This is a genomic window from Fructilactobacillus sp. X2R1C3, assembly GCF_059901425.1.
Genome location: NZ_JBWXUW010000003.1, coordinates 173,015 through 217,166 on the forward strand (window position 1 = coordinate 173,015; position 44,152 = coordinate 217,166).

A 44,152-nucleotide genomic window follows, 5' to 3' on the forward strand; every position below is an offset into this window, starting at 1 on the left:
CCATAGGTCACAGCTACTGCCGTTAAATCATCGTATGTGACGTTTGCCCGTTTCAAAGCATCATTTATACAAATGGTAATCTCTTCAATATGATGACGACTAGCCACTTCCGGGACTACTCCACCAAATCGCTGATGACTTTTAATTTGAGTTGCAACAACGTTTGATAAAATTTCTTTACCATCCTTGACCACCGCAACACTTGTTTCATCACAACTACTCTCAAACGCCAAGATCACACTATTATCTTGCATTAATACTCACCCGTCTCTAACTATCTTCCAAAATTATTTGGTGCCACTTTTTGCTTGGATAGATCCAGTTTCATTACCACGGCATCTTCACCATCATTATAGTAATCTGGATCAATCCCAACCTGAACAAACCCAAGGTCTCGATTTAAATCCTGAGCTTTAATATTTCCCAATCGAATTTCGATTGAAACACTTTTAAGCCTCATCAATCGGGCTCTTCTAATAACCATGGTAAGCAAAAAATATCCCAATCCACGATTTTGGAATTTGGGTAACACCGCAATATTTTCAACGTGACAATTCTTACTATCTCGAGAAATCGAACAACCGACAAAAGCAATCAATTCGTCGGCTTTCCTAATTACCAAGTATAAACTGTTTTTGTGTTTTTTTAGATCATTTAGGAAACGTTCTCGATCCCACGCTGCCTTTTTGTCGTAAACCTCTTCTTCAACATTCACGATGTCAGGGATGTCAGTAATAGAACCTTTGCCAAAATAGTAATCAACTCCATTCACATCAACAATGTGATTTTTAATCTGAAGTCCACGCTGAATCTTGGCTTCTTCCTTTTTTTTAACGTTCTTTTTTAACCATGCCTCAATTTTCTTCAACATAAGACTCGTTTTCCCTCCCCGGGTTTAACTTTTGCCAGTCTGCTTGTGCCTTGGTTAAACGAAGATAATTGGGATTAAAATTGTTAACATCAGCAACTGGTTCTTGCTTTTCCCCATAGATACCAATTTTAGCTGCTTGTGGCAAGTTATCAATTCCAGTCATGTATTTGAAATCTTTTCCGAAATGTTGTTTTAAGCGCTCGGAAAAATGAGCAACATCACTTCCAACGAATACGATGGGCTCATCAAACTTGTCCAGTTCGGTCATCCACTTATCAAAATTAACGTGTTGATCTTTAATTACCGATTCGGGACCACGATCGGAGGTCCGGTACAGACCAGTAAACAAATTATCGTTTCTACCATCAAATAATGGCACTACCAACTGGTCGTGTTTTTGCACGTTTAAAACAAGCGCCATGAGACTTGAAATACCAACCAAATCAATATTCAATGTATCGGCCAAAACTTTTCCAACCGTGGTGGCAATTCTAATCCCAGTGTATGAACCAGGACCATTACTTATAACGACCCGATCCAAATCTTGAGGGGTCAAATTGGCATACTTAACCAACTCTTCAATCACCGGCATTAAATATTCAGCATGTTTTTTGTGTGTTGTCATCGTAGTCGTCACTAGCACACGTTCGTCTTCAAGAACTGCAACCGTCAATGGTTGATTAGAGGTATCAATTGCTAAAACGTGCATGTTATTTGCTTCCTTCTTTATCCAGCTTCTCCCATTTGATTTCAGCAATCGATTTAGTATCACCGTTGACCGAAATATCGTGGATCGTTTGAATTTGATCACCGGTCTTAATGAGTTTGCTTCGACTTAAGACTGGATCACCATATGTAACTTCATCTTCATACTTAATACTTACTTGATTTGGAACATGAGTTGCCAAAAAATCATAGGATAAATCATCAACCATCCATCCAATATACTTAGCATTATTTACATGCGAATTCCAATCAATATCTGTAAAACGAACGTGATACTCAGTCGTCATCAGATTTTGTTCATCATGAATTTGAGGAATCTTTCTTAATCGTTGAATCCTTCTCACTCGATCACAATGATAAGGAGTAATCATATCTTCCTCTAATCGAACCATTTTTCTGGATTTAATGTCCATCATAACCCACAAACTACCAACATGAACTAATTCATTGCCGTCAACGTCTCTAACCCAGAACTCACGATAAGCAAAGTACTTAGTGTATGAAGTCCCCCTTGTTTGAACCTGAATTTTTTCATGAACTTTAGGAAGACGGGTAATATCCATATCTGTTTGAACAACAACCCACGTTACGCCATGTTCAATCACATGTCTGGTGCTTACACCCAGTGCTTTTGCCTGGTCCTGTGAAATCATAATAATTACGTCAATTAACATCGAAAGCGTAATGTTACCCAGTAAATTGGTTTCATAGTACTCAACTACATGGTCTTCAGAAAAAATATCTCCAGTCATCTTAATTCCTCTTATCTTATTCTATGTGGTGGTATTGATTATAAACATCCTGACGGACTAACCCATTTTGCTTAGCGACTTGTTTAATCGCACCATTGGGTTTTTCACCGTTACTAATTAATTGGTCAACCTGCTCCTCAACCGATAGTTGAGCAACGTTTTGTCCCTCTTTATGAAGTTTAAATCCGTCTGGATTCCCAGAAACTAGAATGACAAACTCTCCTCTAATCTCATTTTGTTTGGACCATTCCACTAAATCATCAAGACCGCCACGAACGTATTCTTCAAACTTCTTGGTAAGCTCTCTTGCAAGGACTGCCTGCCGATTGCCAAAAACTTTTTGCATGTTTAAGAGCGTCTTTTTAAGCCGGTGAGGTGCTTCATAAAAAAGCAAAGTTGGATATTCCTGCGCTAAAATCTTTAGTTCAGCAACCTGCTCTTGGGGCTTCCGTTTTAAAAAGCCATAAAACAAAAACGGCTGAGGTTTAAGTCCTGAAGCAATTAAACTAGTAAGGCCAGCGTTTGGTCCCGGAATGCTTATCACGGGAATATCATGCTCAATGCATTGTTTTACTAACTCGCGTCCAGGATCACTAATTGAAGGCATCCCTGCATCACTGACCTGTGCAATCGAAATCCCATCAATTAATTTTTCGACTAATTCGGGTGCTCGTTGTTCAGTATTATGCTCATGAAAACTAATTTGTTTGGTCGTAATATCAAAATGATTTAAAAGCTTCTGGGTATTCCTCGTATCTTCAGCGGCAATTAGATCAACTGCTTTTAAGATATTGATGGCTCTAATCGTCATATCATCAAGATTACCAATTGGCGTAGGAACCAGATATAAACTACCCTTGTTATGATCTGCAAAACTTTTTTGAACTGATAAATCCAATGGAATTACCTTTCTCCGTAAATGATATCGGTACAAAACATACAACTACTATTACTGTTACGCCGTTTTCCATAAAATTGGGTGCAGACATGAAATCCTTCGTTATACAATTTTTCCAAGTTTTTCTTAGACATCGAAAGTTGCTGTTTCTTTTTGCTTTTCCCATCTTTTCCCGAAATTAACTCTCGAAGATGTTCATTTTCGATCTTCAGTTCTGAATTTTCCTCGATGATTTTATCAATCTCATCACGAAGATCACCAATTTTTTCACTCATTAATTCCGATTGTGATTCCAAATTATTAAATTCTTCGTTAACATCTGATTCTTTCAATCGACTTTTGCTCCTCCTTCAATGACTGCTAAACATTTCAGGGTAATAACCTCCAAAATATTTTGGAAGCTAACGTTTAGATCTTGTTTTTTGGCACTGTTCAAGACCGTTGTGATGATTTCAATTAATTGATCATCTGATAACTGGTTAGCCATCTGCTTTAAAAGGGAATACTGATCACCAAATCCTAAACTATCAGGATTTAGTTCCCTAAACTTGACATCAAAGACATCCTTAAAAATTTGATAAATCATTTTTAAAGTCATCTGTTGCTCAAACCGACCCGTTATATTAGGCATAAAGCTAATTTGGACGCTCGTAAAAGCGCGATAATCATCATTGACTAATTCATTAAACCAGTGTTCAACTATTTCTTTAACCTTGTTAAACCAACCGTCTTCAAGCATTTTATCAATTGAAGATGAGTCTTCAGTTAATTCTAAAATAAGATTACTAGACGTTTTCGATAACCCTCTATCAGTTACGTACTTAATCAAGTTATCTTCGTTAATTTTTGGAAATTCTACCAACTGCGTTCTAGATATGATGGTTGGTAATATCTTTCGATAGTCATTGGTAAGTAAAAAGGAATTAACTTGCCCATTTGGCTCTTCAATAAACTTTAAAAGACTATTAGCAGCACTAGTAGTCATCGTATCGGCCCCGTCAATAATGAAGACCTTCTTGTTTCCCTCAACCGCACTTTTAGAAAATTCTTGTTTTAAATGTCGAATTGAATCAACTTTGATACTTCTGCCATCGGGTTTGATCATCACAACATCCGGGTGTTCGTCTTCTGCGATCCGGACGCACTCATTACAGATACCGCATGGCATACCGTTTTGAACGTTATTACAAAACAAACGCATTGCAATCGTCTTTGCAACCGCTAATTTTCCCACACCATCCGAACCCGAAAAAAGATACGAATGACTTAGATCTTGAGCCGAAATAACGCCCATAAAGTGTTGTGTTAAAGTAGCTTGTTTTTGGGTAGCCTGTTTAATTATGGTCTGAGCTAAAGTTTCTTCTACCATTATATTAACTAACTAGAAGCGATTTAATGATTCCATTGGTAAAATCATAACCGTTGCTCCTCCAACCTGAACTTCAACCGGATAAGACGTCTCACTGATGCTTCCAGCTAAACTAACCGGTGGCGTCATGTATTGTTTTCTAGTCTCACAGGTTGTTTTAATGATATCCAAAATCTCGTCGACCTTATCATCTTTAGCTCCAATCAAATAAGTGACGTTTTTAGCCTTCAAGAATCCACCTTTAGTGGATAATTGGGTCGCCTGGATCTTATGTTTGATGAATTCAGATTGTAATTTGGCTGCATCCTTATCCTGGACAATTGCAATAATTAACTTCATAACTGATCCTCCTATTTACTTTCGTTAAAATATCTAGCTGCTCTCTTATACAATACGGAAATGACCTGATCTACTACTTGTTCAATCGGCTTAGTAGCATCAACCTTAATAACACGCTTAGGATTCTGCTTAGCAATTTCATCATAAGCTCCATGAACCCGAACATAAAAATCGTGTTCTTGAAGATCCAATCGATTAACTTCCCCACTCCGATGTTCAGCAATGCGATCTAATCCAACGTCTACCGGGACGTCAAAATAAATGGTGGTATCGGGCATTAAACCTTCAGTAGCAAACTGGTTCATTGCTAAAACAGCGTTCTCACCAAGTTCTCGGCCCGCTCCCTGATACGCAATTGAGCTGTCAAGATAGCGGTCGCACAAAACTAATTGACCGGACTTTAAAGCTGGCAAAATAGTCTTAACTAAATGCTCTCTTCTAGCCGCCGCAAACAAAAGCGCCTCACAACGGTCATCCATATCTGACTCGCTTTTATTCAAAATTATCTGACGAATTTGCTCGGAGACTTGGTTTCCACCTGGCTCACGAGTAGTTAGCAATTGGTCTTTAAGCATTGGTTTAATTTTATCAACCACCTGATTTAAAACAGTGGTTTTCCCGGCACCATCAGTGCCTTCAAACGTAATAAATTGTCCAGTCATATTAGATTCAGTCCCAGCATTTTTGCTATTTTCATTGTACTTTAAGTTATATTTATTGTCTATTTAAAAAGCCAGCTAGGATCTAGCTGGCTTACGTTTAGTTTTCATATACTGACGGTTGAATCCGATCATTTTTAATGTTTCGTTTTCGTGCTTGCCGATACATAAACATGTATTTTTGCTTTGTAAGCATCGTTTGTGCAAATAAGTGACTGTCCGTTTCGGAAACAGCTTGTTCAGTTTGCACGGCCTGATCCCAATCATTTTTTAAAAAATTAATGGTATCAAGCAATTGGTCATCATAATTTTGCTTCATAGAACTATATCTAAATAACGAAAACATCGTTAATACCTCACATTTCGGTCCGTCCCGAAACTGCCTTTGAAAGGGTCATCTCATCTGCATATTCGATGTCACTTCCAACTGACAGTCCATGAGACAATCTGGTAACTTTAATGCCTGCTGGCTTAATTAACTTTGCCAAATACATTGCCGTTGCTTCTCCCTCAGGAGTGGCATTAGTAGCAATGATGACTTCTTTAACTTCTTCATTTTTTTGCAGTCGTTTGATTAAGGAACTGATATTGATGTCTTCAGGACCTTTCCCCTCAATGGGGGAAAGTACTCCGTGTAAAACGTGATAAAGACCATTATAATCCTTCATTTTTTCCATCGTCATCACGTCTTTAGACTGTTCCACTACCATAATCTTACTTTGATCACGACTTTCATCGGTACAGATCTCACAGGGATCGGTCTCGGTGATATTGCCGCAAATTGAACAAAACCGCAAATCATTCTTAGTTGAAGTTAAGGCATCCGCAAAGTTTTTTACATCGGTTTTATTCATATCAACCGTATAAAACGCCAATCTAGTAGCGGTCTTTCTGCCAATTCCTGGCAAATGCATGTAACTATCGATTAGCTTAGCAATTGGTTCTGGGTATTGCATTTAAATCCCTTCTTCTACATACCTGGAATATTCATTCCCTTGGTATACTTCCCCATCTTATCTTGAGTGGTCTTTTCAATCTGTGAAAGTGCATCATTAACCGCACTAATTACTAGATCTGAGAGCATGTCTGGATCGTCTGGATCAATGGCCTCTGGTTTGACGTTCATGTCCTTCATCTTGCGGTCACCAGTAAAGGTAACGGTCACCATGTCTTCTGGAGCTTTTCCAGTGAACTCACTCTTCTCGATTTCTTCTTGTTCATTTTGCATTTGTTGTTGCATCTTACGAGCTTTTTGCATCATCTTTCCCATGTTCATTCCGTTCATAATTATTCTCCTTTTAATTAATCATCTTTAACATCAATTATATCATCACCAAACATCTGCTTGGCAGTATTAACCGAATCATTGTTATCTTTATCTTTGGTCGTCTCAGTTTGTTCTTGTTTTTCGTAAGCTTCGTTCGTATTAGAAGTCGCTTTTTCTGACTTTGAGTTTGACCGATTCTCTTCATTATGAGACCGGTGATTTTTAAGGTAGTCACTTCTAAGTTGTGGCCATTCATCATTTGGTACAAACACAACCATTGGAACAAATCCTAAAATACGATCAAGACCATTTTGAAGTGCATCCATCAAATCACCATCGGTTCCAGCCTTCTGATACAAAAAACCATAATCAAAGGCGACGACGACCCCTTTATCACTCGCAGCAACTGGGTTTGAGACATGCATCACGGCTCGTTGCGTGACCGACAACGACTGAAGTAATTCCTGCCAGATATCCTGATAAGTAGTCAGATCTTTTCTAGTAGCTTTTCCTAGGATATCGTAAACCTTCGTCAAATTAACTCGGACCTGTTTAGTCGAATCATGATGACTAGACTCAGCAGTTGGCTTAGATTTAGTGGACTTGGGTTGCTTATCCTCATTAGTCGACTGTTTTATAGTCGAAGCATTTCCCAGTTCCGACTTTAACTCACTAACTTGATTTTGCAGTTCAGACAGTTGCTTTTTTAAAACTTTCGTATCCTTATCATCGTTTTTTGATTCGTTATCTGGGTCATTTTCTTTTTGATTTGCCAGTTTAACGGTTAAAATATCCAAATAAACATCGGGATGAGACGAATAACGCATCTGATTTTGAACGTCACTCATAATTTCAACGTAATGATAAATTAAATTACTATCCACTTTATCAGCAATCGTCTTAAAATTGTCGCCTAAAAGTCCAAGTTCGCTCTTTTGGACCATTTCTGGATCCTGATGATATAACAAAATGTTCTGACAATAATCAATTAAGTCCTCAATAAACTGATTAGCGTCTTTGCCGTCATCAAGAATTTCTTGAACCATTTTTAAACCCGTCGAAACATCTGAATTAAAAACAGCCTCAAAGTAAAACTGAATTCGATCCCTGGTGACACTGCCAGTGACTGACAGGGCACTTTCATATGTCACCTTATCATTACTGTAGGAAAGGGCTTGGTCAAGGATACTAAGTGCATCACGCATCCCACCTTCAGCACTTTTAGCGATTACCTTTAGCGCTTTGTCATCGTACTCAATGCCCTTTTTTGAAAGGATGTATTCCATTCGTTGCAGGATATCACTAGCTTTGATTCGTTTGAAATCAAAACGTTGTGTTCGCGAAATGATGGTAGCAGGAATCTTTTGGGGTTCAGTGGTAGCCAATATGAAAATGACGTGTTCTGGCGGCTCTTCTAGCGTTTTAAGCAAGGCATTAAAAGCCCCCGTTGACAACATATGCACTTCATCAATGATATAAACTTTATATTTACCTTCCGTTGGGGAATACTTCGCCTTATCGCGAATATTTCTGATCTCTTCGACCCCATTATTAGAAGCAGCATCAATTTCAATGACATCATTAAACGCACCCTTATTAATTGCTAGACACGTTGCACACTCATTACAGGGCTCGCCATCCTTTAAATTAGGACAGTTAACCGCCTTGGCCAAAATTTTAGCGGCGGAAGTTTTTCCCGTTCCACGGGGACCCGTAAATAAATACGCATGACTAATCTGGTTAGTTATCAATGCGTTTTTTAAAGTCTGCGTAATGACCGGCTGCCCAACAATTTCATCAAATCTTTGTGGACGCCAGGTCCGATACAATGCTTGATAACTCATGAAATGCTTCCTTTCGCCAAAAATTGGTACCATTCATTATTATATCTTGAAAATTGATGAAATGCTAATAACTTTAAACGACATTTTGTCCAAAAAAAATCTCCCAGTCAAACGACTAGGAGTTTAATTTCTAAAAACGAGAAGCACAAGGCAAAAGATACTTAGTGCTGCTTCCTTCCGGACCTGACACGGTTCGTAAGTCTGCCCTTGCTTCAGGGCCTTACGGCACTAATTATCATAACCGAAAAATCCACAAATGTCTAGGACTATTACCGTGATTTGCGTTTATCTTTAAAGAATTTCTTCATCATACTACCAGATTGGGTGGCTTTCAATCCACTTGTCACTTGAACCTGATGGTTTTGTCTTGAATCATTTAGGGTGTGGTAAAGACTTTCAACGGCTCCAGCTTTTTCATTTTTTACTCCATATACTAATCTTTTAATCCTGGTATTAATAATCGCACCAGCACACATTAAACAAGGCTCAACCGTCACGTACATCTCACAATCATTTAAACGCCAACTCTTTAAATTGATACACGCTTCTTCAATCGCAATGATTTCAGCATGCTCGGTTCCAATCTCCGTGTGCTCACGCAGATTATGTCCTTTTCCAACAATTTGACCGTCCTTAACGATTACTGCTCCAATCGGTACTTCACCAATGACGTAAGCATGGTTAGCTTCATTTAAAGCTTGTTCCATAAAATACGCATCATTTTCATTCATTTACGACTTCCTTTCTACTCTTTAAAATGTAATATCCCTTATCTCGTTTAACGATTTGTACGTTACCAAAAACCTTATTCATTAATTTTTTAGCCGAGGGTGCTCCCTGCTTCTTTTGTAAAACCACCGTCAATGTCCCATCATTAACCAGGTGGTCATAAGAACCCGTAATCATTTCATCGACAACTTTTTTTCCAGCACGAACGGGCGGATTAGTTATAATGCCCGCATACTTTTGGGAAATATTCTGGTACCCATCAGAAGCAAAGATATCTACGTTATCAATCTGATTGAGATCTGCATTCTGTTTAGCCAGTTTTAATGCTAAATTATTGACGTCTACCATAGTAAAATGCCGTTCTGGATTTGTCTTGGCCAAAAATAGACCAATCGGGCCGTAACCACATCCCATGTCTAAGATTGCTCCCTCAGGCATTTCATTAACATCCACATTATTAATCAAAACCCTGGAACCATAATCCACGGTATTTTTAGAAAACACACCGTTGTCTGTCACAAAACTCAGCGTGGTTTTAAGTAAAGAAAAGTTCCAATGTTTTTCCTCATGTTTAACATCGGGATTTGCGGTATAATAAAAGTCGTTCAAAATTAATCACATCCTAAAAAATAATATTTAAACCATAAACACTATATATAGCGTCTAATTCTTATTAATTTCACTATATATGGTGTTTTTTCTGTTGAAAATTTCACTTTTTGAGAGTAAACTCATCAAGTGAAAGATATCAAGGAGATGAAACAAAATGAAAAAAATTACTGTATTTACCAAGAACAATTGTATCCAATGCAAGATGACAAAACGTTTTCTTAGCGAACACAACGTTGACTTCGTTGAAAAAAACACATCCGAAAATCCGGAATACGTCGACTACCTAAAGGGTGAGGGATTTCAAGCTGTTCCAGTTGTTGAGAGTCAAGCCCTTGAAGCATTTAGTGGGTTTCAACCTGACCAATTAAAGAAATTAGTTGGTTAAATTTTTCATATTTATAGTATAGTACAAAACCAACGTTTCAGATATTTCGTATGACACGATTAAGGGAGAGTAATCCAATATGTCTTTAAAAGATTTGCACGATGTTACGTATTACGAATTAAATAATGAAATTAATATCCCTGTCGATGGCAGAATTCAATTGGAAAAAGATCAGGAGGCTTTAAAAGCCTTTTTCAAAGAAAACGTTAATCCAAATACCGTTAAGTTTGATTCTCTAAAAGATCGTTTTGATTATTTAATTAAGCATAATTACATTGAAGAGGATTTTGTAAATAAATATCCTTTTTCATTCATCGAAAAATTATACAAGTATTTGGAAAAACAAGATTTTCACTTCAAATCATTCATGGCTGCATACAAATTCTATGCCCAATACGCTATGAAAACTGATGACAATTCCATGTACTTAGAAAGCTACATAGACAGAACCGCAATGAACGCCCTATTTCTTGCTAATGGCGATCAAAAGCTTGCCATGGATCTTGCTGATGAATTAATTCATCAACGCTTTCAACCTGCTACCCCAACTTTTTTAAACGCTGGAAAGAAACGCAGGGGTGAGTTGATTTCGTGTTTTCTACTTCAAACCACCGATAACATGAATACCATAGGTCGCACCATTAATTCTGCCCTTCAATTATCCAAAATTGGTGGTGGGGTTGGGATCAACCTTTCTAACCTCAGAGCGGCTGGCGACCCCATTAAGCACATTCAGGGAGCAGCTAGTGGCGTTCTTCCCGTAATGAAATTACTAGAAGACAGTTTTACCTATTCTAATCAATTGGGCCAAAGAAACGGTGCTGGAGTAGTCTATCTAAGTGTGTTTCATCCCGACATCATCCAGTTCTTAGGGGTTAAAAAGGAAAATGCCGACGAAAAAATTCGGGTTAACACTCTTTCACTTGGTGTAGTTGTCCCAGATAAATTCTACGAATTAGCCAAAAACAATGAAGATATGTACTTATTTAGCCCGTACGACGTTGAACGTGAGTATGGCGTTCCTTTTTCTTACGTCGATATCACTAAAGAATATGACAATATGGTCAACAACAAGGATATCCGCAAAAAGAAGATCAGAGCTCGTGAACTAGAGACTGAAATCGGTAAGTTACAACAAGAGTCCGGCTATCCATACATTATCAATATTGACACCGCCAATCGCGACAACCCCGTTGACGGCAAGATCGTCATGAGTAACTTGTGTACTGAAATTATGCAAGTCCAAACCCCATCCATTGTTGATGATGAACAAAATTATGAACAACTTGGAACCGATGTTTCATGTAATTTAGGGTCAACGAACGTTGTCAATTTGATGGCTTCTCCTGACTTCGGCAAATCAGTTGAAGCCATGGTCAAGGCTCTTACTTTTGTGACCGATCATTCCTCAATTAACGTTGTTCCATCAGTTAAACGTGGAAATGAGTTAAGTCACTCAATTGGTTTAGGAGCCATGGGTCTTCATTCTTATTTTGCCAAAAATCACATGTATTATGGTTCAAAAGAATCCATTGAATTTACCAGTACCTACTTCATGTTATTAAATTACTGGACCTTAAAGGCCTCAAATCAAATGGCCAAGGATCGCGGTAAGGTCTTTCATAACTTTGACAAGAGTAAGTACGCTGACGGTTCTTATTTTGATCAATACGTAAATCAGAGTTGGGCGCCAGCTTCCGATAAAGTCAAGTCATTGTTTGATGGCATCTTTATTCCAACCGAAAAAGACTGGGAAGCTTTAAAGAAGTCAGTCATGGAATATGGTTTGTACCACCAAAACCGAATGGCGGTTGCTCCAAACGGTTCTACCGCTTACATTGGTGATGCTACCGCTAGTCTGCACCCGATTGTTCAAAAAATTGAAGCCAGACAAGAATCCAAGATTGGAACCATCTACTATCCCGCTCCATACCTTTCTAATGACACCATTCCTTACTACGAATCAGCTTACGACACGGACATGCGAAAGGTGATTGACGTTTACGCCGCCGCCCAAAAGCATGTTGATCAAGGAATGAGTCTGACTCTCTTCATGCGTTCAACCATTCCTGAGGGTCTATACGAATGGAAAGACGGTCGAAGCAATAAAATGTCCACCAGAGATTTAACGATCCTTCGTAATTACGCCTACAAAAAGGGAATTAAGTCGCTCTACTATGTTCGGACATTTACCGACGATAACACCGAAGTTGGTGCTAATGAGTGTGAAAGCTGCGTAATCTAATCCTTAGGAGGAAATTTATGGACATTAATAAAGTTTTAACCGGAAAGTTACAGGGAAACTACAAGGCCATTAATTGGAATTCCATTGGCGACGAGATTGATAAGGCCACCTGGGAAAAATTAACCGAACAATTTTGGCTTGATACCAGAATTCCGTTATCAAACGATTTAAAGGATTGGCGTTCACTTGACGATGATCATAAATGGATTGTTGGTCACGTTTTTGGTGGCTTAACTTTACTCGATACCTTACAGTCTCAAGACGGAATGGCTGCTCTTAGAAAAGATGCTGTTACTCAACATGAGATTGCAGTTTTAAATAACATTCAGTTTATGGAATCCGTTCACGCTAAAAGTTATTCATCAATCTTTTCAACTTTAAACACGCCCGATGAAATTGATGAAATCTTTCACTGGAGTGATACCGAAGAATTTCTTCAAAACAAAACGAAAAAGATTTATCAGTTGTACCATGATGATGGTCATCCGTTAAAAAAGAAAATTTCAAGTGTCTTTCTTGAAACATTTCTTTTTTACTCCGGATTTTACACCCCAATCTGGTATCTAGGTCATAACGAACTTCCAAACGTCGCTGAAATCATTAAATTAATTATTCGTGACGAATCGGTTCACGGAACGTACATTGGCTATAAATTTCAGGTTCAGTTTAACCAATTAGGTGAAAACGAACAAAATGATTTAAAGGACTGGATGTATAACTTCCTGTACGATCTTTATCAAAACGAGGAAAAGTACACTCACCTCCTTTATGACCAAGTAGGATGGTCTGAAGACGTCTTAACCTTCATTAGATATAATGCTAACAAAGCACTAATGAACCTCGGGCAAGATCCAATGTTTCCAGACACCGAAGAAGACGTCAACCCAATCGTTATGAACGGGATTTCCACTGCCACTGTCAACCATGACTTCTTCTCACAGGTTGGTAACGGCTATCGACTCGGTAACGTTGAAGCAATGAGTGATTCTGACTATAACATTGGTGATAAAAAGAACCAAAAATAATCATACGACTAATAGAAAAGCAGTTTCAGAACTAATCTGAAACTGCTTTTCTTATGGCATGTTTTCTTCAACATTCTCAATCGTCGGTCGTTCACTAACCACCGATAAGAGCTGTAGCATCGTGAATACCAATGAATTATCCTTACGGTATACGAAGTACTTAGACACCCAGTTATCGACGTATTTTTGCTTATAAGACCGCAATCCTTGAAAGCTATAGAACGCATCACCATATTGATAAATTAAGTGAGCAATTTTTTCGTTAATAAAACTAAATTTGGATTCACCCACATTAGCTAGGGGTGCCATTCCTAGGTTAAACCACTTATAACCCTCGTCCTTTGAATACCTGAATAGATGAATGAAAATTCCATCCATAATTCCAGATGGAGCATCGTTTCCCGAACGCATTAAGTCAACCGAAGTCATTACTCGGTCACCAGTCGGCATGATGTTAGCAAAAGCTACAATCGCATCATCTTTGTCCCGAATAACGGCAATTGGTGCCTGATTCAAGTAGTATGGATCAAAGAAACCTAATGAGAAGCCCTTTTCATCACGTCCATTGAGCCACTCATCAGAGATTCGTTTAAATTCACCCATCTGTTCCTTAGAAAATGGTGGGTCTAAAACTTCAAAACGATAGCCTTCCCGGTCGAACTTATGCATTAAAGCCCGTTCACCTCGATGACGCTTGCCGGTAAGCGAAAAGTCCGTTAAATCAACGTGACCCTCTTCTCCAGCCTTAATAAAGTCAAAGCCCTTTTCGTGAAGCAACATTGTCAGTGATTCTCCCACTTCGTAAAATACCAGTGAGAAATCGGCTTTATCAGCATCGCTCATGAACTGATCAATCGCAGGATCTAATTTATCCTGATTTCCGATTGGTTCACCCATCACAATTAACTTATTGGCCTTCTGTTTATACATGAAAATGACTTCGTCTTCACTATCTTCAGCGTAGAAGTAAACCTTTTTATCACGCAAGAAGACTAAGTGACTAACTTCGTTTCCACCAAATTTGCGAATAACATTGCGAATTCTAACTTCATCAAAGGGTTGATTCAACCATGGGATGCGAGCGTACGTTAAGTACTTGTACAACATAAACAGGATAATAAAGGCAATAATAATGCCCACAAATCCAGTTAGCCAGACTTGTTCAGATGGCAAAAGATACACATTCATCATTTTGATGGGAGCGTGTCTACTAGACAAGTTATGATTACTCATGTAGATTCCGATGATAGAATACATTAAGAAAGTTCCAATGAAAATGATGCCGTCAAAAATTGCATTTCCCCACGAGTACGTGAGTTTTTGCCGGTACATACCCTTTCTTGATAACCACAAACAAATAATGATAAATCCTAGTAGTAACGTTAATTTTAGTGGAAAGTCCTCTTTCCACAGGGTGTTAGCAATGGCAAACAACAAAATGATAACGGTTGGCCAGAAAGCTTTGTGGACTCTTGATCCTACTCCACGTGCTAATCCAATCAATAAGATTCCAATAATCACGTTCGACAACTGTCCTAAAAAGAAGAGCGTGTATGGCGCTAGTGATAAGTAGAGTGGATTAACAAGAGCCAAATTAGGAATAGTCGCATACAAAATCATCATGATTCCCGAAAAGTACATAAAAATCGTAATGATCAGCTGAGCCGACCTGTGAACAATCGTTTTCGGAATATCATCAAGAAAATTGTTAATTCGGGCTCCCATTTCGTGGAAAAAGAGAAAGGCCCCCACGAAAAACGGGAGAAAATAGTAGAAAATTCGGTACAACAGCACCCATACGGCAGCAATTGTCGGTGACACCCCAAGCAAACTAAGGCTCCCAATCATCATCGTATCAAAGGACCCAAGACCACCCGGAAGCATTGAGACAACTCCAAAAACATTAGCAGCAATAAAAATGGGGAAAACGTCCCAAAGGTTAATGTTAAGTTTCATGAAGTATCCAATAATTAAAAACAACATGGCACAGCTGCCCCATTCAAGGCAGGAACCGAGGATCAATTGAAACTCCCGTTTTAAGGTTAAATCACTAAAAAACTCAGAATTACTGAATCTGGTAAATAGGAAAATCACTGGAAAATAAATTCCCCCACCGACTAACCAAATCCAGTCCTTGGCATACTGAGATCCAATGCCAAATCCAAAGATCAAGACTAACGAAACCAAACAATAGGTAGAAAGTCCTGCTAGTAAGAATAAAGCAATCTTAGAAATGGCGTATAACACCTGTTTCTTACTAGCGTCTTTACCATAAAACATCGCCCTCAGACTGGCACCAAGAAAGCCACCGAATCCAGCAATATTGGTAAATGTGTTAACGATCCATCCACTCTTGACAATGTAGGACGGTTTAAACTTGCCAGGCAGAAACTCCGTAATGGTAAAATCATATATTAACATTGGCAATACAGCCACAAATCCTAAGATCGTTAAAATAATTAACGTCGTTGGTGACTGTGACGCAAGGCTCGCTCGCATTTCCTTTCCGTTAATCTCAGAAAGCACGTGAGTCGCCTCATAAACAACAAACACAAGGACCAGGGTGACAAAAATCCCTTTAATCCATGCAGAATATTTGTTATAGAAATCCATAACTTTATTAAATGCTTTTTTCAATTGTTAACCCCCAAAAAATCGGCTAACTTCATTCTCTCAATTTTTATGACATAAAACAACTTTATTTAAACAATATTAAGGCAAAAAAAAGAACGTGCTTTTGCACGTTCTTTTTAGTCATCGACTACTTAAGAGTTACAGTAGCACCAACGGCTTCAAGCTTGTCCTTGATGTCGTTAGCATCTGCTTCTGAAGCGCCTTCTTTAACAGCTTTAGGAGCGCCATCAACTAAGTCCTTAGCGTCTTTCAAGCCAAGACCAGTGATGTCTCTAACTGCCTTGATAACCTTGATCTTTTCTTGACCTGCTTCAGTAAGTTCAACGTCGTATGAATCCTTAGCAGCACCTTCACCACCGGCAGCACCTGCAGCTGCAACTGGAGCAGCAGCAGAAACATCAAATTCATCTTCGATTGACTTAACCAAGTCGTTTAAATCAGTGATTGAAGCTTCTTTTAATTGAGCAATAATATTATCTTTATCAAAAGCCATTTTAATTTCCTCCTATTAGGACATTTAATCTATTTTTATTAAGCTGCATCACTGTCGTCACCATTGTCATCTTTATCAACAACGGCATTAACAGCATAAGCAACCTTACGGATAGGATCTTTCAAGATGTTAGCAAGAGTTGAAAGCAATTCTTCACGGCTTGGTAGAGCAGCAAATTCATTGATTTCATCAAGTGAAGCGATCTTTCCTTCGATAATTCCACCCTTGATTTCAAGTTCAGGATTATCATCAGCGAAGTTCTTCAAAATCTTGGCTGGAGCAACTGGATCTTCATCAGAAAATGCAATGGCAGTAGGTCCAACAAAGGTCTCTTTCAAATCCTTAACGTCTGCCTTGTCAGCAGCACGTTCCAAAATCTTATTTTTAATAACACTCATTGAGACATCGTTATCACGCAATTGTTTACGCAAATCAGTATCTTGAGCAACACTTAAACCACGGTAATCAACAACAATGGCTGATACGGCTTTTTGAAATTGGTCAGCAACTTCATCAACCTTCTTGGCTTTCGTATCAATAACTTCTTTTTTTGGCATATTATTTCACCTCCCAATGTATTTTGGGACTTAATAAAAAATCCCTATGTTCGCCAAAACATAGAGAAAGAGTGTATTACTCCTCGGCAGGTATAATTAAGGTCAAAAGCCACCTGAGTCTTAGGCGAATCATATTCAACTAATAATCTATCATAACGATAAAAATTAGTCAATTAGGGATTATTTAATTAGTTAGTAACTAAAATGATTCAGGATCAACTGAGACGCCGGGTCCCATCGTTGATGAAACTGAAATGTTACTAATGTAAGTTCCACGAACAGATGCTGGACGATTCTTAACAATCACATCGTTGATGGTGTTAAGGTTTTCGGCCAACTTGTCTGCATCAAATGAATCTTTACCAATTGAAACTGCGACGTTGCCATCACGGTCGGTTCTGTAAGTAACCTTACCGGCCTTAGCATCAGAAACCGCCTTTGAAACATCCATGGTAACAGTTCCAGTCTTAGGGTTTGGCATTAATCCTTTAGGTCCAAGAACACGACCTAAACGACCAACTTGAGCCATCATGTCAGGAGTAGCGATTGCGACATCAAAGTCGAGCCATCCGTCTTGAATCTTTTGAGCTAAGTCGTCATCACCGACAAAATCGGCACCAGCATTCTTAGCATCTTGGGCTTTTTCGCCCTTTGCAAATACTACAACTGTCTGATCCTTACCAGTACCATTAGGTAAAACTACGGCACCACGTAATTGTTGGTCAGCTTGTTTGGTATCAACGTTTAATTTGTAAACAACTCTGATAGTGTCATCAAAGTTGACTGAGTCTAATTTTTGAACTAATTCTACAGCATCTTGAGCAGAGTACTTTTTACTCTTGTCAATTTGCTTTGAAGCATCTTCGTACTTCTTACCTCTCTTACGAGCCATTGTGTCATCCTCCTTGCAATTGTGGTTATAACGGAATTTCCTCCCACTAGCACATTATCTTTCGACATTGTACTGTACGGGCATAGTGAAATTAACCTTCAACAGTGAATCCCATACTACGTGCCGTACCTTCAACCATGCGCATAGCTGCTTCTACATCAGCTGCGTTTAGATCTTGCATTTTAGTTTCGGCAATTTGCTTAACTTGGTCTTTGGTAACTTTTGCGACCTTGTTAGTATTAGGTTCACCGGAACCGTGTTCAACACCAGCGGCTTTCTTTAATAGGACAGCGGCTGGAGGGGTCTTGGTTACAAAGTCGAATGAACGATCTTCGTAAACAGTAATCACAACTGGAATCAGCATCCCTGCTTGATCAGCAGTACGTGCATTAAATTCCTTAGTGAATCCCATAATATTAATTCCAGCTTGACCTAAAGCAGGTCCAACTGGAGGAGCGGGTGTTGCTTTACCCGCAGGTATTTGTAGTTTAACTACATTAGCTACTTTTTTAGCCACGAGACATACCTCCTTAAGTCCGTGTGTGGTAAATGAAGATCAAAATTTCTTCTCCCACGTTAATTTATGCAATACGCATACTAGATAAATATACCACGTTTATGGAAACGTGACAATGAGTATTTTACTGAGAATCAGCTTCTAGGGGTTTAACTTGGTCAAATTCCAGTTCAGTACTTGTCTCTCTACCAAACATGTCAATATTAACCTTGAGCTTACCCTTAGTGTTGTCAATCTCAGTAATCTTGCCAGAAAGTCCCTTAAAGGCTCCCTCAACGATGGTAACCGTATCACCAACCCGGCTATCTAATGGTTTAACTCGCTTCTTTACTCCAATCGTTGACATAACGTTTTCAACCTCTTCGGGTAACAATGGATTGGGCTTTGAACCTTGACCGTGAGAACCAATAAATCCGGTCACTCCAGGAGTATTCCTAACGACATACCAGGCTCTATCAGTCATTACCATTTGAACCAGCACATATCCTGGGAAGGTCTTGTTCATAACCACTTTTTCTTTACCGTTTTTAACCTCGTGTTCTTCAGTTTCTGGAACAACGATGTCAAAAATATAGTCTTCCATTCCCATGGATTCTTTTCTAGATTCAAGATTCATTTTAACTTTGTTTTCATAGCCAGAGTATGTATGTAATACATACCATTGCTTTTCTGCAGTCTCTACCACAATGATTATCTCCTTTAACTTAAAGCAAAATAAAAAAACCTCGCGTAAACGAAGTTCTTATCATCAAATTAACTATAACAGAAATTATCACACTAATCTAGTTTAGGCTAGTAACTTCAAAATGGTTTGAATTGCCCAATCAATCACACCAAGAAAGATTGCAAAAAAGATGGTGGTCCAGATAACGATTGAAGTATCGGTTCTCGTTTGCTTAGCGTTCGGCCAAACAACTACCTTCATCTCTGCAATAACACTCTTAAAAAAGTTCCATAATCGTTTCATGTAAAATTCCCCTCTTAACGAGTTTCTCGGTGCAACGTATATTTTCCACAATGCTTACAAAATTTCTTTACTTCCAATCGTTTGACGCGATTCGGATTGCTGGAAATGGTGTAGTTTCTTGAACCACATACAGAACAAGCTAATGCTACCTTTTTCTGTGCCATAAGCTGCACCCCCTTAATAACTAACTAATCGTATCATCAATCTCAACGTTAGTCAATTTTATTAAATCTATAGTACTTCTGTCGACAACGGGAGATCGCATTTTTCAACTTCATCACATTCACATCAGAAACCTGGGACATTTTTTCAAACGAATAATTTTCAAGTGAACCAATAATCACCATTCTTTCAACTACCGAACTTCTTCTCATCAAGACTTGTAAATTCTCATACATTGAAAGAACCCGCTCAGGACAGGCGGCATGAATATCAGCAATGGTATCAGAATAAAATTGAAAATACGCACTAAGAGAAGCTTTTTTAGAATCGGGGACGCGCTTTTGAGCCCGCTTTTTTCTTAAAATATCATATAATCGGTTTTTTAAATTAACTTTATAGTAACTGCCAAAGGTAACCTTACGACTGGCATCATACCTAATAATTGTTCGGCTAAGCACAATGGCTGCTTCCTGTTTCCAATCTGAGAGTTCCATACCTGATACGTAAAAATCGTTCCACAACTTTAGATAAATCGGAGCATATTTTTCAAACAATTTGATGAAACCAGCGTCATTCTTTTTTGCATCCTCAACCATTTCTAATTCTCTAACCCGTTTCTCTTCTTTATTCATCAGTTGGCTCTCCTCTTAATCAATTAATTAACACTTAGTATCGTACCGAAACGAGTTAAGCTAAAACAAGCGAACAAACGTTCGATATGTGATATTATTTGCTAACCAATTTTTAATATCGAATTTACGATATTAAACAAGCCCAATAAAAAAAGAACAATGCGCTGACATTGTTCTTTAGTTTAATCATTTAATTATAAAGGATGACGCGAGTTAAAGCCTTGATACATAACTAATCCAGCGGCAACCGAAGCATTTAAACTTTGAATATCTCCCACCATTGGAATGGTAAGAGTTTCATCAACTTGTTTTTTAAGTAAGGGAGAGATTCCCTTGCCTTCACTACCAACGATAAGAGCACTTGGACCCTTAGCATCCCAGCGTCGATAATCAGTCCCTTTCATATCAGTACCAAAGACCCACAACCCACGTTCTTTTAATTCCTTAACGGTGCTGACCAAATTAGTTACTCTAGCGACCGGAACACGTTCAATTGCCCCCGCAGAGGTTTTCGCTACCGTTGACGTTAATCCAACAGCCCGACGCTTGGGAATGATCACTCCGTGAACGCCGGCAGCATCTGCGGTTCTAATAATTGACCCTAAGTTATGAGGATCGGCAATGTTATCCAGAACAATGAAGTATGGTGGCTCACCCTTTGCTTCGGCATTTTTAAATAAATCATCAATCGACGCATAATTAAAGGAAGCAATTGATAACATGACCCCTTGATGATTCTGGTGGTCTGACATCAAGTCTAACTTTTGCTTTGGCACCTTAGAAATTACCAAATGACGACCCTTGGCCAAACGAATAACCGCTTTAATGGTGTCATCTTCTTGACTGACTCCATTTTGTAAAAACACCTTGTTAATTTCTTGATTTTCATTGCGCAGTGCTGAGACTGCTGGGTGTCTTCCAATAATAAAATCTTCATTATCTCTCATACTCAACCCTCCCAGAATCAACTTGATCAATGCACCACTGCGCCAGTTCGTCGAGTCTTTTATCTTGGCCACTAAGGGACAAGAAACCAAAGAGGGCTTCAAAGCCAGTAGAAATCCGATAAGTAACAACACTCGTATTCTTCGCGTGAGTATAACTCTTGGCGTTACGTCCCCGTTTAAAAAAGTACTCTTCTTCATCACTTAAGATTGCATCCTGATTCATCAAAGCAATCAATCCGGCCTGAGCCTTGGCTGACACATATTTAGTAGCAAAATGCTGCAATTGATTTGGCCTAGCGATCCCTTCGTCAATCAAGTGCCGTCTCACGTATACCTCATAAACCGCATCACCTAAATAAGCTAGTACAATACCATTTAACTGTCGATATTGGATATTATCGTCCGCTTCACTCATTAAACTAATTTTCCCTTCTGAATCGAGTCCCCTGTGGTGTATCTTCTAAAATAATACCTTTATTTTTTAATTCATCCCGAATTTCATCACTTCTCGCAAACTGTTTATTAGCTCTCGCATCGTTTCTTTGCTTAATTAAGTCTTTAACCTTATCGTCATTTAACTCACTACTTTGTAGTTTAATCCCAAAGATAGCGGACAACTGTTCTAACCGTTTCATCAGCAACTTAATCGAATCCTTAAAAACCACCGGTCGTTCCGCATAAACGTTGCCAAGCTTAGCCAATTCGTAGACCTTGGCAATCCCGTTTTGAACGTTAAAGTCATCATCCATGGCATCCTGAAAATCAGCCTGAATTTGACGAATCTCTTGGTCTAATTTCGGATCGTTGTAAGGATCAGCGTCTTTTAACCGATAGTTCAAATTATCGTAAGCCGTCTGTATTTTTTGCAGATTGGTGGCAGCTTCATCAACTCCCTGCTGGCTGAAACGAATTGGACGGCGATACTGGGTGGTTGAGATCAAAAACCGCAGTGCCTGAGGATTATCCCTTTTAAGTAAATCATGGACCGTAATAAAGTTGCCCTTAGATTTACTCATCTTCTCGTCTTCATCACCGACGGTCACAAAACCGTTGTGAAGCCAGTAATTAACAAACTTTTGACCCGTTTTGGCTTCGCTTTGTGCCCGTTCATTTTCATGATGAGGGAACTCTAAATCAATTCCACCACCGTGAATATCAAAGGTGTTACCAAGGTACTTAGTCGACATCACCGAGCACTCGATGTGCCAACCGGGACGGCCTTTTCCCCACGGAGAATCCCAGGAAATTTCGTCTGGTTTAGCTTTTTTCCAAAGTGCAAAATCAATCGGGTCTTCTTTTTGCGCTAGTTCTTCACTTGAAACGTGCTCACTTGCACCACTTTCAAGATCATCGATGTTTTCATGTCCTAGTAAGCCGTAAGACTTAAACTTACGGGCACGATAGTATACCGTCCCGTCAACATTATAAGCATACCCTTTTTCAATTAAGTCAGAAACAAAGGCAATGATGTCCTTAATGTTATCCGTGGCACGAGGATTAACGGTCGCAGGTTGCACGTTTAACGATTTCGTATCTTCCATAAAAGCCTTAATGTATTTATCGGCTAATTTAGAAACCGTGGTTCCCTCTTTTTTGGCTTCGTTAATCATTTTATCATCAACATCGGTAAAATTAGACACATAATTCACCTTATAACCACAATATTCAAGATAACGACGAATGGTATCAAATGCCACTACACTTCGCGCATTGCCAATGTGAATATAGTTATAAACAGTTGGACCACAGACATACATGTTAACCACACCAGGTGTGATTGGTTCAAACTTTTCTTTTTCATTTGTAAGTGAATTATAAACTTTTAACATGTCCAACCTCCTAATAATTGTTCAATATTAACCTTTCAGTTCATTATGAACTAGACCAATTGAAATGAAAATATTTTACTTTTTTAATGCCGTTTTGAGAGCTTCGGTAATGGTGGAAACTCCTATGACCTGAATATTTTGCGGTGGAGTCCATCCCTTTAGATTATATTTAGGAACCAACACACGCTTAAAGCCCAATTTCTGGGCCTCAATAACGCGTTGCTCAATTCGATTAACCCTTCTAATCTCACCAGTCAAACCAAGTTCGCCGATGTAACACTCTTTTGGATCAGTTCCAATATTCTCATAACTTGACGCAATGCTAATTGCCATTGCCAAATCAATGGCCGGTTCATTAAGTTTGACTCCGCCAGCGGCTTTTAAATAAGCATCCTGGTTTTGTAACATCAATCCAGCTCGTTTTTCAAGAACCGCCATAATCAGTGAAACACGATTTCGATCCAGTCCAGACGCAGTTCTTTGCGCATTCCCAAAAACCGAAGGAACAATTAAGGCTTGAAGTTCAACCAAAATTGGACGAGTTCCTTCCATTGCTACCACAATTGCTGAACCGGTGGCATTCTTCAAACGTTCCTCTAAAAAAATCTCGGATGGATTCTTGACTTCTTTTAGCCCATCTTCATCCATTTGAAAAATCCCGAGCTCATTCGTAGATCCAAATCGGTTTTTAACGGCCCGTAGTAACCGATAAGAATGATGTTTGTCCCCCTCAAAATAAAGAACGGTGTCAACCATGTGCTCTAAAGTCTTTGGGCCGGCAAGCGTACCGCCCTTAGTAACGTGTCCCACTAAGAAAATGGTGATACCATTGGTTTTTGCGATGTTCATCAGATCCGAGGTGACGCCTCGGACCTGCGTAACGGACCCAATCGCAGACGGAATCTCATCTTCTTGCATGGTTTGAACGGAGTCAATGATAACCGTGTCTGGCTTCACTTCTTCAATTGCCTTCCTGATTGAAGTCATATCCGTTTCCGGATAAAGGTATAAGTTCCCCTTTTCGGAAACATTGAGACGGTCCGCTCTCATCTTGATTTGATCGGCACTCTCTTCTCCTGAGACGTAGAGCACCTTTTGTCCTGATGCTGCTAATTGACCGGAGACTTGTAAAAGTAAGGTTGACTTACCAATCCCCGGATCACCACCGATTAGAACGAGTGAACCAGGAACAACGCCTCCGCCAAGTACCCGATTCAATTCATTTGAATCAACCTGAATCCTCGGAGCACTTTCAGCGCTAACTTGTCTAATTAGCTGGGGTTGCGACTTAGTCCCGCTCAGTGAAACCCGACTCACGTTCGCCTTTTTGGTATCATTTTTTTGGACCGTTTGTTCAACCATCGTGTTCCATTCACCACAGTTGGGACAACGACCTAGATAACGTGGTGAAATATATCCACAGTTGGAACAAACATATTGCGTTTTTGCTTTAGCCATTAAATCATTTCCTAACTATTTGCCAGAAGAACCAAATCCCCCATTGCGAGTCAGCTTTGGTCCCTCATCTTGATCCGCAAGTAAATAAGGCATAAAGATTCCTTGTCCAATTCGATCGCCTTTCTTAATCTTACGATCGACGATCCCAAAGTTTAGAATCTGGACAAAGATCTCGCCCTCATTACTTTCATTATCGTAATAATCAGCGTCAATAACACCGATCCCGTTCGGAATTACCAAGTTTCGTTTTAAAGGATTACTTGAGCGATTCGCGATTATCAGCACTTCATTTGGCTGCATGTAAACCTTAATTCCCGTCGGAACCAAAAAGGGTTTTAAAGCATTCTCTGAATCCATGATGTCCTGTTGATCTAACTTTCTTCTAGCTTTAATGATACCAAATGATCGAATTAAACCAGTTTTCCAGATTGATGGAATAACCATGTCAACGGCACTGGCAAAGTCGTATCCGGCAGCCTTTTCAGTTGCTCGTTTTGGCAAGGTCAGGTCGTCATTCTGATATTTTGAAACAATCTCAAAGCCTCTTTGCATCTTCTAATACCTCTTTATTCTCAAAAATTCCTACTATTATTTTACCAGTATTTCTTAAATTTTGACATTGCTTGACAAAATCATAAAGACCATTGAAAATTAATAATAGTGGTCAAGTTACTAAAAGTAACGACTTAATTTGAAGGGGAACAATCAAATGAATTCAGCAGATCAGCGAGAATTAAAGAAACACGTTGGAAAAGAAGCTGTTAAGCACGTTAAGGATGGGATGGTCTTGGGTCTTGGATCTGGTACCACCATCAAGTACATGGTAGACGCACTGGGAGAGCGCATCAAAAACGAACATCTAGATATTATTGGTGTGCCAACCTCCAGTAAAACTAAGCGTCACGCGGAAAGCTTAGGCATCACTACTAAGGATGTTGACGAAGTCGATCACATTGATTTAACCATTGATGGGGCCGATCAAATTGACAAAAATTTTCAGGGAATTAAAGGCGGTGGAGCCGCTCACCTGATGGAAAAAATCGTTGCCATTAATTCTGATCGGAACATGTGGATTGTTGACGAAAGTAAGATGGTTAAAAAACTCAATTTCCCACTTCCGCTTGAAGTAATCCCTTATGGGAGTGGCCAACTCTATCGTCGGCTTAACAGGATGGGACTGCACCCTAAGTTCCGCCAAGGCCCAAACGGAGGAAAATTAACAACCGATTCTGGTGACTACATTATTGACTTAGGCTTACCTGAAATCACGACTCCCGTTCAACTGGGCAAAAAACTTGATAGTATGACCGGAATTGTGGAACATGGGCTGTTCTTAAACATCGTCAATACCATTATCGTGGAGCATCCCGACGGCCCGGAAACAATTGAAGCTCGCTAATGATTTAACCGATCCAAAAATAACTACGCAATTATCATCAAAATCTAAATAACAAAAGGACGAAAACTTAATCAAAGTTTTCGTCCTTTTGTTATTTAAGGTAGGTTTTATCCAAAATATCCAAATCTGGGTCAAAAGTATAAATGATCGGCTTCCCGTTTTTAACTTCCACGCCATCAATTCCTTTATCACTGATATTTTCTAAATATTTAATTAGTGCTCGCAGTGTGCTTCCGTGCGCAACTACCAGTTGATTTTTACCATCCAACAATTTGGGGGCAATCGAATCCTGCCAGTACGGAATCATCCGGTCATAAGCCATTTTAAGGCTCTCTGCTGGTGGCTCGATTACGCCCAGGCGCCGATACTTTCGAATAGGTGATACTTGGTCTAGTTTAGGCGGAACAGCGTAAAAACTCCTGCGCCACTTCATAAACTGCTCGTCTCCGACCCGCTTTCTAACTTCCTCTTTATTTTGCCCCCTCAGGGCACCATAGTGGCGCTCATTTAAGCGCCATGTTTTATGTTCGGGAATAAAATCCTGGTTAATTACGTCCAAAACGATGTCAGCGGTGACAATGGCCCGTTTTAAGACCGATGTATGAACGTCACTGAACTGAATTCCGGTCTGACCTAGGCGTTTGCCGGCCTTAATTGCCTCTTCTACGCCCTTCTTAGTCAGTGGTACGTCACTCCATCCAGTAAAGGTATTAGTGTGATTTGCGACACTTTCACCATGTCTCATAATTACTAACTTACTCATACAACCGCCTCAATAAACTAAATTTATTTACCCTCTTCAATCGTCTGATCGTCTAACATGGTTGAATCGGTCTCTTTATAACGTTCACCTACAAAGGTAACCACCGAACCAATCAGGATAATCACAATTCCCACGATGGTAGGTAGATTAATCTTTTCACCCACAAAAATCATTGCTAAGACTGGAGCCAAACCAGGCTTAATAAAGAATACTAGGGACGCAATTGAGACCCCTGATTCTTGCATCGCCAAAAAGTAAAACGCAAATCCACCACCGGTTACACAGACTCCGATAAAGAATAAAATCCAGAAATTTTGTAAATTAACGTCCTTTAAGATCGGAATGGATGCAAATTGACTCAACCATCCCACCGATTTCATCCCACTTGAAACAAACGGGATATTGGTAATCAATGATAAAACAAATAACTCCAAAGAACCAGCAATAAAAGTGAAACAAGTGATGGTCACCCCATCTAATTCTCGTTTAACCGAGCAATACTGCGACAAAATACTGTAAAAGCCGAAAGTAACAGCCGATAAGAGTGACAAAATAATTCCAACTGGGTTAGTTAAGTTAAATGGATTAACAATCACAATTAGGCCAATGACCGAAATGATTAATGAGATTAAGTTGGCCCGTCCAATTCGTTCATGCAAAATGAAGTACGCAAAGATTACGGCAAAGACCGGATTACAACTAAACAGAACGGCCACAATGGCTGGCTTATCGTACACAATCGCTAACTGGTACAGGGTCATACTAATTACCACGCACGCAAAACCGGTAAACGCAAACGTCTTCCAATCTTTTAAGTTAATCTTGCGTCGTCGTTTATGTAATTCATAGAAAGCAAACGGCAATAAAACAATCCCACCAATGAAGAAACGAAGTAAATTTAATTGAATTGGATTAAATTCACTTCCTGCCACCTTTAGAGCAATCTCCATTGAACTAAACATTAACGTCGAAATTAACACATAAATAACTGATTTTTTCACTTTAAGCTACTACTCCCATTCCCTACTTGTCTATTTTTCAATTGACTCGTCTTAATGGATTTGTTGCACAATTACCATTAAAATGGGCAAAACAATTAAACTGATGATCGTGGTTTCAGCGACCATCAGTGAAGCATAATCTGCGTCCGCACCATACTTTCTGGCTACCACTGGTGCGTTAGTCATGACCGGCATGGCAGCCTGCATAATGAAGACCTGTTTCATCAAAACTGGCATCCCGGTTGGAATAACCAACAGTGCCATCAAAATTGGTGAAATAATAAATCGACCCAATAAAATTCCCCAGTTAGAAGCACTGAAGTCAAATTTATTAAAGTTGATATTTGCCATCGAGATCCCAATGAACATCATTGAAAGTGGAATGGTTAATCCACCCACGTATTGAAAATCACTCATTAAAAAGTCGGGAATCTTAATTCGAAGCAAAACCAAAATTACCCCAAAAATAAATCCCAACAGAGGTGGTGACAAAATTTTACTAACGGTCTTTTTCCAGTCAAACTTGGAATTAGCGTCCCCATCACGCTGGATCAAGTAAACACCAATGGTCCAAAAAAAAGTGGTATTAGCCATGTAGTAAACTAGTACGTACGGTAAACTTTTGGCCCCAAACAGAGCCATATTAACCGGAAGTCCGACAAAGACGGTGTTTGAATTTAAAAACATCGATTCAAATAACCCACGATGATACTTTTTAATTCGAATCACCCGGGCAATTGCCACCGAAATCCCAAACATGATTAACATACTAACGACCGGAAATCTTAAGTCTGGCAACGTTGAAAGTAACGTGTCGGTCGTAAAATCGCGACCAATCGTATAGATCATGTAACACGGCAAAGCTACGTCAATAACCAGTTTAACAATTAAATTAGTTGAATCATCATTAAACCAGTGACGTTTAGCTAAAACAAAACCGAGTACGATCATGATCAGTACAATTAGTATCCCTGATATACTCTTAAAAAAAATACCCATTTGATCATCCTATTCTTGTAAGTTTTACTTAAGTTATTGTACCACATGATTTTACCCTCTCAGAACTTGCTCCAATAAGAATAATACGGTTATATTAAAATCTACTAAAAAGTTGAGAAATAACTAGCGTTAGCTGCCATAACTGCTATATAATTTGGGGCAGTATTAATAAATAAGCGGGGAATAATAATGTCAAACTATGATAACAATAATGACGACAATCGCGGATATAGCCGACGAGCTGGTAATCCACATTTTGCTGAACCAAAGTCAGAGCCAGCCGTCGACTATGATAACGAACCGCACCATCCAGTTGCCTGGACTTTCATGGGTATCATCTTATTGATTGTCATCATTGCCCTTGCTTTTGGTTTCCGTGCTTACACCCAGGCTCGTCATTCCTTTGGAGGAACGTTTCAAGACGATGGAATCGGAAAATCAAGGAACGTCTCAAATCTCCTAAAGAAACGAAAGCCATTTTCAATCTTATTAATGGGAACCGACACAGGAGCCCTTGGTAGACACGACGTTGGCCGCACCGATACCATTATCGTCGCTACCGTTAACCCGCAAAAGCAGACCACTTACTTAACCAGTATCCCCCGCGATACCAAGGTCGTGGTCGACGATGACTCACAGCCATACGAAAAAATCAACGCTGCTTACACCATTGGTGGTCCAAAGACTGCTATCTCAACTGTCCAACATCTCTTGAACGTTCCCATCGACTACTTTGCGATCGTTAACATGGGTGGTTTAAAACAGATGGTTGACTCCGTCGGGGGTGTCGAAGTGAAACCACCATTGACGTTTAAGTATGGAAATGCCAATGTAGTTAAGGGCAAAATGACCCATCTAGATGGTGATCAGGCCCTTGATTATTCTCGAATGAGGGATGATGACCCGAAGGGTGACTACGGTCGCCAGCAACGACAACGACAGGTCTTAGAAAAGTTAGTGATGAAGGGAATGGGAATTTCTTCTATTCCAAGGTACCAACAAATCCTTGAATCATTAAATGGAAATCTCAAAACCGATTTATCCTTTGATGACATGATTGCCATCAGATCCAAGTATGGGCCAGCCACTCATCACATCAAGTCGGAGACCCTTCAGGGGGATGAAGCAATGATTAACGGAATCAGTTATCAAGTCGCCCAACCAGACGAATTGATGAACGTATCAAACCACATTCGAACCACCTTGAATTTGCCCCAAGCTAAGAGTTTAACACCTAAACAACAAGAAACCAATTCACCTAGTAGTGGTGATCAATCAAACAACAATCCTGCTACCAATGATTCATCAGGGAATACCGATCCAAACTCAATGGCCCCAGCATATTAAAATAGACTTGCAAGATAGGTTTAAAAAACTATCTTACAAGTCTATTTTTTATTTATGGGATCTTTTATCTAATTTCATTTAAATCAAGACCAAGGGCCTTTGCTACTCGAGTCCCATACTCTGGGTCAGCCTTATAAAATTGTCTGGTTTCTAGGACCTTAATCTCATGATTATCAACGGAACCAAGTGTTCCCTTGATCGTATTAATCAGACGATCACGTTCCTCTGGTTTCATTACATGATACAACTTTCCAGCTGCACTATAGTAGTCAGTGTCATAGGGTTTAAATGCTCCGGTTTCACCTTCCACCTTATCGGGACTGATTGAAGCGCTCAAATCTTCAACTGGACCACCCTTACCATTGGGTTCATAGTTGACCGATCCATCTTGTCCTTGTGCCATTTGACCATCACGTTCGTAATTTTCAACCTTGTCTAAGGGACGGTTGACCTTTAATTGTTCATAATTAGCGCCTAAACGATATCTTTCCGCATCCTTATACGCAAATAAACGTCCTTGAAGTAACTTATCAGGACTTGCTTCGATCCCAGGAACTAGGTTAGCTGGTGAGAAGGCTAATTCTTCCACATCGTCAAAATAGTTAGTTGGATTTTGGTTTAAGGTAAATTCCCCAACTTCTTGTAGTGGGTAATCCTTATGAGAAACCACCTTGGTTACATCAAAAATATCTGGTTTGTAATCAATTCCAGCTTGATAAGGGATAATCTGAACGTAAACTTTCCATGTTGGATAGTTCTTTTGTTCAATTGCATCGTATAAATCATGAATTAAATAGTCGGTATCCTCAGTCGCTGCTTTTGAAGCTTGTTCATTAGTCATGTTTTTAACACCTTGTTGACTAATGAAGTGATATTTGACCCAAAAGGGGGTTCCTTCTTTATTAACCCACTTATACGTGTGACTTCCATAACCATTCATTGTTCGATAACTAGCCGGATTCCCACGATCACCCATGAGGTAGGTGACCTGATGAACTGATTCCGGTGAATGAGACCAGAAATCCCATTGCATCTCTTGAGAACGTAAATGAGTCTTAGGGTCACGCTTTTGGGAATGAATAAAGTCAGGGAACTTAAGGGGATCGTTAACAAAGAACACCGGAGTGTTATTACCAACAATGTCGTAATTGCCCTCTTGCGTGTAGAATTTCAACGCAAATCCACGAACATCACGAACGGTGTCAGGATAACCAGCTTCCCCCGCAACCTGCGAGATTCTAATGGTCATTGGGGTCTCTTTACCAACACCATTGAATAAATCAGCTTTAGTGTACTTACTCATGTCATGTGTAAGTTTAAAAACGCCCTTGGCACCAGCACCTTTAGCATGAACGACTCGCTCCGGAATCCTCTCACGATTAAAATGAGCTAACTTTTCCAGTAATTGATAATCCTGCATCAAAACAGGACCACGAACACCAGCTGTTTGAGAATGTTCGTTATTAGCCCACGGTTGACCAGCTTCGGTTGTTAATTTATCTGACATAATATCACACCATCCTTGTTAATTAATTGATTCACCTCTTAGACTAATCGTGCACAATTTAAAGTCAACAAAAGGTATTTAGAATCAAAAAAGAACACCATATCTTAAAAAGATATGGTGTTCTTGAACTTTTGTAAATGATGCGGCCAAGAAGACTCGAACTTCCACCGGGATAAATCCCGACAAGATCCTTAATCTTGCGCGTCTGCCAATTCCGCCATGGCCGCATTGCTACAATAAACATCATAGCAAATTTAACGAGATAGCGCAATGAATTTTTTAATTATTCTTCACCACGAATCGTGGCACCATCCCTATCAAGGTCAACTAACTTGCATACTCCATCCAATTGATCGTTACTTTCAATCTTCTGTTGTAGCGTGGTGAGTTGTTCATAATCTCCTAGAGTGACAATCGATGAACCCACTCCACTAATATAAGTTCCGTAGATTCCTAGTTCATGAGCGGTCTGTTTAATTACTTTGAAGTCTTTAAAATCGTTACCCTGTCCGGTTCGAACCAGACTATCAGCTTCAATCATTCGGGCCGCTTTATTCCAATCATTCTGCATTAATGCGGCGACAAAAACGTTCGAAGCACTACTGGTTTGGACCTCTTGACCAAACGTAATTTCCTTCGGGAAACGTTCCATTCCCTTCTGTTGGGTAATCTTTTCATTTCGAATGAAAACCAATGCTTGCATCTCATCGGGCATATGGGCTTTGACAACGTCGGTCTTTCCATCCTCATAGTGAGAGATTGTTATGTCTCCCAGAATGGCTGACGCAATGTTGTCGGGATGTCCCTCCATTCGACTCCCAATATTAATCTGGTCATTAACTGATAAGTTCATATTTTCAAGCTTGTTAGCAATTTTAATTCCCGCAGCAATCGCCGTAGTACTAGATCCAAGTCCCTTTTCCAGTGGAACATCTGACATTACCGTTAGTTGATGGGGCATGATTTTAGGGTTAACCTTTAAAATCGTTTGAACCACCAAATTTTTGTCATCGTGAGGAACCGAATCGCCAAACGCATGGTTCACCCGCCACTTCTCAGTTTCTTCTTCAACGATCACCGTGTAATACATGTGAAGAGCAAGTCCAACCGAATTATAGCCATTACCAACATTACCAGAGGTTGCTGGGACTCTAACAATAATTTTTTCCATGATATTTCACTCCTTCTTAACTAGTTTTAGCTTACCACGACACTTACTACATACAAAACGTGAGATATTGACCCGTCGCTTTCGCCGATATAGTTGGCCACACTTAGTACACTCATAAAGGTAATGATAAGCTGATGGTGCTTTTAAATTGGGAGCATAACGACTACCACCCACAGCTCTTAATAACTGCTTAAATTCTTTTGAACGATGATTAGCGGAATACCCCGCTAAATGAAGATGATAATGAACGAGTTCATGTTTAATGATCCCCACTAATTCTTCTCTAGAGATCCTCTTCGCCATCGTCTGATTAATATCAATATTATGGTCCTTAAGGTGGTATCTACCACCGGTAGTTTTCAATCGATCATTAAAATATGCGCGGTGCTTAAATGGTTTCCCAAATGACTCTAACGAGATTTGTTCCACCAGTTTCTGTAATTCATCGTCATGCAAATAAGTTCGCTCCTATTCTGGACCAACCATGGAAAGTTTAATTCGTTTTCGATCTAAATCAACACTTAACACCCACACGTCGACAATGTCACCAACAGAAACAAGCTTTGCCGGATCCGATATAAATCGATCACTCATTTTTGAAATATGAACGAGACCATCCTGTTTTACCCCAATGTCGACAAACGCACCAAAATCAGTAACATTGCGAACGGTTCCCTGTAATTTCATTCCCGATTTCAAGTTTTCAATCTTCATAATATCCGATTTAAGTAACGGCTTCGGCATCGTATCACGTTGGTCACGTCCGGGATTTTTCAAACTAGCTAAAATATCTTTGACCAATTGCTGATCAATTGATAATGATTGCGATAAATCAACTTCATTTGCTTTTTCAAGCTTTTTTCGTCCTTCATCAGAACTAAAATTATCAATTGTAAGTCCCAATGCTGACAAGATTTCCTTGGCTTGCCGATAACTTTCTGGATGAATATCGGTATTGTCCAATGGATTCTTGCCATTAATGATACGCAAGAATCCAACTGACTGTTCAAAAGCCTTTGGTCCTAATCGTTTAACTTTTTTTAATTGATTGCGGTTAGAAAAAGCACCATTTTCATCCCGATATTCAACAATATTTTGTGAAGTGGATTTAGTTAGTCCAGAGATATGTTCCAGTAGATCAGGACTAGCGGTGTTCAAGTTAACCCCAACTTGGTTAACGGCGGTCTCAATCACCCGATCCAACTGTGCATCAAGGTTACTTTCAGAGACATCATGTTGGTACTGACCAACCCCCACTGCTTTGGGGTCAATCTTAATTAACTCAGAAAGCGGGTCCTGTAGTCGTCTCCCAATACTAATGGCTGAACGTTCCTCAACGTGAAGGTTGGGAAACTCTTTTCGCGCATTATTACTAGCAGAATATACCGATGCCCCGGCTTCACTAACAATTACGTAGTGAACCGGATAATCAATGGATTTAATTGCATCAGCCACAAATTGTTCCGATTCGCGTGACGCGGTTCCGTTACCAATCGCAATCATTTGAACGTGATACTTCTTAATCAAGTCAATCAACTGTTCTTTAGCTCGCGCTTGCTGTACCTCGGTCGCTGGTTTAGTGGCTTTAATAATTTCCTTGGCTAAGAATTTACCGTTTTCATCAATGACCGCTAGTTTGCATGCCGTCCGGTACGCTGGATCAAAGCCGAGAACTACTTTACCCTTGATTGGCGCCTGCATTAACAGGTGATACAGGTTTCTTCCAAACACTTCAATAGCATGATTTTCCGCGGTTTCGGTCATTGTGGAACGAATTTCACGTTCGATGGCCGGACCGATGAAACGCTTATAAGCATCTTTTGAAGTGTCTTTGACAAATTCAACTGCGGGACCCTTACGATCACTAACCACATGAAAATCAATGTAATGCATAATGGCATTAACCTCAACATCTAGTTTCACGGTCAATACCTTTGCTTTTTCACCACGATTAATGGCTAAAATCCGATAACTCGGAACCGTTTTGGCTCGTTCACTAAAATCGTAGTAATCACCATAAACACCATCTTCGTCATTCATTTTTCCCTTGGGCTTCACCTTTGCAACCAACATGGCGTTCTTTAAGGTATAGTTTCGAATCCATTCTCGAAACTTAGCGTTGTTTCCAATGGCGTCCGTAATGATTTCACGGGCCCCATCTAAAGCTTCATCAACGGAATTAACGTCGTGAGCCTCATCTATAAACGGCTTTGCAAGTTGTTCTAGTGGTTCATCTTGAAACTTTAAAATTGCAGTTGCAAGTGGTTCTAATCCCTGTTCTTTTGCAACCATCGCCTTTGTTTTTCGCTTTTGCTTATATGGCAGATACAAGTCTTCCACAATCTGAATACTGTCAGCACTTAAAATGTCTTGTCTTAACTGCTTGGTTAATTGGCCCTCTTCGTCAATCTTTTTTACCACTTCTTCTTTTCGGTGGTTCAGATTGGCTAAACGCTGGTAGGTATCCTCAAGTTCCCGAATGGAAACCTCATCCAAATTACCGGTTCTCTCTTTGCGGTATCGTGCAATAAACGGAACGGTATTACCATCCTCAAGCATTTCCAAGGTTTGTTGAATTTGTCGTTTCGAAATGTGTGGCAATGCTTTTGCAGTTTGATCAATTAAAGTTTTTTCCATTTTTTCACCATAATCTTTCAAATAAAAACTCCATTAAATAATTAACGGAGTTGTTGTAATCAAATTTATTTCCAAAACGTATCGTAAACATTAATGGGAAGGTGCCGCTTATGTTGAGTTTTCAAATACCAATTTTCAATCACGTTAGCCGCACTTGAACTGATGTCCTGACCTTCCAAAAAGTCATCAATATTTTTATAACTAACTCCAAGTGCCTTTTCATCCGGAAGAGCTGGACGATCATCTTCGAGATCCGCCGTTGGGGTTTTCTCATAAAGTTTTTTAGGTGCATCAAGGTACTCAAGAAGGGCACGTCCCTGGCGTTTATCCAGTCGCCAAATTGGAACAATATCAGATGCACCGTCACCAAATTTAGTGTAAAAGCCGGTCACCGCCTCGGCAGCATGATCAGTTCCCAGTACAATTCCCTGGTTGGCACCAGCAATGGTAAACTGCGCAATCATCCGCGTACGAGCCTTAATATTGCCCTTATTAAAATCAGAAACAGAATCACCGTTAGCTTCAACCGCTTTTACCATCGCATCGACTGAATTCTTGATATTGACGCGTTCAACCCGATCAGCATCCATAAAATCAATGGCTTCCATGGCGTCCGATTCATCAGCTTGTTCACCATAAGGAAGACGAACCGCAATAAACTGATATTCAGTATCGCCCGTTTCTTCCCTTAATTCATTCATTGCCATTGATGCCAATTTGCCAGTCAGAGTGGAATCTTGACCACCAGAAATTCCCAATACTACTGATTTAATGAACGAATTCTTTTTAACGTAATCCTTGATAAAATCAACACTACGTCTAATCTCCGTTTCAGGATCAATCTTTGGTTGAACCTTTAAAGCACTAATAATCTGTTTTTGCAGTCGCTTTTGTTTTTCATCCATTACTATCACCTACTCTAATTTTTGTTCAACCCCATTATGAATTTCATTAATTAAATTCATCTTGTGGTCCCATAATTTCTTAGAAAGATCAACTGGGTAATCTTGTGGATTTAACTGACGCTTGTACTCCGGCCAGAGTGCCTTCAAAGAATCGGTCGCATGCTGCTTAGTAGCCTCTAACGTTGGCATTTGATATACCTGCTTTCCGTCTTTAAAGATATCCTGTAAGAGCGGTTCAGCATTAAAGTTAGTAATGGTCTTGTTAATGTACGTGAAGTGGGGGTGGAACATGTACACGGAGGACTGTTCACGTGGATCCTCACCGTCAAGTGTAATGTAATCTCCCTCAGATTTACCGTCGTCTTTTTCAGTAATCCGCCAAACTTGCTTCTTGCCTGGAGTAGAAACCTTCTCAGCATTGTTTGACAGTTTGATAGTATCGACCATGTGACCTTGTTCATCTTCAACCGAGACCAGTTTGTAAACCGCACCAAGTGCTGGTTGGTCAAAGGCCGTAATTAACTTGGTTCCAACACCCCAAGAGTCAATCTTGGCATTTTGCATCTTTAAACTACTAATGGTGTATTCATCAAGATCGTTAGAAGCCACAATTTGAACGTCCTCAAAGCCAGCTTCATCCAGCATTTCTCTAACTCTTTTTGATAAGTACGCCATATCACCGGAATCAATTCTGACACCTTGAAAGTTAATCTTGTCGCCCATTTCTTTTGCAACCCGAATTGCATTTGGAACCCCACTTTTAATGGTATCAAAGGTATCCAACAGAAAAGTACAGTTCTTATGGGTCTGGGCATACGCCATAAAAGCATCATAGTCATTTCCAAATGATTCAATCAAAGAGTGCGCCATCGTTCCGCTGACCGGAATGCCAAATTCCTTACCAGCTAACACATTGGAAGTCGCGTTAAACCCACCAATATATGCCGCTCTGGTTCCCCAAAGTGCAGCATCAACTTCTTGGGCCCTACGACTACCAAACTCCATTAAGGGATTATTTCCAGCTACCATTCGAATTCGAGCCGCTTTAGTAGCGATCAAAGTCTGGTAGTTCACCATGTTCAAAATAGCGGTCTCAACTAATTGACATTCCGCAATCGTTCCTTCAACTTGAACAATGGGTTCGTTGTTGTAAACTAAATCACCCTCAACAGCAGAACGAATTGTCCCAGTAAACTTAAAGTTACGAAGATAATCCAAAAATTCATCGGAATAATCGCTAATTGATTTTAAATACTTAATATCCTCATCAGTGAAGTGAATGTTGTTGATATATTCAATAATGTGTTTTAATCCTGCAAAGACGGCATATCCATTTCCAAAGGGCATGTCTCTAAAAAAAACTTCAAATACAGCGTGACGATTTTGCATATGTTTTTCAAAATAAGTTGCCATCATATTGATTTCATAATAGTCAGTGTGTAAAGTTAAATTATCAGGACTTTGTAATGTTGACATCTTTAATCTCCTCTAGCCCTTTCAGGCTAAACTATTGTTGTTACTCGTTGCACATTATATCACATAATAACCAAAAAGAAGGCTAACAAATGACGCACAAATTTCCGACCACCGACATCGCTTCCATCCCCTTTGTTAACACGACTTTCACCGAATTTATGCAAGTAATTGAATCCCAAATAGACGACCATCAAAACATGTTTGTGGTAACCGCAAATCCAGAAATCGTCGTTTATGCTAATCGTCACCCTTACTACCAAAAAATTTTAAAAACGGCTACTTACGTCGTGCCGGATGGGATTGGTATTATCAAGGGTGCCAAAATGTTAAATGATCCGATGCCAGAACGAATTACCGGCTATGACATTTTTAAAGCACTGTTAGCTTGGGGGAACCAAAATAACAAGTCAGCCTATTTTCTGGGAGCCAAGCCCGATGTCGTATTTGATTTACGAAAAGTCTTAACCGTCAACTATCCGCATTTAAAAATTGTTGGGATGCAGGACGGCTATTTTAAAAACGACATTCCCATCATTAACAACATTGAAAATAATGAAATTGACATGATTTTTGTTGCGACTGGTTTCCCTACTCAAGAAGAATTCATAGCAAAACATCGAGACAAAAATAACGGGCTGTGGATTGGGGTTGGAGGAAGCTTTGACGTTTTGGCTGGACACGTCAAAAGAGCTCCTGACTTCTGGATTAATCATCACATCGAATGGCTCTATCGCCTTTTTAAAGAACCCACCCGTTTTAAACGAATGCTGGCCATTCCCGAATTTTTAAATTTAGTTAGAAAACAAAAAAAGGATGAGAAGTAATCTCATCCAACTTTATGAGCCCACGTTAGTAGGGCTCTTTTTATTTATTTAGGTAAAACTCAAATCGCTCAGCAGCGTACTGAGCCTGAACAAACTCAAATGGTTGCTGATTTTGAAGATAAGAGATCTGTTTTAGTTTAAGAATGGGTGCCTTTACCTCAATATCAAGTAAATCCGCAATCCGATCGGTCGCTAAAATTGCCGAAATAAACTGTTTCGCACTTCTCGGACGAAGGCCCTTTTTATCCTCTAAAGATCGATAAAGAGAACTCGAAACGTCTTCTTCACTTAATCCTTCAACCATCGATGCGTTAACAGCTGCTACTTCATAGCAAATTGGAATGTTGTCTCCATAGCGAATCCGATTCATCCGCAAAACCCGATCATCCTGACTCAGACCCAAAACGGAGGCCTCCTTAAAGGTGGGCTCAACAATCTTATATGACAAAGTTTTAGTGGATGGCTTTTTCCCTTGCGCCAGCATAATGTTAGTAAAGCTGGTTACTCCGGACATCTTTTCTTGAACCTTTTGGTTAGTAACGTATGTTCCTGATCCAGCAATCCGCTTTAAAATCCCATCTTCGACAAGCGCTTGAACAGCTTGCCTGAACGTCATCCGACTCACGCCGTACTGTTCGGATAGTTTTCTTTCAGATGGAATCCGGGTTCCCACTTTCCAGCTTCCGTTCTCGATCTTACTCTTAATATCATCATGAATTTTAATATAAACAGGTACTGTCATAATTACTCCTACCTTGGTATAAAAAAATCGACTAACATTTGTTAGTCGATTTTACACCAATAATTAGTATTGGGCTAGCTGGGTTCGAACCAGCGCATCACAGGATCAAAACCTGTTGCCTTACCACTTGGCTATAGCCCAAGAATCAATGGAGGGGAGTGGATTCGAACCACCGAACCCGAAGGAGCGGATTTACAGTCCGCCGCGTTTAGCCAGACTTCGCTACCCCTCCATAATAAATGAGTAATTCGTAGTAACGAATCAACGTTTATTATATTACACGGAATCAGGATGTTAGTCAATACTTTTTTTCAAAAAATAAAAGGCGCTAACTTTACAGCGCCTTTCATTATAGTGATTTTAATTTACCCCATCCATCAGTTTCTTAACTGGTTTGATCATCAATAATAAGACGATCCCAAACAAGATGGCAACAAGTCCAACGATCCCGAAGTACGCAATTTCGTGCCCTGGAGTGTAGAACTTAACGATTTGTGAGTTAACCGCCTGCCCAGCAGCATCTGCTAAGAACCACATACTCATCATCTGTGATTCAAATGCTTTCGGAGCAAGCTTAGTGGTAACTGAAAGTCCAATTGGTGAAATCAACATTTCGGCAATTTCAACAATGGCCCAACTACCAATTAGCCATAATGGGCTAACTTTAGCTGATGAACCAAATAGGAAAATTGGAATCATCATAAATAAGTACGAAAATCCAGCGAAGAACATTCCCCAAGTAAACTTAGCTGGAGAACTTGGCTCTTCTTTTCTTTTAGCCAGATATGTCCATAAGAATGCGAACAGTGGTGTGTACAACATAATGAACAACGGGTTAAGTGACTGATACCAAGTAGCATTAATGTGCAAAAATCCGAGGTTATTGTTAGTTTGATTTTCAGCAAACAGTGCCAAAACAACGGAGCCTTGTTCCTCAATGGCCCAGAATACCGCAGCAGCGATAAATAATGGAATATAGGCAAGAACCCGTGAATGTTCTGTCTTAGTAACCTTCTTACTTCTCAAAATCACAACGAAGTAAATAATAGGAGTTAAAATTGCGATGATACTCAATAGTAGAACAAAGTTGTCAATGCTCAAAACCTTGAAATACCACATCCCCGCGATAATAACGGCAAATACAGCTAAGCCACCAATAATCTCAAGAACTAAACGATTCAAATCGTCTGGTTCTAAGGGATCACTTGGATAGAGGCCATCGATGCTCAAAGTCTTTTTACCACTGAAGTAGTAGTAAATTAAAGCAAAGAACATTCCGATAGCGGCAAGTGAGAAACCAGCATGGAAATTAAAGTCCATTCCCACGGTTCCAACTAAGATCGGTGCGATGAACGACCCTAAGTTAATTCCAAAAACAAAAATGGTAAATCCAGTATCACGTCTTGGATCATTTTCACCATACAAGGCACCAACCATTTCTGAAACATTTGGCTTCAACAGTCCAGTACCAACGGTGATTAAGACAATGGAAATAAATAGCGCTCCGGCACCAAATGGTAACGACAGTACCACGTGCCCAAACATAATTAAAATTCCACCATACAGAACGGTCTTTCGACTCCCCCAGACACGATCACTTAGATAACCACCTAACACCGATGTTAGAAATACTAGTGAACCGTAAATTGCCATAACTGAAGCTGCAGTGGTTGGAGAAAATCCTAATCCACCCTTGGCGACTGAGAAATACATGTAGTATAAAAGAATTGCACGCATCCCGTAGTAACTGAATCGTTCCCACATTTCAGTGAAGAACAGTGTTTGCAACCCTTTTGGTTGCCCAAAGAACGCATGGTCGAGACTCTTCTCGCCTTGTCCGTTCATAAAATCTCCTCCTGTCAATCTTTTAACAATTATCAGAAATAATACCATTCTTGATTTTCATTTACAATCATATCTCGACAAAAAGTTTGTTAGAATAGTGATTATCAAGGAAAAGGAAGTGGATAATACATTGTTCAAGGAATTTAAAGAATTTATATCACGAGGAAATGTGGTTGACATGGCCGTCGGAATTATCATCGGGTCTGCCTTCACTTCGATCGTGACTTCATTGGTTAATAACATTTTTAACCCGTTTATTGGACTGTTCTTAGGAAAAATCGATCTTTCATCCCTCGCCATCACCGTCGGAAAAGCCAAGATAAAATATGGTTTGTTTCTAAACTCAGTCATCAATTTCCTGCTGATTGCTTTCATCGTCTTTTTACTGGTTAAATTTATCAACAAGTTAACTAATAAAAATCAAAAAAAGCAAGAAAAGAAGGCTCAAGAACCGAGCCTTACTGATCAATATCTAGCTGAAATTGTTAAACTGCTTAAAAAATAATTTCCTTAATCACACCAACATCACGTTGGTGTTTTTTTATAACATATCTAGGTATCTGTCACGTTCCCATTGAGAAACGTTTTGTCTGTAAGCATTCCATTCCATGTTCTTTGCATCCAAGTAATTTTGATACATGTGAGGTCCCATGGCTTTCTTCATAAGTGGATCGGCTTCATATGCTTTAAGCGCATTGTGAAGGGTTGAAGGTAAGTTTTCAATATGATCTAGTTTTCGTTCCTTGCCGTCCATATGATAGATGTTACGGTCAATTGGCTCACCAGGTTCAATCTTGTTCTTAATACCGTCTAACCCAGCTTCAAGAATTGAAGCAATTGCTAAATATGGGTTAGCGGAAGGATCAACACTTCTAAGTTCAAGGCGGGTGCTAAGGCCACGACTAGCTGGGACTCGAACTAGTGGTGAACGGTTCGATGCCGACCATGCCACATAGACTGGTGCTTCAAAGCCAGGAACTAGTCGCTTGTAAGAGTTAACGATTGGGTTACATACAGCAGTTAATGCCTTAGCATGCTTCAAAAGTCCCCCTAAGAAGTAGTAAGCCGTTTGTGATAATTCCAGGTCACCATCTTTATCATAAAAGACGTTGTCACCATCTTTATCAAACAATGACATATTGATGTGCATCCCGGATCCATTGATACCGTTCAATGGTTTTGGCATGAAAGTGGCGTATAATCCGTACTTTCTAGCAACCGTTTTGACAACTAACTTAAAGGTTTGAATGTGATCTGCCGTAACCACGGCGTTATCGTACTGAAAATCAATTTCGTGTTGCCCAGATGCGACTTCATGATGAGAAGCCTCAACTCGAAAGCCCATATTTTCTAATTCAAGAACCATATCGCGACGAATATTGGCTGCCAAATCCATTGGTGCCAAATCAAAGTAACTTCCGTGATCATTCAATTCAGTAGTTGGATTACCCTTGTCGTCCATCTTGAATAAGAAGAATTCAGGTTCTGGACCAATGTTAAAGTTAGAAAAGCCCATTTCTTTCATTTCATCCAGCACACGCATTAAATTATTTCTTGGATCACCAGCGAATACCTCACCATCTGAGGTATGAACACTACATGTCAGACGAGCAACCTTACCGTGTTCGTCACCCCATGGGAAGACCATCCACGTTGAAAGATCGGGGATCAGGTACATATCACTTTCCTCAATGCGTACGAAACCATCAATTGAAGATCCATCAAACATAATCTTACCATCTAAAACCTTGTTTAGTTGGTTGACGGGTACCTCAACGTTTTTGATGCTGCCCATCAAGTCAGTAAACATTAGTCGAATAAATCGGACGTCTTCATCTTTCACCATTTGGCGAATGTCGTCTTTTGTATAATCATGTACCATAAGTAGTCTCCTTATTTTAAATACTTACCCTGTTGCTTTAAATCAGAATCATCATACAAGCGTCCAGCTTTTAAAATATCGTCTTTCAAGTATTCGCGCACGTCTTCGTCACTAAGTGATTTATCACCACTATGTAAAAGTTTTCGACGACGTTGTTTCTCAAATACTCTTTTAACCTGAGCAATTGTCATTCCCTCAATTAAATAGTTGTGAATCTCAAGAATTTGATCCACATTATCTAATGAATACAAACGTCGGTTTCCTGATGTTCGTTTAGAATGAACAAGACCATGATCATCGTAATACCTTATTTGTCTGGATGATAAGGAAGTAAGCTTCATAACGGTTCCCATTGGAAGAACCGCTAAAGATTTCCTCAGTACTTTTTCACTCATACGCATATCTCCTTGATATGACACCATTCTATTCGTTATTGATATAAGCGTCAACAACTTATGTTATGAAATGTAACACTGATCCAAGTTTAACATAAAACTTACGATATAAAAAAAGACACAAGAAATAAATTCTTGTGTCTTCATGTATGTATGCGCATCTTCAAGCACACCATTAGATTCTATTCATTCATTACTTGCTATGCCAAAAATTTAATCATCATTAAGAATGAATAAAAAATTATGCCGGCTGCAGGACTTGAACCTGTGACCCTCGGTTTACGATACCGATGCTCTACCAGCTGAGCTAAGCCGGCAAAATGACGATAAATTAAAAGTGCTAACGGCAATTGTTGTTAGCACTCAGACATAGCTCCGGCAGGCGGGCTCGAACCGTCGACAACCTGATTAACAGTCAGGTGCTCTACCAACTGAGCTATGCCGGAATAA

Annotated in this window: 49 protein-coding genes, 5 tRNA genes, 1 other RNA gene and 1 other annotated feature (1 of these 56 only partly in view); of the genes, 7 read left to right on the forward strand and 48 right to left on the reverse strand. The window is 39.6% G+C overall.

Going from position 1 to position 44,152, the window contains the following annotated elements; translation table 11 throughout:
* From tsaD to AC6UDD_RS04890, 16 genes are all read right to left on the reverse strand, one after another.
* Positions 1–254 carry the start of a tRNA (adenosine(37)-N6)-threonylcarbamoyltransferase complex transferase subunit TsaD gene (tsaD, locus tag AC6UDD_RS04815; RefSeq protein ID WP_500719199.1) on the reverse strand. The gene continues 775 nt to the left of window position 1, outside the view, so 254 of the gene's 1,029 nt are visible here — the first part of the coding sequence; it begins with the start codon at positions 252–254; its stop codon lies off the left edge, out of view.
* A gap of 20 nt (positions 255–274) precedes the next feature.
* Positions 275–871, reverse strand: a complete 597-nt coding sequence (gene rimI / locus AC6UDD_RS04820) for a ribosomal protein S18-alanine N-acetyltransferase (protein WP_500696132.1) — start codon at positions 869–871, stop codon at positions 275–277.
* Complete coding sequence (gene tsaB, locus AC6UDD_RS04825; RefSeq protein WP_500719201.1) at positions 855–1,580, reverse strand: tRNA (adenosine(37)-N6)-threonylcarbamoyltransferase complex dimerization subunit type 1 TsaB; 726 nt, start codon at positions 1,578–1,580, stop codon at positions 855–857. The genes rimI and tsaB overlap by 17 nt, the downstream gene beginning before the upstream one ends.
* A 1-nt stretch (position 1,581) precedes the next feature.
* Positions 1,582–2,349, reverse strand: a complete 768-nt coding sequence (locus AC6UDD_RS04830) for an acyl-[acyl-carrier-protein] thioesterase (RefSeq protein WP_500719203.1) — start codon at positions 2,347–2,349, stop codon at positions 1,582–1,584.
* A gap of 16 nt (positions 2,350–2,365) precedes the next feature.
* Positions 2,366–3,247 (reverse strand): 16S rRNA (cytidine(1402)-2'-O)-methyltransferase, encoded by an 882-nt coding sequence (gene rsmI / locus AC6UDD_RS04835; RefSeq protein ID WP_500719205.1) that lies wholly within the window; start codon positions 3,245–3,247, stop codon positions 2,366–2,368.
* A gap of 5 nt (positions 3,248–3,252) precedes the next feature.
* Entirely contained in the window at positions 3,253–3,579 is a 327-nt protein-coding gene (locus AC6UDD_RS04840; protein WP_500719207.1) for a DNA replication initiation control protein YabA, read from the reverse strand.
* Positions 3,576–4,616: a DNA polymerase III subunit delta' gene (gene holB, locus AC6UDD_RS04845; protein ID WP_500719209.1), complete on the reverse strand. Its 1,041-nt coding sequence runs from the start codon at positions 4,614–4,616 to the stop codon at positions 3,576–3,578. The genes AC6UDD_RS04840 and holB overlap by 4 nt, the downstream gene beginning before the upstream one ends.
* A 12-nt stretch (positions 4,617–4,628) precedes the next feature.
* The gene (darA, locus tag AC6UDD_RS04850) at positions 4,629–4,955 is read right to left on the reverse strand and encodes a cyclic di-AMP receptor DarA (protein WP_500694462.1); all 327 of its coding nucleotides are present in this window, start codon (positions 4,953–4,955) and stop codon (positions 4,629–4,631) included.
* A gap of 11 nt (positions 4,956–4,966) precedes the next feature.
* Positions 4,967–5,617 (reverse strand): dTMP kinase, encoded by a 651-nt coding sequence (gene tmk / locus AC6UDD_RS04855; RefSeq protein ID WP_500719212.1) that lies wholly within the window; start codon positions 5,615–5,617, stop codon positions 4,967–4,969.
* A 97-nt stretch (positions 5,618–5,714) separates the two neighbouring features.
* Positions 5,715–5,933 carry a YaaL family protein gene (locus AC6UDD_RS04860; RefSeq protein ID WP_500694464.1) on the reverse strand — a complete coding sequence of 73 codons (219 nt, stop codon included), beginning with the start codon at positions 5,931–5,933 and terminating at the stop codon, positions 5,715–5,717.
* 37 nt (positions 5,934–5,970) lie between these two features.
* On the reverse strand, positions 5,971–6,570 hold the full coding sequence (recR, locus tag AC6UDD_RS04865; RefSeq protein ID WP_500694465.1) for a recombination mediator RecR: 600 nt from the start codon (positions 6,568–6,570) through the stop codon (positions 5,971–5,973).
* Between the two features lie 14 nt (positions 6,571–6,584).
* Positions 6,585–6,902, reverse strand: a complete 318-nt coding sequence (locus tag AC6UDD_RS04870) for a YbaB/EbfC family nucleoid-associated protein (RefSeq protein ID WP_500696169.1) — start codon at positions 6,900–6,902, stop codon at positions 6,585–6,587.
* A gap of 14 nt (positions 6,903–6,916) precedes the next feature.
* The gene (gene dnaX, locus AC6UDD_RS04875; protein ID WP_500719216.1) at positions 6,917–8,725 is read right to left on the reverse strand and encodes a DNA polymerase III subunit gamma/tau; all 1,809 of its coding nucleotides are present in this window, start codon (positions 8,723–8,725) and stop codon (positions 6,917–6,919) included.
* A gap of 132 nt (positions 8,726–8,857) precedes the next feature.
* Positions 8,858–8,944, reverse strand: an RNA gene (gene ffs / locus AC6UDD_RS04880) — signal recognition particle sRNA small type.
* A gap of 50 nt (positions 8,945–8,994) precedes the next feature.
* On the reverse strand, positions 8,995–9,456 hold the full coding sequence (gene tadA, locus AC6UDD_RS04885; RefSeq protein ID WP_500719219.1) for a tRNA adenosine(34) deaminase TadA: 462 nt from the start codon (positions 9,454–9,456) through the stop codon (positions 8,995–8,997).
* Positions 9,449–10,063 (reverse strand): class I SAM-dependent methyltransferase, encoded by a 615-nt coding sequence (locus AC6UDD_RS04890; protein ID WP_500719222.1) that lies wholly within the window; start codon positions 10,061–10,063, stop codon positions 9,449–9,451. The genes tadA and AC6UDD_RS04890 overlap by 8 nt, the downstream gene beginning before the upstream one ends.
* Positions 10,064–10,220: 157 nt before the next feature.
* Here AC6UDD_RS04890 and nrdH point away from each other — a divergent pair, with 157 nt between their 5' ends.
* The 3 genes from nrdH to nrdF all read left to right on the forward strand — a co-directional run bounded on the left by nrdH (position 10,221) and on the right by nrdF (position 13,721).
* Positions 10,221–10,451, forward strand: coding sequence for a glutaredoxin-like protein NrdH (gene nrdH / locus AC6UDD_RS04895; protein ID WP_500699868.1), 231 nt, complete (start codon positions 10,221–10,223; stop codon positions 10,449–10,451).
* Positions 10,452–10,530: 79 nt separating this feature from the next.
* Entirely contained in the window at positions 10,531–12,696 is a 2,166-nt protein-coding gene (gene nrdE, locus AC6UDD_RS04900) for a class 1b ribonucleoside-diphosphate reductase subunit alpha (protein ID WP_500719225.1), read from the forward strand.
* Between the two features lie 17 nt (positions 12,697–12,713).
* Positions 12,714–13,721, forward strand: a complete 1,008-nt coding sequence (gene nrdF / locus AC6UDD_RS04905) for a class 1b ribonucleoside-diphosphate reductase subunit beta (RefSeq protein WP_500719227.1) — start codon at positions 12,714–12,716, stop codon at positions 13,719–13,721.
* Between the two features lie 51 nt (positions 13,722–13,772).
* Here the strand turns inward: nrdF and mprF are convergent, their stop codons facing one another.
* The 14 genes from mprF to AC6UDD_RS04975 all read right to left on the reverse strand — a co-directional run bounded on the left by mprF (position 13,773) and on the right by AC6UDD_RS04975 (position 25,361).
* Positions 13,773–16,358, reverse strand: coding sequence for a bifunctional lysylphosphatidylglycerol flippase/synthetase MprF (mprF, locus tag AC6UDD_RS04910; RefSeq protein WP_500719229.1), 2,586 nt, complete (start codon positions 16,356–16,358; stop codon positions 13,773–13,775).
* A gap of 124 nt (positions 16,359–16,482) precedes the next feature.
* Positions 16,483–16,848, reverse strand: coding sequence for a 50S ribosomal protein L7/L12 (rplL, locus tag AC6UDD_RS04915; protein WP_500719232.1), 366 nt, complete (start codon positions 16,846–16,848; stop codon positions 16,483–16,485).
* A gap of 38 nt (positions 16,849–16,886) precedes the next feature.
* A complete protein-coding gene (gene rplJ / locus AC6UDD_RS04920) occupies positions 16,887–17,405 on the reverse strand; it encodes a 50S ribosomal protein L10 (protein ID WP_500719234.1) in 519 nt (172 codons plus the stop codon).
* Between the two features lie 26 nt (positions 17,406–17,431).
* Positions 17,432–17,548: a sequence feature (ribosomal protein L10 leader region), on the reverse strand.
* A 56-nt stretch (positions 17,549–17,604) separates the two neighbouring features.
* Positions 17,605–18,297, reverse strand: coding sequence for a 50S ribosomal protein L1 (rplA, locus tag AC6UDD_RS04925; RefSeq protein ID WP_500694475.1), 693 nt, complete (start codon positions 18,295–18,297; stop codon positions 17,605–17,607).
* Positions 18,298–18,388: 91 nt separating this feature from the next.
* Positions 18,389–18,814: a 50S ribosomal protein L11 gene (rplK, locus tag AC6UDD_RS04930; RefSeq protein WP_010021774.1), complete on the reverse strand. Its 426-nt coding sequence runs from the start codon at positions 18,812–18,814 to the stop codon at positions 18,389–18,391.
* A 124-nt stretch (positions 18,815–18,938) separates the two neighbouring features.
* Complete coding sequence (nusG, locus tag AC6UDD_RS04935; protein ID WP_500694476.1) at positions 18,939–19,499, reverse strand: transcription termination/antitermination protein NusG; 561 nt, start codon at positions 19,497–19,499, stop codon at positions 18,939–18,941.
* 102 nt (positions 19,500–19,601) lie between these two features.
* Positions 19,602–19,781, reverse strand: coding sequence for a preprotein translocase subunit SecE (gene secE, locus AC6UDD_RS04940; RefSeq protein ID WP_500694477.1), 180 nt, complete (start codon positions 19,779–19,781; stop codon positions 19,602–19,604).
* 14 nt (positions 19,782–19,795) lie between these two features.
* On the reverse strand, positions 19,796–19,945 hold the full coding sequence (gene rpmG, locus AC6UDD_RS04945; protein WP_500694478.1) for a 50S ribosomal protein L33: 150 nt from the start codon (positions 19,943–19,945) through the stop codon (positions 19,796–19,798).
* A 48-nt stretch (positions 19,946–19,993) separates the two neighbouring features.
* On the reverse strand, positions 19,994–20,575 hold the full coding sequence (locus AC6UDD_RS04950) for a sigma-70 family RNA polymerase sigma factor (RefSeq protein WP_500719237.1): 582 nt from the start codon (positions 20,573–20,575) through the stop codon (positions 19,994–19,996).
* A gap of 194 nt (positions 20,576–20,769) precedes the next feature.
* Complete coding sequence (gene rlmB / locus AC6UDD_RS04955; protein ID WP_500719240.1) at positions 20,770–21,522, reverse strand: 23S rRNA (guanosine(2251)-2'-O)-methyltransferase RlmB; 753 nt, start codon at positions 21,520–21,522, stop codon at positions 20,770–20,772.
* Positions 21,512–21,937 (reverse strand): Mini-ribonuclease 3, encoded by a 426-nt coding sequence (locus AC6UDD_RS04960; RefSeq protein WP_500694481.1) that lies wholly within the window; start codon positions 21,935–21,937, stop codon positions 21,512–21,514. The genes rlmB and AC6UDD_RS04960 overlap by 11 nt, the downstream gene beginning before the upstream one ends.
* Before the next feature lie 4 nt (positions 21,938–21,941).
* The gene (gene cysS, locus AC6UDD_RS04965; protein WP_500719243.1) at positions 21,942–23,351 is read right to left on the reverse strand and encodes a cysteine--tRNA ligase; all 1,410 of its coding nucleotides are present in this window, start codon (positions 23,349–23,351) and stop codon (positions 21,942–21,944) included.
* Positions 23,352–23,426: 75 nt separating this feature from the next.
* The gene (gene radA / locus AC6UDD_RS04970; RefSeq protein ID WP_500719246.1) at positions 23,427–24,809 is read right to left on the reverse strand and encodes a DNA repair protein RadA; all 1,383 of its coding nucleotides are present in this window, start codon (positions 24,807–24,809) and stop codon (positions 23,427–23,429) included.
* Between the two features lie 15 nt (positions 24,810–24,824).
* A complete protein-coding gene (locus AC6UDD_RS04975) occupies positions 24,825–25,361 on the reverse strand; it encodes a dCTP deaminase/dUTPase family protein (protein ID WP_500719249.1) in 537 nt (178 codons plus the stop codon).
* 157 nt (positions 25,362–25,518) lie between these two features.
* On the opposite strand from AC6UDD_RS04975, the gene rpiA reads away from it, so the two are divergent.
* Entirely contained in the window at positions 25,519–26,208 is a 690-nt protein-coding gene (gene rpiA, locus AC6UDD_RS04980) for a ribose-5-phosphate isomerase RpiA (protein WP_500719252.1), read from the forward strand.
* Between the two features lie 91 nt (positions 26,209–26,299).
* Here rpiA and AC6UDD_RS04985 read toward each other — a convergent pair whose 3' ends face one another.
* The 3 genes from AC6UDD_RS04985 to AC6UDD_RS04995 are packed head-to-tail and all read right to left on the reverse strand — an operon-like array spanning position 26,300 to position 28,971.
* The gene (locus tag AC6UDD_RS04985; RefSeq protein ID WP_500719255.1) at positions 26,300–26,971 is read right to left on the reverse strand and encodes a 2,3-bisphosphoglycerate-dependent phosphoglycerate mutase; all 672 of its coding nucleotides are present in this window, start codon (positions 26,969–26,971) and stop codon (positions 26,300–26,302) included.
* Positions 26,972–26,994: 23 nt separating this feature from the next.
* On the reverse strand, positions 26,995–27,972 hold the full coding sequence (locus AC6UDD_RS04990) for a DMT family transporter (RefSeq protein WP_500711148.1): 978 nt from the start codon (positions 27,970–27,972) through the stop codon (positions 26,995–26,997).
* Positions 27,973–28,023: 51 nt separating this feature from the next.
* A complete protein-coding gene (locus AC6UDD_RS04995) occupies positions 28,024–28,971 on the reverse strand; it encodes an AEC family transporter (RefSeq protein ID WP_500719257.1) in 948 nt (315 codons plus the stop codon).
* A gap of 189 nt (positions 28,972–29,160) precedes the next feature.
* Between AC6UDD_RS04995 and AC6UDD_RS05000 the strand changes: the two genes are divergently transcribed.
* Positions 29,161–30,318, forward strand: coding sequence for an LCP family protein (locus AC6UDD_RS05000; RefSeq protein ID WP_500719260.1), 1,158 nt, complete (start codon positions 29,161–29,163; stop codon positions 30,316–30,318).
* 64 nt (positions 30,319–30,382) lie between these two features.
* Here the strand turns inward: AC6UDD_RS05000 and AC6UDD_RS05005 are convergent, their stop codons facing one another.
* From AC6UDD_RS05005 to AC6UDD_RS05035, 7 genes are all read right to left on the reverse strand, one after another.
* On the reverse strand, positions 30,383–31,825 hold the full coding sequence (locus AC6UDD_RS05005) for a catalase (RefSeq protein ID WP_500706819.1): 1,443 nt from the start codon (positions 31,823–31,825) through the stop codon (positions 30,383–30,385).
* Positions 31,826–31,966: 141 nt separating this feature from the next.
* A tRNA-Leu gene (locus AC6UDD_RS05010) sits at positions 31,967–32,052 on the reverse strand.
* 56 nt (positions 32,053–32,108) lie between these two features.
* Positions 32,109–32,996, reverse strand: coding sequence for a homoserine kinase (gene thrB, locus AC6UDD_RS05015; protein WP_500719262.1), 888 nt, complete (start codon positions 32,994–32,996; stop codon positions 32,109–32,111).
* Positions 32,997–33,002: 6 nt separating this feature from the next.
* Positions 33,003–33,452 (reverse strand): SprT family protein, encoded by a 450-nt coding sequence (locus AC6UDD_RS05020; RefSeq protein ID WP_500719264.1) that lies wholly within the window; start codon positions 33,450–33,452, stop codon positions 33,003–33,005.
* A gap of 12 nt (positions 33,453–33,464) precedes the next feature.
* Positions 33,465–35,633: a Tex family protein gene (locus tag AC6UDD_RS05025; RefSeq protein WP_500719304.1), complete on the reverse strand. Its 2,169-nt coding sequence runs from the start codon at positions 35,631–35,633 to the stop codon at positions 33,465–33,467.
* A gap of 65 nt (positions 35,634–35,698) precedes the next feature.
* Complete coding sequence (gene nadE / locus AC6UDD_RS05030; protein ID WP_500719267.1) at positions 35,699–36,538, reverse strand: NAD(+) synthase; 840 nt, start codon at positions 36,536–36,538, stop codon at positions 35,699–35,701.
* Positions 36,539–36,547: 9 nt separating this feature from the next.
* Positions 36,548–38,014 carry a nicotinate phosphoribosyltransferase gene (locus AC6UDD_RS05035; RefSeq protein ID WP_500719271.1) on the reverse strand — a complete coding sequence of 489 codons (1,467 nt, stop codon included), beginning with the start codon at positions 38,012–38,014 and terminating at the stop codon, positions 36,548–36,550.
* Positions 38,015–38,103: 89 nt separating this feature from the next.
* On the opposite strand from AC6UDD_RS05035, the gene AC6UDD_RS05040 reads away from it, so the two are divergent.
* On the forward strand, positions 38,104–38,838 hold the full coding sequence (locus AC6UDD_RS05040) for a WecB/TagA/CpsF family glycosyltransferase (protein WP_500719275.1): 735 nt from the start codon (positions 38,104–38,106) through the stop codon (positions 38,836–38,838).
* Between the two features lie 40 nt (positions 38,839–38,878).
* Here AC6UDD_RS05040 and AC6UDD_RS05045 read toward each other — a convergent pair whose 3' ends face one another.
* The 4 genes from AC6UDD_RS05045 to AC6UDD_RS05060 all read right to left on the reverse strand — a co-directional run bounded on the left by AC6UDD_RS05045 (position 38,879) and on the right by AC6UDD_RS05060 (position 41,425).
* A complete protein-coding gene (locus AC6UDD_RS05045; RefSeq protein ID WP_500719278.1) occupies positions 38,879–39,580 on the reverse strand; it encodes a GntR family transcriptional regulator in 702 nt (233 codons plus the stop codon).
* Positions 39,581–39,649: 69 nt separating this feature from the next.
* A tRNA-Gln gene (locus tag AC6UDD_RS05050) sits at positions 39,650–39,721 on the reverse strand.
* 8 nt (positions 39,722–39,729) lie between these two features.
* A tRNA-Tyr gene (locus AC6UDD_RS05055) sits at positions 39,730–39,812 on the reverse strand.
* A 128-nt stretch (positions 39,813–39,940) separates the two neighbouring features.
* Positions 39,941–41,425 (reverse strand): peptide MFS transporter, encoded by a 1,485-nt coding sequence (locus AC6UDD_RS05060; RefSeq protein ID WP_500719280.1) that lies wholly within the window; start codon positions 41,423–41,425, stop codon positions 39,941–39,943.
* 130 nt (positions 41,426–41,555) lie between these two features.
* Between AC6UDD_RS05060 and mscL the strand changes: the two genes are divergently transcribed.
* A complete protein-coding gene (gene mscL / locus AC6UDD_RS05065) occupies positions 41,556–41,930 on the forward strand; it encodes a large-conductance mechanosensitive channel protein MscL (RefSeq protein WP_500694498.1) in 375 nt (124 codons plus the stop codon).
* A gap of 36 nt (positions 41,931–41,966) precedes the next feature.
* Here mscL and glnA read toward each other — a convergent pair whose 3' ends face one another.
* From glnA to AC6UDD_RS05085, 4 genes are all read right to left on the reverse strand, one after another.
* Entirely contained in the window at positions 41,967–43,307 is a 1,341-nt protein-coding gene (gene glnA / locus AC6UDD_RS05070) for a type I glutamate--ammonia ligase (protein ID WP_500719282.1), read from the reverse strand.
* 11 nt (positions 43,308–43,318) lie between these two features.
* Complete coding sequence (locus AC6UDD_RS05075; protein WP_500694500.1) at positions 43,319–43,702, reverse strand: MerR family transcriptional regulator; 384 nt, start codon at positions 43,700–43,702, stop codon at positions 43,319–43,321.
* A 244-nt stretch (positions 43,703–43,946) separates the two neighbouring features.
* Positions 43,947–44,019 (reverse strand) — tRNA-Thr (locus tag AC6UDD_RS05080).
* Positions 44,020–44,075: 56 nt separating this feature from the next.
* Positions 44,076–44,148: transfer RNA gene (locus AC6UDD_RS05085), tRNA-Asn, on the reverse strand.
* Positions 44,149–44,152 lie beyond the last annotated feature (4 nt).

Coding starts and splice junctions, on each gene's coding strand:
- radA (WP_500719246.1), bottom strand. CDS start 24,809: ATGGCTAAAGCAAAAACGCAATATGTTTGTTCCAACTGTGGATATATT.
- dnaX (WP_500719216.1), bottom strand. CDS start 8,725: ATGAGTTATCAAGCATTGTATCGGACCTGGCGTCCACAAAGATTTGAT.
- AC6UDD_RS04985 (WP_500719255.1), bottom strand. CDS start 26,971: ATGAGTAAGTTAGTAATTATGAGACATGGTGAAAGTGTCGCAAATCAC.
- holB (WP_500719209.1), bottom strand. CDS start 4,616: ATGGTAGAAGAAACTTTAGCTCAGACCATAATTAAACAGGCTACCCAA.
- nrdF (WP_500719227.1), top strand. CDS start 12,714: ATGGACATTAATAAAGTTTTAACCGGAAAGTTACAGGGAAACTACAAG.
- AC6UDD_RS04950 (WP_500719237.1), bottom strand. CDS start 20,575: ATGAATAAAGAAGAGAAACGGGTTAGAGAATTAGAAATGGTTGAGGAT.
- AC6UDD_RS05035 (WP_500719271.1), bottom strand. CDS start 38,014: ATGTCAACATTACAAAGTCCTGATAATTTAACTTTACACACTGACTAT.
- tmk (WP_500719212.1), bottom strand. CDS start 5,617: ATGACTGGACAATTTATTACGTTTGAAGGCACTGATGGTGCCGGGAAA.
- rpmG (WP_500694478.1), bottom strand. CDS start 19,945: ATGGCACAGAAAAAGGTAGCATTAGCTTGTTCTGTATGTGGTTCAAGA.
- tadA (WP_500719219.1), bottom strand. CDS start 9,456: ATGAATGAAAATGATGCGTATTTTATGGAACAAGCTTTAAATGAAGCT.
- AC6UDD_RS05005 (WP_500706819.1), bottom strand. CDS start 31,825: ATGTCAGATAAATTAACAACCGAAGCTGGTCAACCGTGGGCTAATAAC.
- darA (WP_500694462.1), bottom strand. CDS start 4,955: ATGAAGTTAATTATTGCAATTGTCCAGGATAAGGATGCAGCCAAATTA.
- AC6UDD_RS04960 (WP_500694481.1), bottom strand. CDS start 21,937: ATGAGTGAAGCGGACGATAATATCCAATATCGACAGTTAAATGGTATT.
- thrB (WP_500719262.1), bottom strand. CDS start 32,996: ATGGAAAAAATTATTGTTAGAGTCCCAGCAACCTCTGGTAATGTTGGT.
- AC6UDD_RS04995 (WP_500719257.1), bottom strand. CDS start 28,971: ATGGGTATTTTTTTTAAGAGTATATCAGGGATACTAATTGTACTGATC.
- AC6UDD_RS04975 (WP_500719249.1), bottom strand. CDS start 25,361: ATGCAAAGAGGCTTTGAGATTGTTTCAAAATATCAGAATGACGACCTG.
- nrdH (WP_500699868.1), top strand. CDS start 10,221: ATGAAAAAAATTACTGTATTTACCAAGAACAATTGTATCCAATGCAAG.
- nrdE (WP_500719225.1), top strand. CDS start 10,531: ATGTCTTTAAAAGATTTGCACGATGTTACGTATTACGAATTAAATAAT.
- recR (WP_500694465.1), bottom strand. CDS start 6,570: ATGCAATACCCAGAACCAATTGCTAAGCTAATCGATAGTTACATGCAT.
- rpiA (WP_500719252.1), top strand. CDS start 25,519: ATGAATTCAGCAGATCAGCGAGAATTAAAGAAACACGTTGGAAAAGAA.
- AC6UDD_RS04860 (WP_500694464.1), bottom strand. CDS start 5,933: ATGAAGCAAAATTATGATGACCAATTGCTTGATACCATTAATTTTTTA.
- glnA (WP_500719282.1), bottom strand. CDS start 43,307: ATGGTACATGATTATACAAAAGACGACATTCGCCAAATGGTGAAAGAT.
- AC6UDD_RS05060 (WP_500719280.1), bottom strand. CDS start 41,425: ATGAACGGACAAGGCGAGAAGAGTCTCGACCATGCGTTCTTTGGGCAA.
- nadE (WP_500719267.1), bottom strand. CDS start 36,538: ATGGATGAAAAACAAAAGCGACTGCAAAAACAGATTATTAGTGCTTTA.
- rimI (WP_500696132.1), bottom strand. CDS start 871: ATGTTGAAGAAAATTGAGGCATGGTTAAAAAAGAACGTTAAAAAAAAG.
- rplA (WP_500694475.1), bottom strand. CDS start 18,297: ATGGCTCGTAAGAGAGGTAAGAAGTACGAAGATGCTTCAAAGCAAATT.
- cysS (WP_500719243.1), bottom strand. CDS start 23,351: ATGTTAAAAGTTTATAATTCACTTACAAATGAAAAAGAAAAGTTTGAA.
- rplJ (WP_500719234.1), bottom strand. CDS start 17,405: ATGCCAAAAAAAGAAGTTATTGATACGAAAGCCAAGAAGGTTGATGAA.
- secE (WP_500694477.1), bottom strand. CDS start 19,781: ATGAAACGATTATGGAACTTTTTTAAGAGTGTTATTGCAGAGATGAAG.
- AC6UDD_RS04830 (WP_500719203.1), bottom strand. CDS start 2,349: ATGACTGGAGATATTTTTTCTGAAGACCATGTAGTTGAGTACTATGAA.
- tsaB (WP_500719201.1), bottom strand. CDS start 1,580: ATGCACGTTTTAGCAATTGATACCTCTAATCAACCATTGACGGTTGCA.
- AC6UDD_RS05000 (WP_500719260.1), top strand. CDS start 29,161: ATGTCAAACTATGATAACAATAATGACGACAATCGCGGATATAGCCGA.
- AC6UDD_RS05040 (WP_500719275.1), top strand. CDS start 38,104: ATGACGCACAAATTTCCGACCACCGACATCGCTTCCATCCCCTTTGTT.
- rplL (WP_500719232.1), bottom strand. CDS start 16,848: ATGGCTTTTGATAAAGATAATATTATTGCTCAATTAAAAGAAGCTTCA.
- AC6UDD_RS05025 (WP_500719304.1), bottom strand. CDS start 35,633: ATGGAAAAAACTTTAATTGATCAAACTGCAAAAGCATTGCCACACATT.
- AC6UDD_RS05075 (WP_500694500.1), bottom strand. CDS start 43,702: ATGAGTGAAAAAGTACTGAGGAAATCTTTAGCGGTTCTTCCAATGGGA.
- AC6UDD_RS05045 (WP_500719278.1), bottom strand. CDS start 39,580: ATGACAGTACCTGTTTATATTAAAATTCATGATGATATTAAGAGTAAG.
- rlmB (WP_500719240.1), bottom strand. CDS start 21,522: ATGAGAGATAATGAAGATTTTATTATTGGAAGACACCCAGCAGTCTCA.